This is a genomic window from Phytobacter massiliensis JC163 (assembly GCF_000321045.1).
Lineage (GTDB): Bacteria > Pseudomonadota > Gammaproteobacteria > Enterobacterales > Enterobacteriaceae > Phytobacter_A > Phytobacter_A massiliensis.
In genome coordinates this window covers 376,961-434,631 of sequence record NZ_HE578948.1, presented here as the reverse complement: position 1 = coordinate 434,631, position 57,671 = coordinate 376,961, and the positions used below count along the sequence as shown (strand labels likewise).

Sequence of the window (57,671 nt, the reverse complement as noted above, 5' to 3'; positions counted from 1 at the left end):
GCGCGACAATCAGGCGGCAGTGCCAGCGCCGCTCATCCTGGCGCAGCGTCAGGGTGTGGTAGCCCTGCGGCAGTTTGGTCGGCAGCGTCAGACTTTTGCCGCCCTCTATCTGCCCTTTATGCTGCTGCCCCTCTTCGGTGGTGATGAGCCAGTCGAAGCGCCCCTCGCCTTCAATGGGCAGCTGTTTTCTTTTGCCCTGGGCATACACCAGCACATTCGGCACCGGCGTTACCGCGACGGGCGTCGCGGCAGCGTGGTGCATGGCATCCAGCAAACGCCGTTTGGTATCTGCGCCGATAGACTGCGGTTTGCCATGCGCATTGATGTAATTCGGACTAATGCCCGCCGCCAGCGCGGCGTTGTCGAGACGTTTGCTCACCATAGGCTTCCTTAGCGTTTCGCCTGCCAGATGCGTTGCTGGTAATCGCGGATAGAACGATCCGAGCTGAACATACCGCAGCGTGCGGTGTTGAGGATGGCCGCACGCGTCCAGGCTTCTTCATCACGGTACAGCTCATCGACGCGTCTTTGCGCTTCTACGTAGGCGGCAAAGTCCGCCAGCACCAGGTACGGATCGCCGCCCTGTTTGCCGATGCTGTGCAGCATCTGGTCGAAAGCGTGTTTATCGCCGTCGCTGTATTTCCCGCTCTCCAGCTCTTTGAGCACCGCATCCAGCACGTTGTCTTTTTTACGCCATTTCACCGGGTCGTAGCCTTTGGCTTTCAGCGCCTTCACCTCTTCCACGGTATGGCCGAAGATAAAGATATTCTCATCGCCTACCTGCTCGGCGATCTCCACGTTGGCCCCGTCCAGCGTTCCGACGGTCAGCGCGCCGTTAAGCGCCAGCTTCATATTGCCCGTGCCGGAGGCCTCTTTGCCTGCGGTCGAGATCTGCTCCGAGACATCCGCCGCCGGAATCATCCGCTCGGCCGCCGAGACGCAGTAGTCCGGCAGGAATACCACTTTCAGCTTGTCACCAACCTGCGGGTCGTTGTTAATGACCTCTGCCACTTTATTAATGGCATAGATAATGTTTTTCGCCAGGTAATAACCGGGTGCCGCTTTCGCGCCGAAGAGGAAAACGCGCGGTACGCGGTTCGCCTGCGGGTTCTCGCGGATCTCTTTATAAAGCGCCACGATATGCAGCAGGTTCAGGTGCTGACGCTTGTACTCGTGCAGGCGCTTAATCTGGATATCAAACAGCGCGTGCGGGTTGATCTCAATGCCGGTGCGCGCTTTCACAAACGCCGCCAGCCGCACTTTGTTGTCCTGTTTGATGGCGCGGTATTTGGCGCGGAATTTCGCGTCGTCGGCATACTTTTCCAGATGAATGAGCTGGTCGAGATCGTTGGCCCACTCTTTTTTCAGCGTTTTATCCAGCAGCGCCGCCAGCGCCGGGTTGCACTGCTTGATCCAGCGACGTGGCGTAATGCCGTTGGTCACGTTGTGGAATTTGTTCGGCCAGAGCTGGTGGTACTCCGGGAACAGATCTTTCACCACCAAGTCCGAGTGCAGCGCGGCTACGCCGTTCACCGCAAACCCGCTTACCACGCACAGGTTGGCCATGCGCACCTGTTTGTCATGCACCACCGCCAGCTTCGCCCAGACCTGCTTGTCGCCAGGCCAGGTTTTATCGACCAGGGTTTTGAAACGATCGTTAATCTGTTTGATTAACTGCATATGGCGCGGCAGCAGCGCTTTCACCAGCTTCTCATCCCAGCACTCCAGCGCTTCCGGCATCAGGGTATGGTTGGTGTAGGCGAAGGTCTTGCTGGTGATGGCCCAGGCGTCGTCCCAGCTCAGCTGATGTTCGTCGATCAGGACGCGCAGCATTTCAGGGATGGCGATAGTCGGATGGGTATCGTTAAGCTGAATCACTTCGAAATCCGGCAGTTGGGCAAGAGTACGCCCAGCCAGATGGTGGCGACGCAGAATATCGGCAACCGAGCAGGCGCACTGGAAGTATTGCTGCATTAAACGCAGCTTTTTGCCCGCCTGGTGGTTATCGTTCGGGTAGAGCACTTTGGTCAGTTTTTCGGCGTCGATACCCTGCTGTTCAGCACGCAGGAAGTCGCCGTCGTTGAATTTGGTGAGATCGAACGGATGGGCGTGCGTCGCCTGCCAGAGACGCAGCGGCTGTGTCACCCCGTTACGATAACCTAACACCGGCAGATCCCAGGCTTCGCCCACAATGGTGAACGCAGGCGTCCAGCGCCCCTCCTTGCTTACCTTGCCACCAATGCCCACCTGCACATCAAGCTGTTCGTTATGGTTGAACCACGGATAGGTACGGCGATGCCAGTCGTCCGGCGCCTCTTTCTGATGGCCGTCAACGAAGGACTGACGAAACAGGCCGTACTGGTAATTCAGGCCGTAGCCTGTCGCGGGTTGCCCTACCGTCGCCATAGAATCAAGGAAGCAGGCTGCCAGACGCCCAAGTCCGCCGTTGCCCAGCGCCGGATCGGTCTCCTCTTCCAGCAGGTCGGTAAGATTAAAACCGTACCCCTGCAGCACGTCGCTAACATCTTCATACCAGCCCAGGTTGAGCAGGTTGTTGCCGGTCAGTCGGCCAATGAGAAACTCCATCGAGATGTAGTTTACATGGCGCTGCTGCTGCGCCGGTTTCGCCTGCGGCTGCGCCACCAGCAGTTCCGCCAGTGCGCCGCTTAATGCTTGCCACCACTGACGTGTTGTCATCTCCTGGGCGGCATGCAGACCAAAATGCTGCCACTGACGCGTCAGGGCCGCCTCGAATTGCGCTTTATTAAAAGTGGACTTTGACATAGGGAACTCAGATCCTGTAGGTGAAAAACAACGTTAGCGCTAGTGTGCCCGGCTCACTTAATGACTTCCTCATCCTGCCAGGGATTCACCAGGGAGGAGTAGCGGGGATGAGCGAAAAGTGTGATCGTCGCCACCTAAAACTAGCTGTTTTTTTAAACACGAATCAAGCTGTTGCCAGGTAAATCAGGCAAAAAGGACACGCTCCGCCCACCCGGCTCGCATCTGTGCCTGGCAAGATGATGAAATGCCGTTTCAGGAAAATCAGGAAAGCAGTACCACACGTGTTTTGCGGAAATAATATTTTCTGCCGTTTCTTTTTTCTTTTGCACTATTTGTGCGGTTACTTTCGGTCTTGCTCTGAAATAGTTTTAAGAATGACCTAATGTCGAAATCGCTTTTTTCACCACCGCGCATTTTTATAGCAAACCAGCCTGCATGCCTCATCCCTGCTGGGGTGGCCATTTTCCGACAAATGAAAAAGAAATGTGACATAGTGCAAATTCACAGTCGTCAGAATCGGACATAACTTGCAATACCTCTGAATTTATCCGAATTTATTGTTATTAATTACGAAGCGCAAAAAAATTCTGTCCCTCCTTTTCTCACAGTGAAGTGATAACTATGTTGATTCCGTCAAAATTAAGTCGCCCGGTTCGTCTCGACCATACGGTGGTCCGTGAACGGCTGTTGACTAAACTTTCCGGCGCGAACAATTTTCGGTTGGCGCTGATCACAAGCCCCGCGGGGTACGGCAAAACGACGCTCATTTCCCAGTGGGCTGCGGGGAAAAACGATGTGGGCTGGTTCTCGCTCGACGAAGGAGATAACCAACAGGAGCGCTTCGCCAGCTATTTTATCGCCGCCATCCAGCAGGCCACCGGCGGGCACTGCGTCAGCAGCGAAGTGATGGCGCAAAAGCGCCAGTACGCCAGCCTCTCCTCCCTCTTCGCTCAGCTATTTATTGAGCTGGCGGAGTGGCAACGCCCGCTCTATCTGGTAATCGACGATTACCACCTGATAACGAACCCCGTTATCCACGAAGCAATGCGTTTTTTCTTACGCCATCAGCCAGAAAACCTGACGCTGATTGTGTTGTCCCGCAACCTGCCGCAGTTGGGTATCGCCAACCTGCGCGTGCGCGAACAGCTGCTGGAAATCGGCAGCCATCAGCTGGCATTTACCCATCAGGAAGCGAAACAGTTTTTCGACTGCCGTCTGACCTCCCCCATTGAAGCGGCGGAGAGCGGCCGCCTGTGTGATGACGTGGCGGGCTGGGCGACGGCGCTACAGCTGATCGCCCTTTCCGTGCGCCAGAATCACGGCGCGCCACATCAATCCGCGCGTCGCCTGGCCGGTATCAACGCCACCCACCTTTCTGACTATCTGGTGGATGAGGTACTCAACAACGTTGATGTCGCCACCCGCCACTTCCTGCTGAAAAGCTCGCTGCTGCGCTCAATGAACGACGCGCTGATTGTGCGGGTTACCGGCGAAGAGAACGGCCAGATGCGGCTGGAAGAGATTGAGCGCCAGGGGCTGTTTTTGCAGCGCATGGATGATTCCGGCGAATGGTTCAGCTACCACCCGCTGTTCGGTAACTTTCTGCGCCAGCGCTGCCAGTGGGAGCTGGCCACGGAGCTGCCCGCTATCCATCGCGCGGCGGCGGAGAGCTGGATGGCGCAGGGTTTCCCCAGCGAAGCGATTCACCATGCGCTGGCGGCGGGCGACGGCACTATGCTGCGCGATATTCTGCTCAACCACGCCTGGGGCTTATTCAATCACAGTGAGCTTGGCCTGCTGGAAGCTTCGCTGAAAGCATTGCCGTGGGAGAGCCTGCTGGAAAACCCGCGTCTCGTGCTATTGCAGGCGTGGCTGATGCAGAGCCAGCATCGCTACAGTGAAGTCAATACGCTGCTGGCCCGCGCCGAGCAGGAGATGACCACCGGGATGGACACCTCCCTGCACGGCGACTTTAATGCGTTGCGCGCCCAGGTGGCCATCAACGACGGCGACGCCACCGAAGCCGAGCGGCTGGCGATGGTGGCCCTCGACGAACTGCCCCTTGCCAATTTTTACAGCCGTATCGTCGCCACCTCGGTGCACGGCGAGGTGCTGCACTGCAAAGGCCAACTGACCAATTCGCTGGCGGTAATGCAGCAAACCGAGCAGATGGCGCGCCGCCATGACGTCTGGCATTACGCCCTGTGGAGCCTGATTCAGCAGAGTGAAATTCTTTTCGCTCAGGGCTTTTTGCAGGCGGCCTGGGAGACCCAGGAAAAAGGCTTTACCCTGGTGCGCGAACAGCACCTTGAGCAGCTGCCGATGCATGAGTTTCTGCTGCGCATTCGCGCCCAGCTTCTGTGGGCATGGGCGCGGCTGGACGAGTCCGAAGCGGCGGCCCGCCAGGGAATGGAGGTGCTCGCCTCCTATCAGCCGCAGCAACAGCTGCAGTGCCTGGCGCTGATTATTCAAAACTCGCTGGCGCGGGGCGACCTCGACAATGCCCGCGGGCACCTTCACCGTCTGGAGAACCTGCTGGGCAACGGTCAGTACCACAGCGACTGGGTATCAAACGCCGATAAAGTTCGCGTTATTTACTGGTACATGACGGGGGATAAAAAGTCGGCGGCCCAGTGGTTGCGCCAGACGCCGAAGCCGGAGTTCGCCAATAACCACTTTTTGCAGGGGCAGTGGCGCAATATCGCGCGGGCGCAGATTTTGCTGGGGGATTTCGATCCGGCGGAGATGGTGCTGGAAGAGCTTAATGAGAATGCGCGTAGCCTGCGGCTGATGAGCGATCTCAACCGCAACCTGCTACTGCTCAACCAGCTTTACTGGCAGTCAGGGCGCAAAAACGAAGCGCAGCGTGTCCTGCTGGAAGCGCTGCAGTTGGCTAACCGCACTGGATTCATTAGCCACTTCGTTCTTGAAGGCGAGGCGATGGCACAGCAGCTACGCCAGCTTATCCAGCTCAACACGCTGCCCGAGCTTGATCAGCATCGCGCCCAGCGCATCCTGCGCGATATTAATCAGCATCACCGGCATAAATTCGCCCATTTTGATGAGAACTTTGTTGAACGCCTGCTCAACCACCCGGAAGTGCCGGAACTTATCCGTACCAGCCCGCTCACGCAGCGGGAGTGGCAGGTGCTGGGGCTTATCTACTCCGGCTACAGCAACGAACAGATCGCCGGCGAGCTGGCAGTGGCGGCCACCACCATCAAGACGCATATTCGTAACCTGTATCAGAAGCTGGGGGTGGCCCACCGTCAGGATGCGGTACTACACGCCCAGCAGCTACTGAAAATGATGGGGTACGGGGTTTAAAACAACCTCCCCCTAATTCATCAGCACAGCTCAAGCTGAATATTGTTATTCACAATCACCTGCATCACTCCGCTGGGCGGCATGATATCGGTATAGACCACGTCCACCATGCTGATGCTGCCCATATTGACCATCGCGTTGCGCCCATACTTGGAGTGGTCTACCACCAGCATGACGTGGCGCGAGTTCTCGATAATCGCGCGCTTGGTGCGCACTTCGTGGTAGTCAAACTCCAGCAACGAGCCGTCTGAATCGATGCCGCTGATCCCCAGAATGCCGAAGTCCAGACGGAACTGGGAGATAAAATCCAGCGTGGCTTCGCCAACGATGCCGCCATCGCGGCTGCGCAGTTCCCCGCCCGCCAGAATCACCCGGAAATCGTCCTTTTTCAGCAGCGTATTGGCGACGTTCAGGTTGTTGGTGACTACCCGCAGATCGCTGTGGTCGAGCAGCGCATGGGCCACCGCTTCCGGCGTGGTGCCGATATCAATAAACAGCGTCGCGCCGTTAGGGATCTGGCTGGCGACTTTACGGGCAATACGCTCTTTTTCCGCGGTCTGCGTCGCTTTGCGATCGTGCCAGGGGGTGTTAACCGAGCTGGATGGCAGCGCCGCGCCGCCATGGTGGCGCAGAATTTTATTTTGATCGGCCAGATCGTTCAGATCGCGGCGAATGGTTTGCGGGCTGACGGCGAACTGCTCGACCAGCTCCTCGGTACTGACATAGCCCTGCAGCTTAACGAGTTCAATGATCGCATCATGACGTTGTGTTTGTTTCATGCCGTGTCTCTGGAATTTATGTTCGTTTTCGCGCATTTTGCGAGTCAACCACCGCCATCGCGAGCCCAATCACCAGCCCGGCGGTGTGCGCGCCGGTGGCGCTATTGCTTGCCAGCGCGCCAAACCATTCGGCGGCAAGGAGCACCATGGTAAAAATAGCCAGCCCACGCGGCAGCCAGACCGGACGGGCCGGGTCCCACTCTCCACGCAGCCATACGTAGCCGATCAGCGCATACACTACGCCTGATAATCCGCCGAACCACGGCCCCGCCAGTTTATATTGCAGGAACCCGCTCAGTAACGCGCTTATCAGCGTGATGACCAGCAGCTTGCCGCCGCCTAAGCGCTTCTCCACCATGCCGCCAAGATACCACCACCAGAAGAGGTTAAAGATGATATGAACCAGCGAAAAGTGCATAAGCGCGTGGCTGAAATAACGCCATGCTTCAAACTGGACTGACGCGTCGTAAGGCCAGGCCAGCCATAGCAGAACGGGCTCTCTGCCAACGGTGTAAATGAGTAAAAAGACAATAACGCAAAGGACGAATACAGAGAGCGTAATCGGGCCGCCACGCTCCCTCAGCGCGGCGCGCAGCGGAAAACGGCGATAGTGCAGGCCGCTGCCCACCTGGCCCGACTGCCAGCTAGCCGCGGAGTAGCGCGGGTGACCGGGGTTTTCCAGAAAACGCGCCAGTTCCGCTTTTACCCGCTCAGCGTGGCTCTCATCCGCCAGCCAGACGTCGCTTTGCGCGTGGTGTTGAATGGTCAGAATAATGCCCTGAGTTTGCATATAGTCGACAAACGCCTGGGCGACGCGCGGATTGGCAAAAGAAGTAATCATCAACATGGCAGGCGGTCGCTTTGTCCCTGGAAAAGAGCACAGTATAGCGGCAGATCCCGCACAGCCTAAAGCGATCCCTGCGCCACTTCCGCGGGAAAATGGCGGTGCCAGGCGTCAAAACCGCCATCAACGCTATAAACCGCCTCATAACCCTGCTGCAGAAGGTACTGCGCCGCGCCTTTACTGCTGTTGCCGTGATAGCACATCACCATCACCGGCGTCTCAAAATCGGTCTCACGCATAAAGGTGCCGAGGGTGTCATTGGTCAGGTGGAACGCGCCCGGCGTATGCCCAATGGCATAACTTTGCGGATCGCGGATATCCACCAGCACCGCCTGCTGTAACTGTAATTTCTGGTGGGCTTCTTCAACATTAATGCAAACAAACTGATCCATGATCTTCTCTTCTGGTGGTAGCGGACAGAGACGTTAGTTTACGTCCTTCCGCTCTCCAAACGCCATTATGTTATGTGTATCACTCTAAATTGTTTTTTTGATGTTACCAAAAGCGCGTTCCTTTGCTATTATGAGCGATATCGAACATTTTTGAGCTTTAACGAAAGTGCGTGAGGGCAGCATGGAAACCAAAGATCTGATCGTTATTGGCGGGGGCATCAACGGTGCCGGTATTGCGGCTGACGCTGCCGGGCGAGGTTTATCCGTGCTGATGCTGGAGGCCCAGGATTTAGCAAGCGCGACGTCCAGCGCCAGCTCTAAGCTCATCCACGGCGGCCTGCGTTACCTTGAACACTACGAATTCCGGCTGGTGAGCGAAGCATTGGCCGAGCGCGAAGTGCTGCTGAAAATGGCACCGCATATCGCCTTCCCGATGCGCTTTCGTCTGCCGCATCGCCCTCATTTACGTCCGGCGTGGATGATCCGTATCGGTCTGTTTATGTACGATCACCTGGGTAAGCGCACCAGTTTACCCGGATCGCGCGGGTTGCGTTTTGGCTCAGAATCGGTGCTCAAGCCGGAGATCGTGCGCGGTTTCGAATATTCTGACTGCTGGGTAGACGATGCGCGGCTGGTGCTGGCCAACGCGCAGATGGTAGTTAAAAAGGGCGGCGAGGTAAAAACCCGTACCCGCGCTACCTCAGCGAAACGGGAAAACGGGCTGTGGATCGTTGAAGCGGAAGATATCGATACCGGCGAGACGTTCCGCTGGCAGGCGCGGGGTCTGGTCAACGCCACCGGTCCATGGGTAAAAGAGTTCTTCGATGACGGCATGCATCTGCCGTCGCCTTACGGCATCCGTCTGATTAAAGGCAGCCATATTGTCGTGCCGCGGGTTCACACGCAGAAGCAGGCATATATCCTGCAAAACGAAGATAAGCGCATCGTCTTTGTGATTCCGTGGATGGATGAGTTCTCGATCATCGGCACCACCGACGTGGAGTACAACGGCGATCCGAAACAGGTGGCAATCGACGAAAACGAAATTAATTACCTGTTGAACGTCTACAACGCGCACTTTAAAAAGCCGCTTTCTCGTGACGATATCGTCTGGACCTACTCCGGCGTTCGCCCGCTGTGTGACGATGAGTCCGATTCGCCGCAGGCCATCACCCGCGACTACACCCTGGACATTCACGATCAGGATGGCAAAGCGCCGCTGCTGTCGGTATTTGGCGGTAAGCTCACCACCTATCGCAAACTGGCCGAGCACGCGATGGAGAAGCTGTCTGGTTACTATCAGGGCATTGGCCCGGCATGGACCAAAGAGGGCGTGCTGCCCGGCGGTAATATTCAGGGCGACCGCGACGACTACGCCGCCAGCCTGCGCCGCCGCTATCCGTTTATCACCGAATCGCTGGCGCGTCGTTACGCCCGCACTTACGGTAGCAACAGCGAACGCATTCTGGGTGAGGCGAAAACTCTCGACCAGCTTGGGGAGCATTTTGGTCACGAGCTGTATGAAGCAGAGCTGCGCTATCTGGTAGAACATGAGTGGGTGCGCCGCGTCGACGACGCGCTCTGGCGCCGTACCAAGCTGGGCATGTGGCTGACGGCGGAGGAGCAGTCCCGCGTGGCGCAATGGCTGACCCGCCATAATAAGACGGAACTGTCGCTGGCGTCGTGATAGCACAGCGCGCGAACGCTCCCCTCACCCTAACCCTCTCCCCGAAGGGGCGAGGGGACCGATCCTCCGCGCCAGAACATCTCAAGAAAGATACCCAGCTCTACCGTATCGTCCGGTAATGTCTATTCCAGTCGACACATCCCCTATTCCTCCGCCTCATACAGCGGTGAATACCCCACATCTTTCACCAGCGCCTGCCCCTGTGGGCTTAAGAACCAGTCGACGATCTGTTGCGTTTTCGCGTTAGGGTCCTGGCGCGTCACCATATAGACATCCACCGTATAGGGGTAAAGGCCGTTGCGGATATTGCCGACCGTGGGCGCAATGCCCTCGATAGCCAGCAGCTTGATATCTTTATTCGTGTTCATCTTTGTCGCGTAATAACGGAAGGTGTAACCAATCGCGCTCTTCGTGTTTTGGTATTCCGCTACCTGGCATATCACGCCGCCCATGCCGCCCGCCACTTCGGTCTCTTGCGGCGGTAGCATCGGCGTATCCTTCATCACCTTCGCCAGCATGGTGGTCTGGCTGCCGGAATCGGCCGGCCGCTGCCAGACTTCAATATCCCTGTTTTGTCCGCCGACGCTGTCCCAATTGACGATCCTGCCGCTAAAAATATCCCGCACCTGCTGCTGCGTCAGGGAATTTACCGGGTTATCAACATGAGTAATAAAGACAAACGCCTCCCGGGCGAAGGGGGTATAGGTGAGCGCCACCCCGGCCTCGCGGGCGCGTTTTTTCTGCCCTGCGGAAGGCTGTGCGACAAAAATAATATCGGCTTTATCGGCGATAATGTTGTTATAGGCTTCCAGCGTGCGTGACCGCGCGAGGCAGCACTTACGTGTTTCATCAAAAGACATGTCATACGGCAGCGTGTTCAGCGCGTAAAATGCCGATGCGTAGAGCGGGTAAGCGGCGGTCGCGCCATCCCAGCGCGGCCAGGGCTCGCTAAATTTAAACGGCGGCTCGCCGCGCAGGGCCGTGAGCTTATTGCCTTTAAAATCAGGGATATAATCCGCATAATCAAAGTTTTCATTATGCGTTTTACCCCACTCCTGGTGAACAAACTTGTCCGCCCGCACTTTTACCTGCCAGCAGGCAACTAAAATTAACCCCAGCATCAGCAGCGCCATGATATTGCGCAGCCGGATGCTATTGCGCGCATCGGGAAAATGACGGTTACGCCAGTAACAGCCGAGGGTAAAGCACACCTGTGCCCCCACAGGAATAAGCGCCATTGCCCACAGCCAGCCGGATATCAGTGCGATAAAGACGATGCCGCCCCAGGGCAGCTCCATCAGAGCCAGATTCACGTAATTTTCGTCGCTGAAGCTATAGCCGCTAAGGTGTAGCGTCACGATCCAGCCTGCCAGTACCAGCAGCGCAGGCAGCAGCAGCAGGCACTGGCGGAGAGCGTTGTTCTCCGCAGGCCGGGTAAAGTGCGCCAGCAGCCAGCCCAGCGCGAACATCATGCCGCCATTTGATACATAAAGAATGGCTATCAGCATGTTTTCGATGAGAGGTGAATACGAGGTATCCACAAGGCGCAAGAGATCTTTCCCAAACCCGAAACTCAGTAATCCTGTAAACGCCACGGCGTGCGCCAGAAACGGCACGCCAAGCCACGCCAGTAAAAGCGATCTTACCCACCACCAGAATGTCATATCCCTGACCCTTATCCATTTTGTCGCCGCAGTATACGGCGCGCGGCGGCAGGTTTATCCCCCACAATATCTGAAAAGCGGTGTTTTATGACATAAAAAAACGGAGCCAGGCGGCTCCGTTGAGGACAGCAGCGTGGACGTTACAGCCGCACCGGGCTGATATGCCAGATATTGTCGGCATACTCCTGAATGGTCCTGTCGGAGGAAAAATAGCCCATGTTAGCGATGTTATGCATCGCTTTAGTGGTCCACTCTTCCGGCGTCAGGTACAGCTGGTCAACCTTATCCTGGCAGTCGACATAGCTACGGTAGTCCGCCAGCACCTGGTAGTGATCGCCAAAGTTAATCAGCAAATCCACCAGATCGCGGTAGCGGGTCGGTTCGTCAGGGCTGAACAGACCGGTGGCGATTTGCGTCAGTACCTGATGCAGCTCTTCGTCCTTCTCGTAGTATTCACGCGGCTTGTAGCCCTGGCGGCGCAGCGCCTCAACTTCCTCCGCCGTGTTGCCGAAAATAAAGATATTCTCGTCACCCACATGCTCCAGCATCTCGACGTTAGCGCCATCCAGCGTACCGATGGTCAGCGCGCCGTTGAGGGCAAATTTCATGTTGCTGGTGCCGGACGCTTCCGTGCCCGCCAGCGAAATCTGCTCGGAGAGGTCTGCCGCCGGAATAATCACCTGCGCCAGACTCACGCTGTAGTTCGGGATAAAGACCACTTTCAGCTTGTCGCCAATCTGCGGATCGTTATTGATAACCGCCGCCACATCGTTGATAAGATGAATAATGTGCTTCGCCATATAGTAGGCAGAGGCCGCCTTCCCGGCGAAGATGTTCACCCGCGGCACCCACTGCGCCTTCGGGTCAGCCTTAATGCGGTTATAACGGGTGATCACGTGCAGGACGTTCATCAACTGGCGCTTGTATTCGTGGATGCGCTTGATCTGCACGTCAAACAGCGCCTTCGGATTGACCACCACGTTCAACTGCTGGGCGATGATGGTCGCCAGCCGTTTTTTGTTCTCCAGCTTCGCCTGACGAACGGCCAGGTTTACCAGCGGGTAATCGACATGCTGCTCCAGCTCGGCAAGCTGGCTCAGATCGGTACGCCAGGTACGGCCAATGTGCTCATCCAGCACCTCAGACAGCGGCGGGTTGGCCAGCGCCAGCCAGCGACGCGGCGTCACGCCGTTGGTGACGTTGGTAAAGCGCATCGGGAAGATTTTGGCGAAATCGGCGAACAAAGACTGCACCATCAGGTTGGAGTGCAGTTCAGACACGCCGTTAACTTTATGGCTCGCCACTACCGCCAGCCAGGCCATCCGTACACGGCGCCCGTTGGACTCGTCGATAATGGAGGAGCGGCTCAGCAGGCCGGTATCTTCCGGATACTGCTCCTGAATGGTTTTCAGGAAGTAGTCGTTAATTTCAAAAATGATTTGCAGATGGCGCGGCAGGATTTTGCCCAGCATATCGACCGGCCAGGTCTCCAGCGCTTCGCTCATCAGCGTATGGTTGGTGTAGGAGAAGACCTGACAGGTGACTTCAAAGGCCTCATCCCAGGAGAATTTATGCTCATCGATCAGCAGGCGCATCAGCTCCGGGATCGACAGTACCGGGTGCGTGTCATTGAGGTGAATAGCAATCTTATCCGCCAGGTTGCTGTAGGTTTTGTGCAGCATATAGTGACGGTTAAGGATGTCCTGAATGGTCGCGGAAACAAGGAAGTACTCCTGACGCAGGCGCAGCTCGCGGCCTGAGTAGGTGGAGTCGTCAGGATAGAGCACGCGCGATACGTTTTCGGAGTGGTTTTTATCCTCTACCGCCGCGAAGTAATCGCCCTGATTGAATTTACCGAGGTTGATTTCGCTACTGGCCTGGGCGTTCCACAGGCGCAGCGTGTTGGTGGCGTCGGTATCATAGCCGGGAATTATCTGGTCATAGGCAACGGCGAGAATCTCTTCCGTCTCCAGCCAGCGGGATTTTTTCCCTTCCTGCTGCACGCGGCCGCCAAAGCGGACGGTGTAGCGGGTATTGTGGCGCTTGAACTCCCACGGGTTACCGTACTCCAGCCAGTAATCAGGGGACTCTTTCTGCCGCCCGTCGACAATGTTCTGTTTGAACATGCCATAGTCATAGCGAATACCGTAGCCGCGCCCCGGCAGCCCCAGGGTGGCAAGGGAGTCAAGGAAGCAGGCAGCAAGACGCCCCAAGCCGCCGTTGCCGAGGCCGGGGTCGTTCTCTTCGTCGATCAACTCTTCCAGATCCAGTCCCATCTCTTCCAGCGCGTTTTTCACGTCGTCGTAAATACCCAACGAGAGCAGCGCGTTAGAGAGCGTGCGGCCAATCAGGAACTCCATCGACAGGTAATAGACCTGCCGCGTTTCCTGAGAAAGCTGGGCACGGTTGGAACGCAGCCAGCGCTCCACCAGCCGGTCACGCACGGCAAACAGCGTCGCGTTAAGCCATTCATGCTTATTGGCAATGACCGGATCTTTGCCGATCGTAAACATCAGCTTATAAGCAATTGAATGTTTTAATGCCTCGACGCTTAGAGTGGGCGATGCATAGGTAAATGGTGCATTCATATAAGTGATTCCTGGAAGGCTATTTCAACCGATTGTAAAGGTCGCGGTACGACTGCGCGGCGACCTGCCAGCTAAAATCCATGCCCATCGCCTGACGCTGAACAAAGCGCCACAGTGAAGGACGGGACCACAACACGAAAGCACGCCGAATCGCTCTAAGCAGCGACCAGGCATTACTGTCTTCAAATACAAAACCCGTGGCGATTCCATCTGCCAGATTCTCCAGTGAGCTGTCGGTCACCGTATCCGCCAGCCCGCCCGTACGGCGAACTAACGGCAGGGTGCCGTACTTAAGTCCATAAAGTTGCGTTAACCCGCAGGGTTCAAAGCGGCTCGGAACCAGAATAACGTCCGCGCCGCCCATGATCCGATGGGAAAACGCTTCGTGATAACCGATTTGTACACCCACCTGGCCGGGGTGTTCTGCCGCTGCCGCCAGGAACCCTTCCTGCAGCACCGGATACCCCGCGCCAAGCAGCGCCAGTTGCCCGCCCTGCTCCAGTAAGCCGGGCAGCGCTTCCAGCACTAAATCCAGCCCCTTCTGGCTGGTTAAACGACTCACCACCGCGAACAGCGGCACTTTGTCGTTCACTTTCAGCCCCATCGCCACCTGCAGCTGACGCTTGTTTTCCGCCTTCTCTTCCAGCGTGTCCCGCGTGTAGCGCGACGTCAGCAGCAGGTCTGTCGCCGGGTCCCAAATCTTTTCATCCACGCCGTTGAGAATACCGGAAAGCCGCCCTTCCGAATGGCGCTGGCGCAGCAACCCTTCCATACCATACGCATATTGCGGTTCGGTGATCTCGCGGGCGTAAGTCGGACTGACTGCCGTAATGTGGTCGGCGTAGTAAAGGCCAGCCTTCAGGAACGAAATCTGGCCGTTAAACTCCAGCCCGTTCATGTCAAAGAAGGACCAGGGGAGGTCGATGTCGTTCATGTGTTGCGCATAAAACATACCCTGATAGGCGAGATTATGCACGGTAAATACTGATTTAGCCGGACGGCCCCGCGCGGCAAGGTAGGCAGGCGCAAGGCCCGCATGCCAGTCATGCGCGTGCACAATATCCGGCCGCCAGAACGGGTCCAGCCCGCTGGCCATCTCCGCCCCTACCCAGCCCAGCAGCGCAAAGCGCAGCACGTTGTCGGTATAGGCAAAAAGGTTCGTATCATGGTAGGGGCTGCCGGGACGATCGTAGAGATGCGGCGCATCGATCAGATAGATCCCCACCCCGTTGAAATGCCCGAACAGTAAAGAGACAGAACCGGCAAACGTTTCCCGGCGAGAGACGACTTTTGCATCGGTCACCCCCCGGCGAATATCAGGAAACGCGGGCAGCAGTACGCGTGTATCGACCCCATCGGCAATTTGCGCCGCAGGCAATGCGCCAATAACATCTGCCAGACCGCCGGTCTTAAGCAACGGAAACATCTCAGAACATACATGTAAAACCTGCATTATCGCTCCTGTCAAAACCGCTAACATTTTCCAGGCTCTAGCGGGAAGAACAGCGCGCGGACCCCTTCCGCGCAAGGTTATTCGATGCTGTTACTCTTGCTGCAATTTGCGTAACATTTCGCGCGTCACCAGCACAATCCCCTCTTCGGAACGGTAGAATCGGCGGGCGTCTTCTTCCGCGTTCTCACCAATTATTGTTCCTTCGGGAATCACACAGGCTCTGTCAATAACGCAGCGCCGCAAACGACAAGAGCGTCCCACCCAAACCTCCGGCAGCAATACTGCGGAGTCGATATTACAAAACGAGTTAACGCGCACGCGCGAGAACAATACCGATTGCACGACGACCGATCCCGATATCACGCAACCGCCTGAAACCAGCGAATTTAGCGTCATACCATGGCTACCCGATCTGTCCTGAACAAATTTCGCCGGTGGCAGAGATTCATTATAGGTACGGATAGGCCAGTTTTGATCATACATATCAAGTTCTGGTACGACCGACGCCAGGTCAAGGTTCGCTTTCCAGTACGCTTCAAGCGTACCGACATCGCGCCAGTACGGCTCTGATTCCGGGTCTGACTGTACGCAGGATAAAGGGAAAGGATGTGCATAAGCCATGCCAGCCTTCGTGATGCGCGGAATGATGTCCTTGCCGAAGTCATGGCTGGAATTTTCATCCTTATCGTCTTCTTCCAGCAGTTCGTAGAGGTATTCCGCGTCAAAAACGTAAATACCCATGCTGGCAAGCGCCTTGGTGCTGTCGCCGGGCATGCTGGGCGGGTTGGCCGGTTTTTCAACAAAGTCGATCACTTTGTCATTTTCATCAACCGCCATAACCCCAAAAGCGGTTGCTTCCTGAACGGGCACCGGCAGGCAGGCCACGGTGCAACGCGCACCCTTTTCGACATGGTCGATAAGCATGCGGGAGTAGTCCTGCTTATAGATATGATCGCCTGCCAGAATGACGATGTACTCCGCGCCATAGCGCTGAATAATGTCGAGGTTCTGGGTCACCGCATCCGCCGTGCCGCGGTACCAGCTTTCCCCATGCACGCGCTGCTGGGCCGGGAGCAGGTCGACAAACTCGTTCATCTCTTCATTGAAGAAGGACCAGCCGCGCTGGATATGCTGCACCAGCGTGTGGGACTGGTACTGCGTGATAACGCCAATGCGACGAATGCCGGAGTTAATACAGTTGGATAAGGCGAAATCGATGATGCGAAATTTACCACCGAAGTGTACCGCAGGCTTGGCGCGTTTTTTGGTTAAATCTTTCAGGCGAGTCCCGCGACCTCCCGCCAGGATCAGGGCTACAGATTTTAATGGCAGCTGGCGCGCTAACATTAACGGATCGTTTTTTTCTAATCTCACCATGACGAACTCCTTTTTTATGACCTTGCAAATACGCACACTCCGTGCGCGGGCCCATGCCAGACAGCCATGACTACCGGATTGTCCTCACCGGCGAACGGAGGAACAGCACGCCATTCCCCTTCGGGTAATACCATTTCGGCCAACTCGTGCGTTGCGTTAATCGCAAGCAGAATGCGGCCCGAAAGCAGGATTTGCAGGCGGTGAACGCCGTGTTGCCACTCTTCGGGGCTTAACGGTCGCGCATCCTTGTTGAACCACTGCACATTGCCATCGCCTTCATCCCACCAGCTATCCGCGACAAGCGCCGGGATATGCTGACGCAGGCGAATAAGCGCAGCCGTAAACGTCACAAGCCCGCTGTTCGCCTGTTTCCAGTCGAGCCAGGTTAACGCGTTGTCCTGGCAGTAGGCGTTGTTATTTCCATGCTGGCTATGGCCCAGTTCATCACCTGCCAGCAGCATTGGCGTTCCCTGAGAGAGCAGCAGCGTTGTCATCAGGGCATGGACGCTTGCTCGCCTTCTCTCCGTTACGTCAAAACTGCCGCCCAGTCCTTCTATACCATGATTAAAACTGTGGTTGCTGTTAGTACCGTCGCGATTTTCCTCGCCGTTGGCTTCGTTATGCTTAGAGTTAAAACTCACGCAATCCCTTAGCGTAAAACCGTCATGCGCCGTCACAAGGTTGACGGACGCGTGGGGCAAGCGCCCGTCACGACGAAACAGATCGCTGGAGGCGGCGAACCGCCCGGCGAACTCGCCGGTTGAGAGCGACGCTTCCAGCCAGAAGCGGCGTGTCGCGTCGCGGAAATGGTCATTCCACTCGGCAAAAAGCGGCGGAAAATTCCCCACCTGATAGCCGCCTTCGCCGATATCCCACGGCTCAGCGATAAGTTTCACCTGCGAGAGTAGCGGGCACTGTTCAATAGCCTTAAATAGCGGCGCCTGCTGGCTAAACGCTGGCGTCCGCCCTAATACCGTCGCCAGATCAAAACGAAAGCCGTCGATATGGAACGTCTCGACCCAATACTTCATGCAGCTATACGCCCAGGCCATGCCGCCCTGCCTGCTTAAATTCAGGGTATTGCCGCAGCCGGTCCAGTTTTCGTAATCACCGTCGTCCCTGATCCAATAATAGCTACGGTTATCAATTCCGCGCTGTGAGAGCGTAGGACCGTGCAGGTCAATTTCCGCGGTGTGATTCAGCACAATATCGAGGATCACCTCAATCCCGTTCTGGTGCAGCGCTTTCACCGCCTCGCGCAGCTCGTTCATGGCGGTCTGTGGCGAGGTGGCATAGCGGGGATCGGGCGCGAACAGCGCCAGCGGGTTATAGCCCCAGTAATTGCTAAGCCCCAGCCGCTGCAGGCGCGGCTCGCTGATAAAATGGGCAACGGGCAGCAGCTCCAGCGCGGTAATGCCCAACGTTTTGAAGTGGTTGAGCATCACCGGATGGGCGAGGGCTTTATAGGTGCCGCGAATATCGGCAGGGATATCAGGATGCAGAAAGGTCAGCCCCTTAACGTGGGCTTCGTAGATAACCGTTTTCCCCCACGGCGTTCGTGGCGGCGTATCGTTTTCCCAGTTAAAGGAGGCATCGACGACCACGCTTTTCGGCGCGACGGGGGCGCTGTCACGAGGGTCAGGCATATCATAACCGCCGTGCAGCAGCGGCTCGTCTTTTACCTCGCCGTCTACGCGCCGGGCGCAGGGGTCGAGCAGCAGTTTCGCCGGGTTAAAGCGGTGGCCGTTTGCAGGCTCCCACGGTCCATGTACCCGATAGCCGTAACGCAGCCCCGGCGCCGCTCCCGGAAGAAAGCCGTGCCAGACATCGCCGCTACGGGCAGGCAGATCGTAGCGCTGTTCATTGCCCTCTTCATCGAAAAGGCACAGCTCAACCCGCTCGGCGTGCGCTGAAAACAACGTGAAATTCACGCCGTCTTGTTCAACATGCGCGCCCAGCGGCTCCGGTTTGCCTATGGCTAGCGCCCTCATTCCGCCTCCCGAACCAGCCAGACGGTAGCCAGCGGCGGGATAGTGACAGAGAGCGACTGCGGCCTGCCGTGAGAAGGTATATCGTCACTGTGTACCACACCGCCGTTGCCGGTATTGCTGCCGTGATAGTGCATGGAGTCGGTATTCAACTCTTCGCGCCAGCGCCCCGGCTGGTTAATACCGAAACGATAGTCGTGGCGCGGCACCGGCGTGAAGTTGCTGATGACAATGATTTCATTGCCCGCTTTGTCACGGCGTACAAAGATGAAGACAGAGCGTTCATTGTCGTCCACCACCAGCCATTCAAAACCGTAAGGATCAAAATCCAGCTCGTGCAGCGCCTTATGATGGCGATAGAGGCCGTTCATATCACGTACCAGCCGCTGTACGCCGTGGTGCCAGTTATCGCCCCCTTCCAGCAGGTGCCAGTCAAGGCTGCTGTCGTGGTTCCATTCACGTCCCTGGGCAAATTCATTGCCCATAAAGAGCAGTTTTTTACCGGGGAAGGCCCACATCCAGCCGTAATAGGCGCGCAGGTTGGCGAATTTCTGCCATGCATCTCCCGGCATGCGATCGAGGATCGATTTTTTGCCGTGGACGACTTCGTCATGGGAGAGCGGCAGCACGAAGTTTTCCGTGTAGTTGTAAAGCAAACCGAAGGTCAGCTTATCGTGATGATACTGGCGATAGACCGGATCAAGCTTCATATAATCCAGCGTGTCGTGCATCCAGCCCAGGTTCCACTTGTACCAGAAGCCAAGGCCGCCCTGTGACGGCGGACGCGAGACGCCGGGGAAGTCGGTGGACTCTTCCGCCATGCTTACCGCACCGGGCACCTGCTCGCCAAGAATCCGGTTGGTGTTACGCAGGAACTCAATCGCTTCCAGATTTTCACGACCGCCAAACTCGTTAGGGATCCACTCCCCCTCTTTGCGGCTGTAATCGCGATAGATCATTGAGGCCACCGCATCTACACGCAGGGCGTCAATGCCAAAACGCTCAACCCAGTAGAGCGCGTTACCCACCAGATAGTTGCTCACTTCGCGGCGGCCATAGTTGTAGATCAGGGTGTTCCAGTCCTGATGGTAGCCTTCGCGCGGGTCGCTGTGCTCATAGAGATCGGTGCCGTCAAATTCCGCCAGGCTAAAGTCGTCGGCAGGAAAGTGGCCCGGCACCCAGTCGAGAATGACGCTCAGGCCAGCCGCGTGGGCAGCCTTAATAAAATAGATAAAGTCATCGCGCGTACCGAAGCGGCGGGTTGGCGCATAAATGCCGGTTGGCTGATAGCCCCAGCTGCCGTCAAACGGATGTTCGTTGATCGGCAGCAGTTCAAGATGGGTAAAGCCCATCCATTTGGCATAAGGGACCAGCTGATCCGCCAGTTCGCGATAGCTAAGCCAGAAGTTGTTATCGGTATGGCGACGCCACGAACCGAGATGCACTTCGTAAATGGAGATGGGCGCGTCAAAGGCGTTGGCCTGCTTGCGCGCCTCCGTCTGCTCAACTTTTTCCGGCAGGCCGCAAATCAGCGAGGCGGTGTCCGGGCGCATTTGCGCTTCAAAGGCATAGGGATCGGCTTTAACACGCAGGTTACCGTGCGCGTCAATTAATTCATATTTGTAGAGCTGGCCGTTGTGGGCGCCGGGAATGAAGAGTTCCCAGATGCCGCTCTCCTTGCGCAGGCGCATAGGGTGACGACGACCATCCCAGTAGTTAAATTCCCCGACGACGGAGACGCGGCGGGCGTTAGGCGCCCAGACGGAAAAACGGGTGCCGGTCACGCCATCCATCGTATCGGCATGCGCGCCTAAAGTTTCATACGGGCGCAGGTGGGTCCCTTCTGAAAGAAGCCAGGCATCCATATCCTGTATTAAGGGACCAAAGCGGTACGGGTCGTCGATCAGATTTTGCTGACCGTGCCAGATGACCGCCAGTTGATAACGGAAGAAGTTTTTACGACGCGGCAGGACGCCGCTAAAGAAGCCACGCGAATCGATGCATTCCAGTTTACCGACTTTCCGCCCGGTCTTGGGTTCGATAACCCACACTTCTGTTGCATCGGGCAGGAGGGCGCGGACTTCAAGCCCGGCGTCGGTCTGGTGCATGCCGAGTACGGAAAAGGGGTCCGCAAAGTGGCCTGCAATTAGCGCGTTAATCACGTCTCTGTCTACACGAACGGACATGGTTTCATCCTTTTTATGTATGCCGCATTGTTCCGGGTGATTTTATTCACCCGGCAGCGACACTTTTTTTGACCTGAACGGCGCAGCACATAATGTGCATCCTCTCTGCGCCGTCCCACTCTCAGGCAGGGCGCGTATTCGCCCTACCTAAAGCATAGCCAACCCTTTCTCTATCTCCCGATAAATATCACGGTAAATTTCTTATTTTTTAATACACAAAAAAAGGGGGCGTATCGCCCCCTTTAGTCACATTTTGCTTACGCCAGCTGACGCAATATGCGGCGTAGCGGCTCCGCAGCACCCCATAGAAGCTGGTCGCCAACGGTAAAGGCGGAGAGGTACTCCGGCCCCATGTTCAGCTTGCGCAGGCGACCTACCGGCGTCGATAACGTTCCGGTGACGGCTGCCGGGGTCAGCTCGCGCATGGTGATATCGCGATCGTTCGGCACCACTTTCGCCCACGGGTTGTGGGCGGCCAGCAGTTCTTCCACAGTCGGAATAGAAACATCTTTTTTCAATTTGATGGTAAAGGCCTGGCTGTGGCAGCGCAGCGCGCCGACGCGAACACACAGCCCGTCAACCGGGATGGTGGTCGTGGTGCCAAGAATTTTGTTGGTCTCCGCCTGGCCTTTCCACTCTTCGCGGCTCTGGCCGTTATCAAGCTGCTTGTCGATCCACGGGATCAGGCTGCCCGCCAGCGGCACGCCAAAGTTGTCCACCGGCAGAGAGCCGCTGCGGGTGAGAGTAGTGACTTTACGCTCAATATCCAGGATAGCGGAAGACGGCGTCGCCAGCTCATCGGCTACGTGGCCATACAGCTGCCCCATCTGGTTTAACAGCTCACGCATATGACGCGCGCCGCCGCCGGAGGCCGCCTGGTAAGTGGCCACGGAGACCCACTCCACCAGATCGCTTGCGAACAGGCCGCCCAGCGACATCAGCATCAGGCTGACGGTACAGTTGCCGCCGACAAAGGTTTTGATGCCGTTGTTCAGGCCGTCGGTGATAACCCCCTGGTTCACCGGGTCGAGAATGATGATGGCGTCGTCTTTCATACGCAGCGAAGAGGCGGCGTCAATCCAGTAGCCCTGCCAGCCGCTTTCACGAAGCTTTGGATAGATTTCGTTGGTATAATCGCCGCCCTGGCAGGTGACAATGATGTCGAGGGCCTTCAGTGCTTCCAGGTTAAATGCGTCCTGCAATGTGCCGGTAGACTTGCCGCCGAACGCGGGAGCCGCCTGGCCGAACTGGGAAGTTGAAAAGAAGACAGGGCGAATGGCGTCGAAGTCACGCTCTTCTGTCATGCGTTGCATGAGGACGGAGCCGACCATTCCGCGCCAGCCGATAAAACCAACATTTTTCATAGCGTATTTCCTGCGAGGTGTGTGCTGTGTGTGCGAGCCAGTTTCCAACTGGCGCGAATATCCACATTACAAAATGCACGCAAAGTCGCAAGTGAAATTAATCAATGATGGGCAAGCCATCAGAAATACCGCTAATTAGCGGAAAACGGGTAATTGATAATGAACGAAATTATTTCTGCGGCAGTGTTGTTGATCCTGATTATGGACCCTCTCGGGAACCTGCCGATTTTTATGTCGGTGTTGAAACACACGGAACCTAAACGCCGCCGTAAAATTATGATCCGCGAGCTGCTGATCGCGCTGGCGCTGATGCTGGTGTTTCTTTTCGCCGGGGAGAAAATCCTCGCGTTTCTTAATTTGCGCGCCGAAACCGTCTCTATTTCGGGCGGCATCATTCTTTTCCTGATCGCCATTAAGATGATTTTTCCCAGCGCCTCCGGCAGCAGCACCGGGCTACCTGCCGGTGAAGAGCCGTTTATCGTGCCGCTGGCCATCCCGCTGGTCGCCGGGCCGACGCTGCTCGCCACGCTGATGCTGCTCTCGCACCAGTACCCCAACCAGATGGGGCACCTGGTGATCGCCCTGCTAATCGCCTGGGGCGGCACGGTGGCGGTATTGCTGCAATCATCGCTGTTTTTACGTCTGCTGGGCGAGAAAGGGGTGAACGCGCTGGAGCGCCTGATGGGGTTAATTCTGGTGATGCTCGCCACCCAGATGTTCCTGGACGGCATCCGGGCGTGGATGAAAGGCTAGGTAAACGCAAAAAGACAGCGCAAGCTGTCTTTTTTAGTGTTTGCTCCCTCTCCCTGTGGGAGAGGGCCGGGGTGAGGGCACCAGACCGCACTCCTCCCCGCAGAAAACAATCAACTCAGCAGCGTAAAGGCAATCATCCCGACAATCGCGCCGGTGGTGCCAAGGATGGTTTCCATCAGCGTCCAGGTTTTCAGCGTTTGCCCTTCCGTCGCGCCGGTGAATTTACCGTACAGCCAGAAGCCCGCGTCATTCACATGGCTGACCACAATTGAGCCGCCCGCGATACAGATCGACAGCGCCGCCATCTGCGCGCCGGAATAGTGCAGCTGCTCGATTACCGGCATCACCAGCCCTACCGCCGTCAGGCACGCTACGGTAGCGGAACCCTGGATAATACGCACCGCCGCCGCCAGCACAAAACAGGTCAGGGCAATCGGCAGCCCCATGCCCGTCAACGCTTCGCCCAGCGCCGGGCCGACGCCGGAATCCACCAGCACCTGCTTGAAAACGCCGCCCGCGCCAATCACCAGCAGGATAATGCCCGCCGGCTGCAGCGCGTGACCACAGATTTCCATCACCCGATCTTTCGCCATCCCCTGACGCATCGCCAGGCCATAAATCGCCACCAGACAGGCTACAAGGATTGCGGTAAACGGATGGCCGATAAACTCCAGCCAGTCGTACAGCGTGCTGCCTTCGGTAACGAAACGCGCGGCGATGGTTTTCAGGCCAACCAGCACCAGCGGCAGCAGAATGAGGGAAAGACTAAACGCAAAAGAAGGCATTTTACCTTCGCCCAGGTGCGGCTCGGTAATGTCGTCGGGAATATGCAGCTCAACGTAACGGCCAATAAAGTTGCCGAACAGCGGCCCCGCGATCAGCATTCCCGGAATAGCGGCGCACAGGCCGATTAAGATCATCCAGCCGAAATCTGCATGCATCTGGGAGGCAAGCAGCATCGGCGCGGGCCCCGGCAACAGAAACGCCGCGGCGGCAGCCACCCCGGCAAACAGCGGGATAACCAGCTGCACCAGGTTTTTACCGGTATGGCGCGCCATAGAGAACGCCACGCTAATCAGTAGAACAATCGCCACTTCAAAGAACAGCGGCAGCGCGCAAATCAGCCCTGCAAGGCCAATGGCATAGTGGGCGCGGCTATGACCGAACGATTTAAGCATCTTCACGGCAATCTGATCGACCGCCCCGGTCTCATGCAGGATTTTGCCGAACATCGCGCCCAGCGCCACCACAATCGCCAGGAAGCCGAGCGTACCGCCCATCCCCTTTTCCATGGTTGCCGCGATTTTTACCAGCGGCATCCCGGAAAAGAGCCCTGCACCAATAGAAACCACCATCAAAGCAACAAAAGCGTGCATCCGCGCCTTCATTACTAAAAACAGCAGTAGCAAAACGGAGCCTACCGCTGTCAAAACTAACGTTAATGTACTCACAACACTGCCTTTATTTGTTAATCACTTCAATTGTGCTGGCGACGACACCGTCCAGAGGCTGGTTAATATCGACAATCAGCACGTCGCGCTCATCCGCGCCCGGCTCTTCCAGCGCTTCGAACTGCGTAACCAGCATCTGCGTTTTGAAGAAGTGACCTTTACGCGCTTTCAGGCGGCTTTCGATGACCTCAAAGTCCCCTTTCAGATAGATAAAGGAAAGGTTTGGGTTACCGTCGCGCAGCAGATCGCGGTAGCGCTTTTTCAGGGCGGAGCAGACGATCAGCGACACTTTGTTGGTGCGCTGCATGGCAAAAGCCGCGTCGTTCAGCGCCTGCAGCCAGGGTTTGCGATCTTCGTCGTTCAGCGGCTCGCCCGAGGCCATTTTCATGATGTTGCTGCGCGGATGAAGAAAATCGCCATCAAGGAACGCGGCGTGGAGTTGATGCGCCACTTCGCTGGCAACGGCGGATTTACCGCTGCCGGATACGCCCATCAGGACATAGACGTGGTGGTCATGATTAATCGTGCTCAAAGCGTAGCTCCCACAGATAAACAGAAATTGTTACGGGTAACAGTTATCGGTAACATTGTCGTGCTGGGGTCATGGAGAAGCAATCACCATTCGCGGAAGAAGTGAATAAGTGTGAGCTACTTCAAATTTGTCAGCTTAAATGGATCCACCCGGTGACAATGTGAAACCTAAATCTAACAATTTTGGCGTAACTGTCTCACCACGAATGCGCGCCAGCAGGCGCTCGGCGCCCAGTCGGCCCATGCGCTCGCGAGGCGTCAGGACGCTTGCCAGACGCGGTTCCATAACCTGACCAATGTCGTGACCATGAAACCCGGCGATAGCCATGTCGTCCGGCACTTTCAGCCCCAGACGCTGGCATTCAAAGGCCGCGCCGACCGCCAGGTCATCATTGGTGCAAAAAATACCGTCCAGCTGCGAATATTCGCGCCGCGCCTGGCGCATCAGTTCGATGCCCGATGTATAGGACGACGACTGCTCAACCATCACGCTGTACGGCGTAAGCCCCGCGTCATGCATCGCCTGCTCGTACCCCTTCTGTTTGATGATAGTACGTTCGTCAAGACGCGCCCCGAGATAGGCCACCCGGCGATGACCGCGTTCGATAATGGCGGCGGTCATCTGCCGTGCCGCTTCGAAGTTGTCAAAACCTACGGCGATATCGATACAGGGGGATTTGCTGTCCATCAGTTCGACAACAGGAATGCCCGCCACCTCAATCATTTTGAGTGTGCGCGGCGTGTGGGTACGTTCAGTAAGGACCAGGCCATCAATGTTCCAGGAGAGCATCGATTCAAGCCGCTCCTCTTCCATTTCAGGCTTATAGCCATAGTGCGCCAGCATGGTCTGATAGCCGTGCGCATCGGTCACGCTTTCAATACCGCGCAGCACTTCGGCGAAAACCTGGTTGGTAAGGGAGGGAAGCAGGACGCCAACCGCCCGGCTGGTGGCGTTGGAAAGGATATCAGGCGCGCGATTAGGAATATAACCCAGTTCATCAAGCGCAGCCGCTATTTTGGCCCGAAGCGCAACGGATACCTGGTCCGGATTACGCAAAAAACGGCTGACCGTCATTTTGGTCACCCCAACGCGGTCGGCTACATCCTGAAGTACGGGTCTTTTCTTTTTCATCGTCCTGAATAGTAAACTGAGAAAGCGTGCCTCAGTTTAACACGGACAGCACGCAACCTTCCGGTGTTAACCAGAAGGTTGCGTCATTTATTTAAGCCGGATCAAACTGGCGGCAGGTCAAACAGCAGAATTTCACTGTCGCTGTCGGCGTGGATAGACAGCGCCTGCTCATCCTGAATGGCCAGGCCATCACTGGTTGTCGCTTTCGTGCCGTTGATGCTCACGTCGCCTTTAACCACCTGAATCCAGATTTTACGGCCTGCCGCCACCTGATAAGCAGCCTGCTCATCTTTCGGCAGCGCCCAGCGGTAAAGCTCCATATCCTGATGCACTTTCAGCGAACCGTCGCGGGCATCCGGCGAAAGCACCAGCTGACGCCCCTGGGCGGCGTCGAAACGGCGCTGTTCGTAGCGCGGCGCGATGCCGTTTTCCTGCGGGATGATCCAGATTTGGTACAGACGCAGCGGTTCGGTGGCGCTCGGGTTGTATTCGGAGTGACGAACCCCGGTGCCGGCGCTCATAATCTGGAACTCACCCGCCGGTACCTGCTCTTTGTTCCCCATGCTGTCCTGATGCTCCACCGCGCCCTGCAGCACGTAGGTCAGGATCTCCATATCTTTATGGGGATGGGAACCAAACCCCTGCCCCGCGTCGATCACGTCGTCGTTAATCACCCGCAGCGCAGAGAAGCCCATAAAGTTCGGGTCATAATAGTTGGCGAACGAAAAAGTATGCCAGGAGTCCAGCCAGCCATGATTTGCGTGGCCACGGTCGTTTGCTTTGCGTAAGTAGATCATCTGTTTCACCCTCGTATTCGTTTGCGATGGACTCAGTGTGGACGCGATCGCTGTTCGATGATAGAGGGTGAAAATTGACTCCTCTGTTCAAAAAAATTGATCACCAGAAAAAGCGCATTCTCCCTTACTTAGCAAGGGTTACTGTGGCAGGTGAGGCCTGCTCGAACGCCCGTTCCAGAATCTCAAGATTGGTCAGAACATCAGATTCCTTGACGTAATTGGCCGTACCGGAGGTCAGGGTCGAATAGAGCGCGTCGTAGACCAGCCCGTAGTCGCCGGTTTCCGGGGTAATTGTCTCCCGCACTGTCTCCCCCGCCGCATTCACATACTCCAGCTGGCCGGTGCTTTCATCCGCCGCAAAACCTGCATCCCCAGGCATGATATTGGCTTTAAGGCTGGTCTCCTGCTGATCAATGCCGTATTTGATAAACGACCCTTTTGTGCCGTGCACAATGAATTTTGGGTAGTCGATTTTGACCAGGTGGCTGGTTTTGACAATGGCTTTCAGGTCGCCGTAAAAGAGCTGCGCCTCAAAAGTGTCGTCCGGGTTCGCTTTATTGCGCAGGCTGCGCAAATCGTAGGAGACATGGTCCGGGCGGCCAAACAGGGAGATAATCTGGTCCAGCGTATGCACGCCAAGCCCGTAAAACATGCCGTCCTGCGGCAGGCCGGGTTTGGTTTCCGCCACCGGCCGGTAGTAGTCGAAATGGCTTTCAATTTCGACAATGTCACCCAGCTTACCGCTTTCAATCACCTTTTTAGTGGTAAGAAAGCAAGAGTCGAAGCGGCGATTCTGATAAGGCGTAACGGTAAGCCCTTTGCTTTTCGCCAGCTCAAAGAGCGTGATGGCTTCCGCCATGGTGGGGGTGAAAGGTTTCTCAACCAGCACATTTTTACCCGCCTCCAGCGCCCGCTTCGCGTAGTCAAAATGGCTGTCGGCATGGGTGCACACCACCACCAGCTTCACCTGCGGGTCGTTGAGCACCTCATCCAGATCGCTAGTGAAGTGGATATGCTGATATTGCGGATACTGCTCTTCCGGTTTCGGATGGCGGCGAAAGATATGTGCGACGTGCCAGCTCTCTTTGCGATGTAGCACGTAAGGCAGGTGGTAGCGGGTCGTGCTTTTGCCAAATCCAATAAATGCGCAGTGTAAAGTCATGGTTTCGTCCTTTTTTAAGGTTCCCGGAACTTACCATAGCGCATGTTTTCCCCCTGCCCCAATTCCCTGCGGCTTAGGGCGTGGAAAGAGGATAAAAAAAGCCAGCACCCGGCTGGCTAAATAATACTGGAAGCAATGTGAGCAATGTCGTGCTTTCAGGATTACCGCAGGGGTTTCCCTGAACGCAAGGCAATAATAATCATTATCATTCGCACTTGTCTACACCTTTTTGCGAAAAAGTCATTGACCCTCTCCTGAAACTCCCGGAAGTTGTTACAGAACAACAACAATGAGGAGAAAAAGATGAGTCGTATCGTGATACGCCATGCAGAAGCCCGCGACGCCGAGCCATTACGCCAGATTACCGCCCATGCGGAGGTCTATCACGACACGCTACAGATCCCTCATCCTTCAATGGAGATGTGGCAGGAGAGGCTAATGCCCCGTCCGGGCCGCCGCCATCTGGTCGCCTGTATTGACGATACGGTGGCGGGCCATCTGGTAATGGATGTCGAACCGAACCCGCGTCGCAGCCATGTCGCGACGTTTGGTCTGAGCGTCGGCGCCCAGTTTCGCGCGCGGGGCGTTGGCAGCGCCCTGATGCAGGAGATGGTCAACCTGTGCGACAACTGGCTGCGTATTGAGCGCATCGAGCTAACGGTCTTTGTGGATAATGCCGCAGGCCTGGCGCTGTATCGCAAATTCGGTTTTGGCATTGAAGGCACCGGCAAAAAATTCGCCCTGCGTAACGGCGAATATGTGGATGCCTTTTTTATGGCGCGGATAAAATAATAATTCTTCTCCCTCTCCCGAAAGAGAGGGAGAAAAACCACACCTGATACTTTCTGCAACAAAGGACTCCCGCTTCCATTGTCCCTTTGGGAAGAAATTAGTGTAAGAGGGAAGCCTTAATACCCCGCCGTTAAATCATCTACGGTACGCGGGTCAGACGCGCCATACAGCATGCCGTCCTGGCCAATCATAATGCTCTGGGTGCTGCCCATCGCCTCTTTGACGGCGACTTTCTGCCCCTTCTGCTCCAGCAGTTTGAGCGTATCCGGGCTGAACCCTTTTTCCACACGCAGCTCATCCGGCAGCCACTGATGGTGGAAGCGCGGCGCGTTGGTCGCCTCGGCAACGTTCATCTTAAAATCGATGCTGTTTACTACCATTTGCAGCACAGTAGTGATAATCCGGCTACCGCCAGGGCTGCCGGTCACCAGCCAGGTTTTGCCGTCTTTCACTACGATGGTTGGCGACATGGAAGAGAGCGGGCGCTTGCCCGGCCCGACGGCGTTAGCATCGCCGCCCACCAGCCCGTAAACGTTCGGCACGCCCGGTTTGGCAGAAAAGTCGTCCATCTCGTTATTCAGCAGGATCCCGGTATTGCCCGCCACAATGCCGGTGCCGAAAGTGGTGTTGAGGGTATAAGTGACCGCGACGGCGTTGCCCTCTTTATCCACCACCGAAAAGTGCGTGGTCTGGTTACTTTCATAAGGCTCCAGCTTGCCGGGGCGAATCTGGCTCGACGGTCTGGCTTTATTGACGTCGATTTGCTGAGCGATGGATTTGGCGTACTCCTTGTTGGTCAGCGCCTGCCACGGCACCTTCACGAAATCGGGGTCGCCAAGATATTCAGAGCGGTCGGCGTAGGCGTACTTTTCCGCTTCCGCCATCACCTGCAGCGCGTCGGCGCTGCCAAAGCCGTATTTCGCCAGATCGAAATTCTCAAGGATATTCAGGATCTGCACGATATGAATTCCGCCGGATGAGGGCGGCGGCATAGAGAAGACCTGATAGCCCCGGTAGTCGCCGCTGATGGGCGTGCGCTCAACGGCTTTATAGGCAGCCAGATCCTCTTTGGTCATCAGGCCGCCGTTTTTACTCATCTCCTGCGCGATTTGGTCGGCAATCGCCCCCTTATAAAAAGCGTCGGGCCCCTTTTCGGCGATCGTCTCCAGGCTTTTTGCCAGGTTGGCCTGCACCAGTTTTTCACCCTTCTTCAACGGCTCGCCATCTTTCCAGAAAATAGCCCTGCTGTTGTCGTGATTCGGCAGCACCTCGCTCCCATAGGTTTTAAGGTCATCCGCCAGCGCATCATTGACCACAAACCCCTGCTTCGCCAGCTTAATGGCAGGCTGTATCACCTTACTCAGCGGCAGGGTGCCATATTTTTCCAGCGCCAGTGAAAAGCCCGCCACCGTGCCCGGGGTGCCGGTGGCTAAGTGCGACGTCAGCGATTTCTTGCTGTCTGCGTTACCCTGATCGTCCAGGAACATATCGCGCGTGGCCGCTGCAGGGGCCATTTCGCGGAAGTCGATAGCGGTGGTATTGCCCTCTTTGGTGCGGATCAGCATAAACCCGCCGCCGCCCAGGTTACCGGCCTGTGGATGGGTGACCGCCAGCGCGTAGCCCACCGCCACGGCGGCGTCCACGGCGTTGCCGCCCTGTTTGAGGATATCGACCCCGACGCGGGTCGCGGCTTCATCCACTGAGGCAACCATGCCCTGCTTTGCGCGTACCGGATGAAAAACATCCGCCTCCACGCCATAGGACACCGGAGCAGCCGCCGGGGCGGTTGCGGGTGCTGATACGGGCGCTGGCGCATCGACAGGCGGTGGTGCCGCCGTAACGCTAAAACAGCCACCCGCCATCAGAGCGGCAATCGCCACCCAACGCGCAAACTTCTGTTTCTTCATCATCGTTCTCCACAGACAGGACCGAGTACCCGCTTAAGTCTGGTTCAGAACGCTTAAAAGATCATCGTTGCGCGCGAAACGGATTAAACTAAAAGGACACCTCACAGGGAGGATACGATGATGAAAAAACTGCTCATTCTGGCCGCTTTTTTACCGCTGACCGCTTTTGCACAACCGCTTAACGTCACCAATAACCCTAATATGTCGGGTTATCAGATCCCCAGCCAGCAGCGGCTGCAGACGCAAATGCACTCGCAGCAGCAGGTTCAGAAAGGCATGTTGAACCAACAGTTGCAGACGCAAACGCGCATGCAGCAGCAGCATCTGGAATCGCAGATCAACAACAACTCGCAGCGCGTGCTGCAATCGCAGCCGGGCGAACTGAACGTGGGGCAACAGCAGGTGCTGCCCAATACCCATGGCGGGATGCTGCGTCAGGGAAGCAATACGGACGCCGGTTTAACTCAGCAGCAGCATATGCTGCCGGAAAAACGTAACGGCGACATGCTAAACCAGAATACGGTGACGACGCCGCAGGCTAACATCCCGTTAAAAACCGTCTCGCCCTAGGGCTGAAAATCAGGCCCGATAACCGCAATGTTGTCGGTACAGATACAGTCAATGCCCCAGCGCAGCAGCTGCGACGCGCGCTGGGGATGGTTGACGGTGTAGACCAGAATACGCAGCCCCGCCTCCCGTAACGCATCTACCCGCGCTTCATCGAGAAGACGGTGGTTAAGGTGAATCGACACGCAGCCGAGGCGCTGAGTGAGTTCATGCCAGTCGTCGCGCCATTCGTCCAGCAGCAGGCCGCGCGGCAGTTCCGGGGCCGCCGCCTGCGCCGCCTCAAGGGCGTCCACTTCAAACGAGGAGAGCAGGGGCGGCGTCATACCGGCCCACAGCTCGCGGGCCGCCAGCGCCACCGCTTTCCCGGTGACAGGCCCGGTGCCGGTGGTGGGTTTGATTTCAATATTGGCCAGTAAATTCAGCGTCCGGCAGCGCTCCGCCACCTGCGACAGTAACGGCAGCGGCTCGCCTTTAAACTCGCCGCTGTACCAGCCGCCCGCGTCTACGTTCAGCAGATCCTGCCAGCTCAGTTCGCCCGCAATACCCCAGCCGTTGCTGGTGCGCTCCAGATTGTCATCGTGCAGCAGAAAAATATGCCCGTCTTTCGACAGCTTCACGTCGAATTCAATCATGGTGTGACCATGGCGGGCGCCCACGTCAATCGCCGCGAGGGTATTTTCCGGTGCGAGCTTGCCGCCGCCGCGATGGGCGACAATGTGGGGGTAGGGCCAGTTACTCATACGCGTTGTCCTGTTTCACCGTCAAAAAGGTGCAGATGGTTTTCCGGCAGATGCAGCCACAGCGTGCTGCCCGCCGTCGGGCGCTCCTGATGCGACAGCCGGACAACCAGCTTATGGTCGCCCCAGCGCCCGTGGGCCAGATTATCCGCGCCCAGCATCTCCAGCGTGTCCATCACCAGCGGGACGCCCCCTGCGGACTGTGAGCTTAGCGCAATATGTTCCGGGCGGATACCCAGCGTCATCTTCCGTCCGGCGTAGCCGCGATAGTACCAGTTGATGGGCAACGCCATGCCGCTCGCCAGCTCAAAGTGGGTGCCGGTACTGCTGATGCGCCCGTCCAGCAGGTTCATCGCCGGGCTGCCGATAAAGCTCGCCACGAAGCGACTGGCCGGTTTCTCGTACACTTCAACCGGCGTGCCAATCTGTTCCGCCACCCCTTTATTCATCACCATTACCCGCTGCGCCAGGGTCATCGCTTCCACCTGGTCATGGGTAACGTACAGCGAAGTGGTCTGCAGGCGACGGTGCAGATGTTGTAACTCCAGGCGCATCTGCACGCGCAGTTTGGCATCCAGGTTGGAGAGCGGCTCATCGAAGAGAAAAACGGCCGGGTCGCGGACGATAGCGCGCCCCATCGCCACACGCTGGCGCTGGCCGCCGGAAAGCTCGCGCGGGCGGCGCTGGAGTAAGCCATCCAGCTCCAGAATGCGCGCCGCTTCCTTTACCCGCTCGGCAATGTGCCCTTTGCCCATACCGCGGATTTTCAGCCCCCAGGCCATGTTCTCCTCGACGCTCATATGCGGATAGAGAGCGTAGTTCTGAAAGACCATCGCGATACCGCGATCTTTCGGCTCCATTTCGGTAACCCGCTGCTGGTCAATCCAGATATCGCCAGCGGTGACGCGCTCAAGACCCGCCACCATGCGCAGCAGGGTAGATTTGCCGCAGCCGGACGGGCCGACCATCACAATAAACTCCCCGTCCGCCACATCCAGCGTTAGCGGTTGAATCACCTGGGTTTTGCCGTTGTCCCAGCTTTTGGTGACGGCCTGTAATTTAAGTCCTGCCATGAAGGTTGTTTCCCTTATTTCTCACTGTCGACCAAACCACGAACGAACGCGCGCTGCATGGCTAACACAATCACTACCGGGGGAATAAGCGTTAGCAGCATCGCCGCCATCACCAGGTTCCATTGCGTGGTGCCTTCACCGGTGGCGATCATGCCTTTGATGCCCGCCACGGCGGTGCCAAGGCTGACGTCGCTGACGATCAGCAGCGGCCACAGATACTGGTTCCAGCCGTAAATAAACGTGATAACAAACAGCGCCGCGAGGTTGGTGCGGGAGAGCGGCAGCACAATATCGCGGAAAAAGCGCATCGGCGACGCGCCGTCAATACGCGCGGCCTCCATCAGTTCATCGGGCAGCGTCATAAAGAACTGGCGAAACAGGAAGGTAGCCGTCGCAGAGGCCATCAGCGGCAGCGTTAAGCCGGTATAGCTGTCCAGCATCTTCAGGTTGGCTATCACCTCCACCGTCGGGAAAATACGCACTTCCACCGGCAGCATCAGGGTGATGAAGATCATCCAGAAGAAAAGATTACGCAGCGGGAAGCGAAACCAGACGATGGCGAAGGCCGACAGGATCGACACGGCGATTTTGCCGACGGTAATAGCCAGCGCCATGATGAAGCTGTTGGTCAGCATCAGCCAGAACGGCGCGCTGTTGGCCCCCACGCCGTTGACCCAAATAGTGCGCATATTTTCCAGCAGATGCGTGCCGGGGATCAGCGTCATCGGCGTTTCAAAAACGGCTCTGGCATCCAGCGTCGCCGCCACGAAAGCGACATACAGCGGAAACAGGATCGTCACGATGCCAAGGATGAGCAGAATATGGCTGAACAGGGTCAGGCCGGGACGATTCTCGATCATTGATAGCGCACCTTGTTTTCAACGTAGCGGAACTGAATCACCGTCAGGATGATGACCAGCACCATCAGCACCACCGACTGGGCGGCAGAGGCGGAGAGATCCAGCCCGGCAAAGCCTTCGCGGTAAATTTTATAAATGAGCGTGGTGGTCGCCTGCACCGGGCCGCCTGCGGTCGCCGCGTCAATAACCGGGAAAGTATCGAAAAAGGCGTAAACCAGGTTCACCACCAGCAGGAAGAAGCTCACCGGGGCGATTAACGGCAGCGACAGTTTGAAAAAGCGACGGATTGGCCCAGCGCCGTCGATAGCCGCCGCCTCGACCAGCGAGCGGGGAATCGATTGCAGCGCGGCAAAGAAGAATAAGAAGTTGTAACTAATCTGCTTCCAGACCGACGCGAATACCACTAAGAACATCGCCTGCCCGCTGTTTTGCGCATGGTTCCAGTCGTAGCCAAACTCCGCCAGAAAATGGGTCACCAGCCCGCGCCCGGGGTTAAAGAGGAAAATCCACAGTACCGCGGCGACGGCAGGCGCAACGGCATAAGGCAGCAGCATCAGCGTCTGATAGAGGCGGCTGCCGCGCACCACGTTATCCACCAGCGCGGCAAAAAAGAGCGAGGCGAAAATACCAAAGAAGGTGACCAGCGCGCTAAATTTGATGGTGGTCCAGAAGGCGTCGAGGTAGTAGCTGTCATGAAACAGCGCGGTGAAGTTCGCCATGCCGACAAACTGGCTGGAAAAGCCAAAAGGATCGACGCTCTGCACGGAGTACCACAGCGCTTCCCCCGCGGGCCAGATAAAAAAGATGAGGGTAATAATGAGCTGCGGGGCGACCAGCGCATAAGGTAGCCAGCGCGAGCGGAATACCGGACGGGATGAAGACATAGTTTGGCTCTGGTAGTTTTCCCCTCACCCCGGCCCTCTCCCCAAAGGGGCGAGGGAGAAAAGGCGGCTCCGTACCGTCCCCTCTCCCCTGTGGGGAGAGGGTTAGGGTGAGGGGCAGGTTTTAATTAAGATTTGGTCGACTGCTCAAAGCGGCGCAGGAGCTGGTTGCCACGCTCTACCGCCGCGTCCAGCGCCTGCTGCGGGGTTTTCTTACCGGTCCAGACGCTCTCCAGTTCCTCATCCACAATGGTGCGAATCTGCGGCATATTGCCCAGACGCAGCCCTTTGGTGAACGGCAACGGCGGCTTGTTCAGCATCTGACGGGTAGCAATGTCCGCACCGGGGTTCTTATCGTAGAAGCCCTGCTCGCGGGTCAGGTCGTAAGCCGCTTTCGTGATTGGCAGATAACCGGTTTTCTGATGCCATTCGGCGGCGTTTTCCGGCTTCGCCAGGAAGTCGAGGAACTGCGCCACGCCGGTGTAAATGGCTTTGTCTTTACCCTGCATAACCCACAGGCTCGCGCCGCCAATAATGGCGTTCTGCGGCGCGCCTTTGACATCGGCGTCGTAAGGCATCATGCCCACGCCGTAGTTGAATTTGGCATAGTGGCGGATATCCGCCAGCGACCCGGAAGAGGCCGTCGTGATAGCGCAGTCGCCGTTGTAGAACTTCTCGGTGGACTCATCCTTACGCCCGAAGTAGCTGAAATCGCCCTTCTTGTTCAGCGCCTGCAACAGCGCGATATGCTTCACCTGCTCCGGCTTGTTGAACTCCAGCACCGCGTCCGTGCCGTCAAAGCCGTTGTTTTTGGTCGCCACCGGCAGGCCGTGCCAGGCGCTGAAGTTTTCAATCTGGATCCAGCCCTGCCAGCCGCTAGCGTAGCCGCACTTCATGCCGGCCGCTTTCAGTTTTGCGGTATAGGCAGCCAGATCCTGCCAGGTTTTCGGCGGCTGCTCCGGGTCTAAGCCTGCTTTCTTAAAGGCGTCTTTGTTGTAGTAGAGCACCGGGGTGGAGCTGTTAAACGGCTGGGACAGCAGGTGGCCAGATTTGGAATCCGTGTAATAACCGGAAACCGTCGGCACGAACTGCGACTCATCAAAGTTGATGCCCGCATCCTTGAACACTTCATAGACCGGTTTGATTGCCTTAGAGGCCATCATGGTTGCCGTGCCCACTTCATACACCTGCAGCAGCGCCGGCGCGTTACCGGTGCGGAAAGCGGCGATACCGGCGCTCAGGCTCTGCTCATAGTTGCCTTTATAGACCGGCACAATTTTGTAATCCGGGTGGGTATCGTTAAAACGCTGCGCCAGGGAGTCCACTTCTTTGCCCAGTTCACCTTCCATCGAATGCCAGAACGGAATAGTGGTAACGGCGGCTGCATTGCCTGCAAAGATCATCCCAAGCGCCAGACCTAAAGCTGTGTGTCGTAACGGTGTCATTCGGTTTTCTCTCTTGTTGTGCCGGATGCGCGATATCACGCGATATATGCTCGCGAAGTAACATGACATGCTCGAATGACAGAAAAATAACTTTTTATTTACAGAATGATGACAGCCAGGCGTCAGAGAGATGATGGAATCGTGAAGGCGCGGAGGGATGGGAGATCGAGCGGCCTGATGCCCTCACCCCGGCCCTCTCCCACAGGGAGAAGGAGAAAACACTAACGGCGCAAACGTCGGGCGATTTCCTCAAGCGACAAACAACCTGCGGCGGCCTCAACCGTTAGCGTGACAAAATAGGGGTTGGCATTTAGTGAAATGCCGTTACGCCTGAGAAACAATAAGGTGATAAACAAGGCGGTACGCTTATTGCCATCATTGAAAATATGCCCGCGAGAAATAGCCAGCAAATGCATCGCTGCAAGAAGCCAGATATCGGTCACCCCTTCGTATTCATATTTATTTAATACGCGGTATAACAAGGCTTCTGCGCGGCCTGGGTCTGGCATACCCGTTACGCCAGGCGTCACGCTCAGAAGTTTGTCATGGAACACGACTATCTCTTCCGCTGAGATAAATTGCAAAGTCATCTGTCAGCCAGTTCCCTGATTTCGTTTCCGTGAACGCCCATAATGGCTTCAAATTCGGCATCGAGCTTTGCCGCCAGGTAACGCTCGAACTCTTCCGCACTGATGATAACCGCTGGCTTATGGCCGCGCCGTGTAATGGTTACAGGCGTTCCCGTTGCCGCAGAATCCAGCGCTGAGGCCAGATTTTGTCTGGCTTCGCTATAGTTCATTGTACGCATAAAGCCTCCTTTTAAGTACAAGTTAATTGTACAAGAAGAGAGCAGCCGATGCGAGACATAGCTCGATACGGGGGAACGGGGATGGGAGATCGAGCGGCCTGATGCCCTCACCCCGGCCCTCTCCCACAGGGAGAGGGAGAAAACACTAAAAACGACAGCCTGATGGCTGCCGTTTTGCTTTGAGTTAACCGCCTAAATAGGCGCTGCGCACCGCTTCGTTTGCCAGCAGCGCATCTCCGGTATCGGAGAGCACCACATGGCCGTTTTCCAGCACGTAGCCGCGGTCGGCAAGCTTGAGGGCCTGGTTGGCGTTCTGCTCAACGAGGAAGATGGTCATCCCCTCTTTACGCAGCTGCTCAATGGTGTCGAAAATCTGCTGAATGATGATTGGCGCAAGGCCAAGCGAAGGTTCATCAAGCAGCAGCAGGCGCGGCTGGCTCATCAGCGCGCGGCCAATCGCCAGCATCTGCTGCTCGCCGCCGGACATGGTGCCCGCCCGCTGAATGCGGCGTTCATGCAGACGCGGAAACAGTTCGTAGACCCATTTGATGCGGCTCTGGAACTGGTCGCGGTCGGCAAAGAATCCGCCCATCGCCAGGTTCTCTTCTACCGTCATGCGCGAAAAGACACGACGCCCTTCCGGCACAATCGCGACGGCTTCACGCATAATTTTCGCCGTCTGCCAGTCGGTAATGTCTTTACCGTCAAAGACAATAGTGCCGCTGGAGGCGCGCGGGTCGCCGCAGAGCGTCCCGAGCAGCGTGGTTTTACCCGCGCCGTTGGCGCCGATAAGCGTAACGATTTCACCCTGATTAATATGCAGGCTGACGTCGTGCAGCGCCTGAATTTTGCCATAGTGGGCGTTAACTTTGTCAAAAGACAGCATTACTTTTTCCATCTTATGCCTCACCTAAATAGGCACGGATCACATCCGGGTTGTTGCGAATCTCTTCCGGCGTGCCGTTTGCCAGCGGGGTGCCCTGGTTAACGACGTAAATACGATCCGAAATACCCATCACCAGTTTCATATCATGCTCAATCAGCAGGATGGTGGTGTTGTGATGGCTGCGCAATTCCACGATCAGCTCGTCCAGCTCTTTCGTCTCTTTCGGGTTAAGCCCCGCCGCTGGTTCATCGAGCATCAGAATTTCCGGCTGCGTCACCATGCAGCGGGCAATCTCCAGCCGCCGCTGGTCGCCATAGGCCAGGTTGCTGGCCTGACGGTTGGCGTGCTCCAGCAGGCCAATACGCTCAAGCCAGGTGGCGGCGCGGTCCAGCGCCTCGCTCTGGGCGCGACGGAACGACGGCGTTTTCAGCAGGCCGGAAAAGACGCCGGTTTTCAGCTGCTGATGCTGCGCTACCAGCAGGTTCTCAATCACCGTCATCTCACGGAACAGGCGAACGTGCTGGAAAGTACGAACGACGCCCATACGGGCAATCTGCTGGCCTGGCAGCCCTTCCAGATGCTGGTCACGCAGCATAATGGTGCCGCCCGTCGGCTTGTAGAAACCGGTCAGGCAGTTAAACACGGTCGTTTTACCCGCGCCATTGGGGCCAATCAGCGAAACAATTTCCTGAGGGTGCAAATCCAGCGCTACGTTGTTGACGGCCAGCAGGCCGCCAAAACGCATCATCAGGCCGTTGACGGATAACAGTGGCTGACTCATGCCTGCTCTCCTTTTGCCTGACCTTTCAGTTTCAGTTGTGGACGGGTCATCGGCAGCAAGCCCTGCGGACGCCAGATCATCATCAGTACCATCAAGCCACCCAGCATCAGCATGCTGTATTCGTTGAAATCACGCATCAGTTCGCGCGACACCACCAGCAGCACCGCCGCCAGGATAACCGCGAACTGCGAACCCATACCGCCCAGCACCACAATCGCCAGCACAAACGCCGACTCGGCGAAGGTGAACGATTCCGGGCTGACGAAGCCCTGGCGCGCGGCAAACAGCGTGCCGGCAAAACCCGCGAACGCGGCGCTGATGGTAAAGGCGGTCAGCTTGATGCGCGTCGGGCTTAAGCCCAGCGAGCGGCAGGCGATTTCATCTTCACGCAGCGCTTCCCACGCGCGGCCCAGCGGCATACGCAGCAGGCGGTTAATGACAAACAGGCTCAGCACCACCAGCAGCAGCGCCACCAGGTAGAGGAATACGACGCGATCGGACGGGTCATACTTCACGCCGAAGAAGTTGCTAAAGGTATCCCAGCCGCCTTCACGGGCGCTACGGCTGAACTCCAGGCCGAACAGCGTCGGTTTCGGGATCTGGCTGATGCCGTTCGGGCCGCCGGTAATTTCCGTGTTATTGAGCAGCAGAATACGCACGATCTCGCCGAAACCTAACGTCACGATCGCCAGATAGTCGCCGCGCAGGCGCAGCACCGGGAAACCAAGCAGGAAACCGGCCCCGGCGGAGACCAGCCCCGCCAGCGGCAGGCAGGTCCAGAAACCAAGACCGTAATAGTGGTTGAGCAGCGCGAAGGTATAAGCGCCAATCGCGTAGAAACCGCCGTAGCCCAGCACCAGCAGGCCGGAAAGCCCCACCACCACGTTCAGCCCCAGACCGAGGATGATGTAAATCATGGTCATGGTGGCGATATCTACCGTGCCGCGTGAAACCACAAACGGCCACGCCACCGCAATCACCAGCAGCGCCACCAGAAACAGCTTCTGTTTAACGGTGGAACCATCAATGGCCGGCAGAATAAATTTCGGCCCGGAGACGCCTTTCAACGACTTCTGGAAAACCGGGCGCAGCAGCTGGAAGAAAAAGACCACCGCGGTGCCGATAAAAATCCACTGCCAGCGGATATCGGCCGCCTTATCCACCACCAGTTTGGTGCCGTCCAGCTCCAGCTGGACGCCCATAAAGACGGCCGCCAGCACAAAGAACATGACGGCGGAAAGCAGCGCCATCGCAAAATGCATCGGTTTCATACTTTCTCTACCTCCGGACGACCCAGAATCCCGGTCGGCATCACCAGCAGCACAACAATGAGCAGGGCAAATGACACCACATCTTTATACTCGGTACTCAGGTAGGCCGAGGAGAGCGCTTCGGCAACGCCCAGAATCAGGCCGCCGATCATCGCGCCAGGAATACTGCCGATGCCGCCAAGTACCGCGGCGGTGAAGGCTTTCATCCCGGCCATAAAGCCGATGTACGGGTTGATAACGCCGTAGAACTGGCCGAGCAGCACGCCTGCCACCGCCGCCATTGCCGCGCCGATCACAAAGGTCAGGGCGATAACACGGTCGGTATTGATGCCCAGCAGGCTGGCCATTTTCAGGTCTTCCGCGCAGGCGCGGCAGGCGCGCCCCATACGGGAGTAACGAATAAACAGGGTCAGCGCCAGCATGGCGATAAAGGTCACGATCCAGATAACCAGCTGCATGGTTGTGATGGTGGCCGAGAAGTTTTCACTGTGGCCTACGGTCCACTGGCCGTTGAACAGGCTCGGCAGCGCGACATCGCGCGAGCCTTCGGTCAGGCTGACGTAGTTTTGCAGGAAGATAGACATCCCGATGGCGGAAATCAGCGCGATCAGGCGTTTTGAGTTACGCACCGGGCGATAGGCGACGCGTTCGATACTCCAGCCGTAGGCGCTGGCAATAACGATAGCGCCGACGAATCCCGCAGCAATCAGAAGCCAGCTGGCATCGATGCCCATCATCATGAGCGCGGCGATAATCATAAAGGAGACATAGCTGCCGATCATATACACCTCGCCGTGGGCGAAGTTGATCATGCCGATAATGCCGTACACCATGGTGTAACCGATGGCGATCAATGCATAGGTGCTTCCCAGCGTCACGCCGTTAAACATCTGCTGCAAAAAGTAGAGAAACTGCTCGGACATAACGTAACCTTATTTAAACTCTACGGGCATTGCGCCCGCAGAGAGGGATGACAGTTATTTCGCCACGGTCGACGAACCATCGGCGTGCCACTGAAACACGCCAAACTCAAATCCCTTTAAATCGCCTTTCTCGTCCCAGTTCAGCGGCCCAATTACGGTGTTAGCGCCGTGGGCTTTTAAATCCTTCACCAGCGCCAGCGGCTCATCGCTGCCGGAGCGTTCCATCGCCTGCGCCAGCGACTGCACGGCGGCGTAGGTGATCCAGACATACGGCCCGCTTGGATCTTTCTTATCGGCTTTTAAGGCATCAACAATGCCCTGATTGGCCGGATCCTGATCGTAGCGTTTCGGCATTGTCACCAGCATGCCTTCAGCCGCATCGCCCGCGATATTGGACAGCGAGGCGTTACCTACGCCTTCCGGTCCCATAAACTGGGTTTTAAGGCCGTTGGCCCGCGCCTGACGCAGCATCTGTCCCATTTCAGGGTAGTAGCCGCCGTAGTAAACGAAGTCGATATTCTCTTTCTTAAGACGGGCGATCAGCGCAGAGAAGTCTTTTTCACCGGCGGTAATGCCGTCAAAGAAGACGATATTGGCATTGCCCGCTTTCAGGCTCTCCTGCACAGAGCGCGCCAGACCTTCCCCGTACTGCTGCTTATCGTGAATGATGGCGATACGCTGCGGCTTGAAGGTGCCGAGGATATATTTCGCCGCGGTCGGCCCCTGGGAAGAGTCCAGCCCGGCGGTACGCATAATGTGCTGATAGCCGCGCTGCGTCAGCTCCGGGTTAGTGGCGCCGGGGGAGATCATCAGAATGCCTTCATCTTCGTAGATATCCGACGCAGGCTGCGTCGAAGACGAACATAAATGGCCAATAACATACTGAATGCCGTCGTTGACGATCTTATTCGCCACCGCCACGGCCTGTTTCGGGTCGCAGGCGTCGTCATATTCAACGGCCACCAGCTTATCGCCCTTAATACCGCCTTTCGCATTGATATCTTTAATGGCCTGGCGTGCGCCGTTGAACTCCATATCGCCCCACTGGGCGACAGGGCCGGACATCGCGCCTACAACCGCGACTTTAATATCTTCCGCCATGGCCGCGTGAGACATCGCAAGTGCAACCATCCCCGCGATCAATGTCTTCGCGTTCCTTTTCATTTTGAAACCCCATTCGTGATGCAGTGTAAATATTTTGTTTTTTATGGTTAAAAAGCATTCTGTACTTTTATTAGACAATGCTATTTTTACCAGTGCCATGAATGATTTAGCGTAGTTTTTTGCTAAAAACCAGACTAAATGCTCTATTTTTCAGTCCATTAAGGACAGATAATATTCTGTATTAGGGCGAAGATAAACAAAAAAAGCCCGAACGCCAGCATAAAATAATGGGACAAAGAGCGGAATAAATCACTACCTTTTAGGTAAATATTCTGCATGTTTCTCGATCCCTGATGTTTAAAGCTACCGCAGCGCTTGACTCAAAAGTAATCGCCTGCAAAAGGAATTAAAAAAAGTAACAGCCTGCCCCAGACGAAATTGTTTACACTGCCCCTATCTTTTGAGACAGGGACAAGCTGTAAATGAAATTGACCATCATCCGTCTGGCGACATTTACCGACCAGGATCATATTGATTTGGCAAAAATCTGGCCGGAATATTCGCCGGCATCGCTGCAGGTTGATGATACCCACCGCATCTATGCCGCGCGTTTTAACGACCGTCTGCTGGCGGCGGTGCGGGTCACGCTGCGGGGAACCCAGGGGGCGCTGGATTCACTGCGCGTGCGGGATGTCACCCGCCGTCGTGGCGTGGGGCAATATCTGGTTGAGGAAGTCCTGCGCGATAACCCGACGGTGTCTTCATGGTGGATGGCCGATGTCGGCGTCGAAGATCGCGGCGTGATGGCGGCATTTATGCAGGCGCTGGGCTTTACCGCGCAGAAGGATGGCTGGGAGAAGCGCTAGCCGAAAAGCTGTTCAATGGATTTTGTCGGGTAAAATAGCGCATGACTGTTTTCCCCGGCCAAGGGAATAAAGCCCAGCGCCTGATAAAAAGCCTGGGCTTTTTCGTTGATAGCTTCAACGAACATGCCGTGTATCCCTACGGCCAACGAAGCTGACCAGATCACCTTCATCGCATGCGTAACCAGCACAGCGCCCCAGCCTTTACCTTGTAGCGTGCGATCAATGGCTAATCGCCCTAACGTTACGCTGGGAACATTTTTGTAGGGGATGCGCTTCTGTTGCGTTTTTGAAGGTAACATGGCGCGTTCGAAGCAGCTTCCTGACAGCGTGTAGTAGCCCACGATTCGACGCTCCGGGGCCGCAGTTCTGAGCACGTAAGCACGCAGAATTTTGCTGTCATGCTGTCGTCGCAGATGTTCAGTCAGGAAAAGATTAAGCGACACATCTCCGCAGTCGAACTGCTGAAAATCATATTCCGTCCCATCCTTCAGAATTTCAATTGTCAGGTTTTTCACGGTTCATTCCATGTCAGAAAGACGTTTTGCCGCGCGTTTTAATTTTTCATTGGGTGCCGGAGGGTTGCTGAGCGCATTCATGACTTTCGCCCAGGACTCTTCGTTCAAAACAACCCGACGGTGTTGTTCAATCACTTCCGCAGCACGTTCCGACGCGCTATTAAGCATAAATTGCGTGACTGACTGATTGGTAATGGCAGCCGCTTCTTCAATCATGCTTTTGTCATCATCAGTCAGGCGCAGATCGATACGCTGCTTTTTTAGTGCAGGCATGATAACTTCCTCAGATCACGTGTACGGTAAAATACCGTACATGTGAGTTTATTCCTGACAAAGGGGAATATCAACTGATGGATAAGCAACACCGCATCCGGAAATCCCGGGTGCGCATGCGCTTACCCGGGCTACAAATCGTGCAGTGATGGGGTTTACGTAGCCCGGATAAGGCGAAGCCGCATCCGGGTTTAGAGAACCGTGCAGGGAAGCACGTTGAGGTTTATTTGGCGTCGGTCGCCGTGCCGTTCGCATGCCAGGTAAACACGCCGAACTCGAAGCCTTTCAGGTCGCCCTTCTCATTCCAGCTCAGCGGCCCCATTACGGTTTCAACGGAGTTTGCTTTCAGCCAGGTCGCGATTTCTGCCGGGTCGTCAGACTGGTTCAGGCCAGCGGCCAGGGACTGCAGCGCAGCGTAAGTGGTCCAGACGAACGCGCCGCTCGGATCCTGTTTCTTCGCTTTGATGGCGTCTACAATCGGTTTGTTTGCCGGAACCTGATCGTAGTTTTTCGGTTTGGTGACTAACATGCCTTCGGCGGATTCGCCCGCGATGTTAGACAGGGAGACGTTGGCCACGCCTTCCGGGCCCATGAATTTGGTTTTCAGACCTGCCGCACGGGACTGACGCAGAATCTGGCCCATTTCCGGGTGGTAACCGCCGTAATAAACAAAGTCGATATTCTCTTTCTTCAAACGTGCCACCAGGGTGGAGAAGTCTTTTTCACCCGCGGTGATACCGTCAAAGAACACCACATTCGCGCCGCCTTTTTTCAGGCCGTCCTGCACCGCGCGCGCCAGACCTTCGCCATACTGCTGCTTATCGTGGATGATGGCGATACGCTGCGGTTTCACGCTGTCCAGAATGTATTTTGCCGCGGTCGGGCCCTGATCTGAATCCAGACCGGTAGTACGCAGCGTCAGCTTGTAGCCGCGTGCGGTCAGCTCAGGCGCGGTGGCGGCCGGGGTGATCATCAGAATGCCTTCATCTTCATAGATATCTGACGCTGGCTGGGTCGAAGAGGAGCACAGGTGACCGATGACGTATTTGATGCCGTCATTGACCACTTTGTTCGCTACCGCAACCGCCTGTTTCGGGTCGCACGCGTCATCATATTTTGTGATAACCAGCTTGTTGCCCTTGACGCCGCCTTTGGCGTTGATATCAGCCACAGCCTGCTCCGCGCCGGTAAACTCCTGATCGCCATACTGCGCAACCGGACCAGACATCGCGCCCACGACCGCAACTTTAATATCTTCGGCCAATGCCATGTTGCTCATCGATAACGCAATACATCCAGCCAGTAACGCTTTACCCTTCATTTTCATCCTGAGATTCCCCATTTTATATGGTGATTGAACGTGTTGTGATGTTGTTATGCGACACATTATTCTGCTTATAAAGATAAGCAAAGAGTATGATAGTTGTTATTAACCCTGCTGCCGGTGTCTGAGCAGCATTCTCTGCTAAAACATACCCCATTTTCTGAAAATTGAAACGACAAATTTGAAGGTTATGTAACAGGCTAGTGACAGAATGAAAAAAAGCCGCGCGGGGCGGCTTTTATTTAACGGGTCAATGCGTCGGTAAGAATATCCAGCGCTTTGCGGAACTGAACATCGGGAATAGTAAGGGGATAGAGGAAGCGAATCACGTTACCGTAGACGCCGCAGCTCAGCAGCAGCAGCCCCGCATTGAGCGCGTTATCCTGCACCTGCTTCGTGAATTCCGGGCTGGGCGCGCCGGTATGCGGATCGTTAAACTCCACCGCCACCATTGACCCCTGAGCGCGAATATCGGCAATAAACGGACAGGTTGCCTGCGCTTTGGTAAGCACCTCAACCAGATGCCTGCCGAGGTGCTCCGCGCGTTCGCACAGCTTCTCTTCCTCAATGACATCCAGCACCGCGTGCGCCGCCGCGACCGCCAGCGGGTTGCCAGCATAGGTGCCGCCCAGCCCGCCCGGCGCAGGGGCGTCCATTACTTCCGCTCGCCCCGCGACCGCGGAAAGCGGCAGACCGCCCGCCAGGCTTTTCGCCATGGTGATGATGTCAGGTCTGATGCTGTAGTGCTCTACCGCAAACAGTTTGCCGGTGCGGGCGAACCCCGTTTGCACCTCATCGACAATCAATAAAATACCGTGGCTGTCGCAGATCTTACGCAGCCCCTGCATAAAATCATCCGGCGCGATATTAAAGCCTCCTTCGCCCTGCACCGGTTCGAGCAGAATGGCCGCCACCTGGTCTGGCGCAATATCCGCCTTGAAAATGCGATCGAGGCTTTTTAACGCCTCTTCGCTGCTGACGCCGTGCAGCGCGTTCGGGTATTGCGCATGAAAAATCGAACCGGGGAACGGGCCAAAACCGATTTTATAAGGCGCGACTTTACCCGTCAGCGCCATCGTCATTGAGGTGCGCCCATGAAAGCCGCCGCCAAAAGCGATAACGCCTGGCCGTCTGGTATAAGCGCGGGCAATTTTCACCGCGTTCTCTACCGCTTCTGCGCCGGTTGAGAAGAAAGCCGTCTTCGCTGCGCCCTCTACCGGCACGCAGGCGTTGATACGCTCGGCCAGGGTGACGTAGCTTTCATAGGGAACAATCTGGTAGGCGGTATGGGTAAAGGCATGGAGCTGCTTTTCCACTGCCGCCACCACCTTCGGATGACGATGCCCGGTATTTAGCACCGCAATACCCGCCGCGAAATCGATCACTTCGTTGCCTTCGACGTCCCAAAGCGTGGCATTTTCCGCTTTTTCAGCGTAAAAGCCGCACATCACGCCAATGCCACGCGGCGTCGCCGCTAAACGGCGCTGGTGTAGTTCGTTATTTTTCATCTTTATCCCCCCCGTCACTGATTCTTTTAACAGCATCCGATGCCACATTGACATAAGCGGTCCTATAATCGAGTACCAGTTTTAAATAATTGAGGGATCCAATTGCGCTCACTCGTCGCTGATTTACTGCAATTGCGCCTTGAGGCCCGGAACGACGTCAGACTGCATAAGAAATTGTATAACGCGATCCGCCTGTCGATTCTGGACGGAAGCCTGCCGCCGCAGAGTCGCCTGCCCCCAAGCCGCGATCTGGCGACCGAGCTGCATCTCTCCCGTAATACGGTGTTAACCGTTTATGAGCAGTTGCTGGCAGAGGGCTATGTCGTATCGCGCCGGGGCAGCGGCACCTTTGTGGCGCAGACGGTGCCGGACAGCCTGCTTTCAGCCCCGGCGTCAGCCACCGGCCGCCCCGGTAGCGCCCCGCCTCCCCCGCTCTCTGCGCGCGGCCAGCAATTGCTACAAAAAAGCAGCGCCAGCCCGCGTCAGTGGGGCGCGTTTCTGCCCGGCGTACCGGACGTTAACGCTTTCCCCCACGCGCTGTTTCGCAAGATCCAGTCACGGATTAGCCGCAGGCCGCAGGCCAGCCAGCTCTCCTACAGCAATGCCGGGGGCAGCCGCGCATTGCAGCAGGCGCTGGTGGACTACCTGCGCGTTACCCGTTCAGTACGCTGTAGCGCAGAGCAGATCCTGATAACCGAAGGCATTCATCAGGCTATCGACCTGGTATCCCGGATGCTGTGTAACCCCGGCGACACGGCATGGATTGAGGAGCCCGCCTACTGGGGCATTCGCAACGTGCTGGCGATGAATGGCGTGACGCTACAGGCAATCACGGTTGACCGCGCAGGTATGCAGCCGCCAGAGCCGAATGATACGCCGCCGAAGCTTATCTTCGTGACGCCTTCCCACCAGTATCCGCTGGGGTGCGTTATGAGCCTGGAGCGACGCCAGCGTCTGCTGGCGCTGGCGCGACAGACGGGGAGCTGGATTGTTGAGGATGATTATGACAGCGAGTTTCGCTTCTCCGGACAGCCGATTCCGGCACTACAGGGGCTGGTCGACGACGCGCCGGTGATTTACACCGGCACATTCAGCAAGACGCTCTACCCCGGCCTGCGTCTGGGGTATCTGGTACTGCCGCGCCCGCTGATGGAGCCCTTAAAAAATGCCCATGCGGAGCTGTATCGCGGCGGCCGGCTGCTGGATCAGGAGGCGCTGGCGCAGTTTATCGCCGAAGGGCATTACACTGCGCATATTCGTCGGATGCGTCTGCTTTACGCCCGCCGTCGCGCCCGGCTGGCTAGCCTGATCGCCGATGCGCTGGGAGCAGAGGCGCTGAGCGATTATAACGATAATGCCGGGCTGCACCTGGTGCTGTCGCTGGCGGACGAATGCGATGATGTGGCGCTGGCGCAGGCGGCCAACGCGCAGGGCATTCTGGTGCGTCCGCTGTCGCGTTACTACACGGGCGCTACGCCCAAAAAAGGGCTGCTGATGGGTTACGCGGCGATGGACGAAGGAGAGATGGAGGCGGCGTTCAGCGTCTTGCTGGCGTGCCTGCGGTAGCTTTCCCCCGCTGTGCTTATAGGAATTACGGGCAACAAAAAGCCGGGCTGCTTGCGCTAACCCGGCCTGTTTACTGCGCTTTAGCTTACGCTTCGATTGCGGCGCGCAGTTTTTTCATGGCGTTCTTTTCCAGCTGACGCACACGTTCGGCAGAGACGCCGTAACGGTCGGCCAGCTCCTGGAGAGTGGACTTGTTGTCTTCGTCCAGCCAGCGGGCGCGAATAATCGCCTGGCTACGCTCATCCAGACCCTGCATCGCGTCGGTCAGCTTGTTGGCCGCCTGCTCTTCCCAGTTGTCGTCTTCGATGCCGTCGGCAAAGTTAGACGATTTATCCTGCAGGTAGAGCACCGGTGCCATCGTGTGGCTGTCGGAGGCATCGTCGTCTGGAGACATGTCAAACGTCATGTCCTGCGCCGCCATACGCGACTCCATTTCACGCACGTCTTTGCTGGAAACGCCCAGTTCGCGCGCCACCATTTCCACTTCGTCCTGGTTAAACCAGCCCAGACGCTGCTTGGTTTTACGCAGGTTAAAGAACAGCTTACGCTGCGCTTTGGTGGTAGCGACTTTCACAATACGCCAGTTACGCAGAACGTATTCGTGAATTTCGGCTTTGATCCAGTGCACGGCGAAAGAGACAAGGCGCACACCCACTTCCGGGTTGAAGCGTCGTACCGCTTTCATCAGGCCGATGTTGCCTTCCTGAATCAGATCCGCCTGCGGCAGACCATAGCCCGAATAGTTACGAGCAATATGAACAACAAAGCGCAGGTGAGACAGGATCAGCTTCTTAGCTGCTTCCAGATCGCCCTGGTAATGCAGCTTTTCAGCCAGTGCCCTTTCTTCATCGGCCGTCAACATCGGCCATGCGTTAGCGGCCCGGATGTAAGATTCCAGGTTACCAACGGGGGCTAAAGCTAAAGATTGCATTTCTTTGGTCATTCAAATCCTCTCAAATTACATCCGACTGGCGGCGGTCCGTCCCCATCAGGCAACGCACATGCCAGCGTTAACGAGCAACGAGAATATCATCCACTCTTTTATCAGACAGTGATTTTATCCACAAGTTCCCGTGTGGGGTGTGAATAAATTACGCACAAAATGTGACACAAGGATGAAAAGCCGATGCAGGGGAAGAGAGATATGTTCAGAGACTTTCCCTGCCACGGGAATACCGCATTGCAGGGAAAGAGTATATCAGACTTTTTTTACTGGGGAGTAAAGTGACGTAAATGTTGCACAGTTGCAAGCCAGGCAGCGACCCAACCAATCATTGAGCACACCAGCAGCAGCAGCAGACACTCATCAAACGATAGCCCGCTGAGATCAAACTGCGCGCCAAACACCCTTGCCACATCGGTCACCGCCGAGGACAGGCGCATCACCAGAATTTCAGAGAGGATCAGCGAAAGGAACGCGCCGCTAAAGCCCAACAGCGCCCCGCCGTACAAAAACGGACGCAGAATAAAGCCATCCGTCGCGCCGATCAGTTTCTGCACGTTGATGGTATCGCGGCGGGCGAAAATGCTCAGCCGCACGCTGTTGCCGATGACCAGGAACACCGCTGCGACCATCAGCACGCCGATCATCGCCGATACGCGCCCCACCAGCCCGGTTAAAGCCGCCAGACGGGCGAACCAGCTATCGTCCATCCGTACTTCATCAATCCCGTGCAGGCGAGAGATGCGGTCACGCAACGTAGTGAGCGACTCGGTACTCTGAAAATCCAGTTTTGGCACCACCACCGCGACCGCAGGCAGCGGGTTCTCCTCCAGCATATCCAGCGCGCCGCCAAAGCCGGACCAGTTACGGAACTCGCCAAGCGCGTCTTCCCGGGAGAGATAGTTCACCTTATCCACCCCCTGCTCGGCCTGGAGCTGCCCCACAACCTGCGCGGCGGCGTCGTCATCCAGCGTCTTATCGAAATAGACGGTGATTTGCGGTGAAGGATAGTACTGCGACGCCGCCTGGTTGACGTTTTTGTAGACCATATAGCACACGCTCGGCAGCGTCAGGGAGATAGCGATGACCATCACCGTCAGGAAGGTGGCGAAGGGTTTGCTTTTCAGATCCTGCAACGCCCCCTGGAAGGCATACCGCACCTGCTCGTTAAACACATTGGTTTTACGCGAGTTTGGTTTAGGGGCCGCCTTCGCGCGCTTTGGCGCGTTGCGATTGCCGTCGCCCGCGGAGCCCGGCGACTTACGAAAACGGTCCAGCCTGTTGCCAAACTGGCGTATTTGATTCACTGCGTCGCGCTTATTCACCCGCCAGGCCTCCATGCAAATGGCCGTCGCTCAGGGTCAGCATACGGTACGAGCGGCGGGAGATAAGCCCCAGGTCGTGCGTCGCCATCAGTACCGTAACCCCAACACGGTTAAACTCCTCGAACAGACGTAAGATCCCTTCGGACAGGGCTTCGTCCAGGTTGCCGGTAGGCTCATCCGCCAGCAGAACGGCAGGTTTGTTGACCACCGCGCGGGCGATGCCCACCCGCTGCTGTTCACCGCCGGAGAGCTGAATCGGAAAACTTCTCGCTTTGTCGAGCAGCCCCACTTTATCGAGCGCCGCAGACACGCGACGGCGAATGTCATCGCCGCTGGCGCCCGCGATAATCAGCGGGATCGCCACGTTGTCATAGACGGTACGATCCATCAGCAGGTGGTGATCCTGAAAAATCATGCCGATCTGGCGACGCAAAAACGGCACCTCGCGGCTTTTCAGGCGGCTGATATCGTGCCCGCTAAACCAGATTTTCCCGGCGCTTGGCCGCTCAATGCCGCAGATAAGCTTGAGCAGGGTACTTTTCCCCGCGCCGGAGTGGCCGGTCAGAAAGGCCATCTCGCCCGGTTGCAGGTGGAAAGTGACCCCCTGCAACGCTTGTCTCCCACCGAGATAGGCTTTGCTGACGTGTTCAAAGCGAATCATTGTTAATCCTCTCGGGCAAAAAGTGCCTCTATAAAATCGCCCGCGTTAAACGGACGTAGGTCCTCAATACGTTCGCCGACCCCGATGTAGCGGATAGGAATGCCAAACTGATCCGCCACCGAGAAAATGACCCCGCCTTTTGCAGTGCCGTCCAGCTTGGTCAGCGTAATCCCTGTAAGACCAACCGCTTCCTTGAACAGTTTGGCCTGGCTTACCGCATTTTGCCCGGTGCTGGCGTCAATGGTCAGCATCACCTCATGCGGCGCATCCACGTCGAGCTTTTTCATCACGCGGACGATTTTTTTCAGCTCTTCCATCAGGTGCGATTTGTTCTGCAAACGCCCGGCGGTGTCGGCAATCAGAACATCAATATGGCGCGCTTTCGCCGCCTGAATGGCGTCGAAAATCACCGATGCGGAGTCCGCCCCGGTGTGCTGCGCAATAACCGGAATGTTGTTACGCTGCCCCCAAACCTGCAACTGCTCGACGGCTGCGGCGCGGAAGGTGTCCCCTGCCGCCAGCATCACCGATTTGCCCTGCTGTTCAAACTGACGGGCCAGTTTGCCGATGGTGGTGGTTTTACCCACGCCGTTAACGCCAACCATCAGGATAACAAACGGCGTTTTGCCTTCCACATTCAGCGGCTCATCGACCTTCGCCAGAATGTCACCCATCTCTTCTTTGAGCAAACCATACAGTGCTTCGGCGTCGCGCAGCTGTTTGCGCGATGCGCCTTCCGTCAGGCTGGTGATGATTTTGCAGGTGGTCTCTACGCCAACGTCGGCAATAAGGAGCTGCTCTTCCAGCTCCTCAAAGAGATCGTCATCGATTTTTTTACCGCGGAACAGGCTGATAAACCCGGAGCCGAGGTTTTCTTTGGTTTTTACCAGGCTGCGTTTTAAGCGGGCGAAGAAGCCCTCTTTCGTCGGTTTTTCCTGCTCAACCACGGCGGGCGCCGCCGGGGTTTCGGCATTCTCTTCAACCGGAACGACCACCAGCGCCTCTTCGGCGGCGTCTGCCGCTAACGCCTGCGCCTCCAGCTCTTCGTCGCTTAAGGCGGTCTCTTCGTCGACCGGCTCCAGCTCAGGCTGCCACTCCTGCGCGGCGAGCGGCGGCTCGGCCACCTCTTCCGGCAGCGGCAGCGCTTCGTGCTCAATAGCCGCCGGCGTCTCTTCGATCGCCGGGGCAGGCTCTACCGGCTGCGCCTTCTCGCTTTCCGCCAGCTGTTCGGTCACCTCTACGACCTGCTCAGCAAACGCCTCGCTGTCGGCAGGGGTATGATCCTCACTCACCGCTTCAACCGGTTGCTCAACGGCCTCTTGTTCTGTCTCTTGCTCTGGCTGCGGCGCTTCTTTTTCTTTTACCTGATCTTTCTGCCCAAAGCCCAGCCAGGAAAAAAGCCACGTTTCTTCTCTTCTGCCATTTGCGACCCTACTCCCGCTGTTAATTTATGGCACCCGCCCGTACTGCCGTAGCAGGGGCTAAAAAAATGTAATTAGCTAAATAGTCTATCACTTTCCTGAACACTCATCACCGCCTGCGGATTAAGGTTTCGCCCCGTGGCGCGCGCCGCTAGAATAGCAGGCCGAAATAGCGAGCTAAGCGATAACCATGAAGAAACCCAACCGAGCCGTCAGCGGCCAGATTCGCATTATTGGCGGACAGTGGCGCGGACGCAAACTGCCGGTGCCGGACAGCCCCGGCCTGCGCCCGACCACCGACCGCGTGCGGGAAACCCTTTTTAACTGGCTGGCGCCGATAATGGTCGATGCGCGCTGCCTGGACTGCTTCGCGGGCAGCGGCGCGCTGGGGCTGGAGGCGCTCTCCCGCTACGCCGCCAGCGCCACCCTGCTGGAGATGGAGCGCACGGTCGCCCAACAGTTGCAGCAGAACCTGGCGACGCTGAAGGCCGCGAACGGCAAAGTGGTCACCGGCAATACGCTGGCGTTTCTCGCCCAGAGCGGTACGCCCCACGAGGTGGTATTTGTCGATCCGCCGTTTCGTAAAGGCATGCTGGAAGAGACGTTGCAGCTGCTGGAAACCAACGGCTGGCTGGCGGATGAGGCGTTTATTTATGTCGAGAGCGAAGTAGAAAACGGCCTGCCGCCGGTGCCGGCAAGCTGGAGCCTGTACCGTGAAAAAGTGGCGGGACAGGTCGCCTACCGTCTGTTTCAGCGTCAGTCACAAGGAGAGAAAAATGCGCATAGTCATTAATCTGGGGCGGCTGTTGATGCTCTTCGTCTGGGCTTTCTTGCTGTTTAATCTGTTTGCGCCCTTTCCCAAGCCGCTCAATATTTTCGTCAATGTGGCGCTGGTGTTTACGGTCTTCATGCATGCCATCCAGGCGACGATGATGAAAAAATCGTTGCCGAAAGAGGGCCCGCAAATGACCCGCTTTGAAGAGTTTCGTATCTTCCTGTTTGGCGTCTTTGAGCTGCTGGTGTGGCTGAAAAAACTGAAACCGCAAAAATAAAGCCGCTTTTTAAGATTCCCCTGTCGGCGCTAACGTTGTCATTCGGTAGCGCCGCCCACTAAACTCTGTAGATGAGCCGTGGGCATGGTGCTCGCGATACAATAACGGATTCAGGGACTTACTATGCTTTGGTCATTTATTGCTGTCTGTTTCTCCGCCTGGCTGTACGTCGACGCCTCCTACCGTGGGCCTGCCTGGCAGCGCTGGGTGTTCAAGCCCGTCACGCTGCTGTTACTGTTGCTGCTCGCCTGGCAGGCGCCTATGTTCGACGCCATCAGCTACCTGGTGCTGGCCGGGCTCTGCGCCTCGTTGGTCGGCGATGCCCTTACCCTGCTGCCGCGCCAGCAGTTGCTGTACGCCATCGGCGCGTTCTTCCTTGCCCACCTGCTCTATACCATCTATTTCGCTACCCAGATGACGCTCTCCTTCTTCTGGCCGCTGCCGGTGGTCCTGCTGGTAATTGGCGCGCTGCTTATTGCCGTGATCTGGACGCGCCTTGAAGAGCTTCGCCTGCCGGTATGTACGTTTATTACCATGACGCTGGTGATGGTCTGGCTGGCGGGCGAGCTGTGGTTCTTCCGCCCCACCAGCCCGGCGCTCTCCGCCTTTGTCGGCGCGGCGCTGCTGCTTGTCAGCAATGTGGTCTGGCTGGGCAGCCACTATCGTCGCCGTTTCCGCGCCGATAGCGCCATCTCTGCCGCCTGCTATTTTGCCGGTCACTTCCTGATAGTTCGCTCGCTTTATATTTAAAAGGCTTGACTCTGGAGTCGACTCCAGAGTGTATCCTCCGGTTAATGAGAAAATTATCATTCACCGGAGGATGCGATGCCTGGTCCCGCCCACTCAAAAACACCTCAGTTCGCTACCATGAAACTGCGCCCGGCGTCAGCATGCGGCTGCAACAACGCCTGCGACGTTGAAACGCCGCCCGTAGAAACGGCCACGGGGGAGCGATTCGTCTGGCTTGTCGCCGGAATGGACTGCGCCGCCTGCGCCCGCAAGGTGGAAAACGCCGTGCGTAACGTGGACGGGGTAAAGCAGGTCCAGGTTGCCTTCGCCACGGAAAAACTGACCGTCATCGCGGAAACAGATATCCGCCAGCAGGTTGAAAACGCCGTGCGGCAGGCCGGGTATGCGCTAAAAACCGAAAATGCTCCGCAACAGGCGGCGGCCTCCCCCCTGCGTGAAAACCTGATGCTGATCGCGCTACTGGCGATGATGGGCATCAGCTGGCTGCTTGAACAGTTTAACCACCCCTTCGGCCAGGCGGCGTTTATCATTACCACGCTGGTGGGTCTGTGGCCCATTGCCCTACAGGCGCTGCGTCTTATCCGCAGCGGGAGCTGGTTCGCTATCGAAACCTTAATGAGCGTGGCCGCCATCGGCGCGCTGATTATTGGCGCGACGGCGGAAGCGGCGATGGTACTGCTGCTGTTTATGGTCGGAGAGCGGCTGGAAGGCTGGGCCGCCAGCCGGGCGCGTAAAGGGGTCAGCGCGCTTATCGCCCTTAAGCCCGATACGGCGACCCGCCTTGATAACGGCGAACGCCGGACGGTAGCGGTACAAGAACTGCGCCCCGGCGATGTGATTGAAGTTCCCGCAGGCGGGCGGTTGCCCGCGGATGGCAGGCTGCTGTCGCCGTTCGCCAGTTTCGATGAGAGCGCGCTGACCGGCGAATCGCTACCCGTGGAGCACGCGCAGGGCGATAGCATCCCCGCCGGGGCTACCAGCGTGGATCGGCTGGTCACGCTTACCGTTGTGTCCCAACCGGGCGACAGCGCCATTGACCGGATCCTGCGCCTGATTGAAGAGGCGGAGGAGCGCCGCGCCCCCATTGAGCGCTTTATCGACCGCTTTAGCCGCATCTACACGCCGGCGATTATGCTGGTGGCTCTGCTGGCGGCCATCCTTCCCCCGCTGCTATTGAACGCAGACTGGCTGGCGTGGATCTACAAGGGGCTGGCGCTGCTGTTGATTGGCTGCCCGTGCGCGCTGGTTATCTCCACGCCAGCGGCCATCACATCGGGCCTTGCGGCGGCGGCGCGTCGGGGAGCCTTAATTAAGGGCGGCGCGGCGCTGGAACAGCTTGGCCGGGTATCGCAGATTGCGTTCGATAAAACCGGTACGCTGACCGTAGGCAAACCGCAGGTTACGGGGATTTATCCGCAGGGCATTACCGAAGAGGCGCTGCTGGCGCTGGCCGCCGCCGTTGAGCAGGGATCAACGCACCCGCTGGCGCAGGCGGTGGTCCGCGAGGCGCAGGCGCGTGGCCTCTCCCTCCCGGCGGCTTCCGGGCAACGCGCGCTGCCGGGCACCGGCATTGAGGCGACAGTAGAAGGCCAGAAAGTGCTGCTGTGCGCGGCGGATAAATTCCCCGGCGAACTCAGCGCCCAGGTTCACGCGCTGGAACAGGCCGGGGAGACGGTGGTCGCCGTCAGCCGGGAAGGCGTGGCGCTGGGGGTGCTGACCCTGCGCGATACCCTGCGCGACGACGCGCGGGAAGCCGTAGAGGCGCTGCGGCGGCTCGATATTCAGGGGGTGATCCTCACCGGCGACAACCCGCGCGCGGCGGCGGCAATCGCTAATGAGCTGGGGCTGGCGTTTAACGCTGGTCTGCTGCCTGCGGATAAGGTCAACGCGGTCAGCGAGCTTAACCGGCAGTCCCCGCTGGCGATGGTGGGCGACGGTATTAACGACGCCCCGGCGATGAAAGCCGCCACTATCGGCATTGCGATGGGCAGCGGCACCGATGTGGCGCTGGAAACCGCCGATGCGGCGCTAACCCACAACCGCCTGACGGGGCTGGCGCAGATGGTGACTCTTGCCCGCGCTACCCGTGCCAACATCCGCCAGAACATCGCCATTGCGCTGGGGCTGAAAGCCATCTTCCTTATTACCACCCTGCTCGGCATAACCGGCCTGTGGCTGGCGGTGCTGGCGGATACCGGCGCAACGGTGCTGGTCACGGCCAACGCGCTGCGGTTATTGCGCAGATAAAAAACCCGGGTGCGGCTTACGCCTTACCCGGGCTACGATCGGAGGGAAGCCCGGGTTGCCGCACCCGGGATGCGGTTACTGCATCCCCAGCATCCCAGGCAACCACAGCGAGATCGCCGGAATATAGGTTATCAGGCCCAGAATGATCAGCAGCATGGCATAGAACGGCAGCATCGCCTTCACCACGGTTTCGATCTTCTGTTTGCTCACCGCGCTGGCGACAAACAGTACCGATCCCACCGGCGGCGTTATCAGACCGATCCCAAGGTTGACCATCATGATCATGCCAAAGTGCACCGGATCGATACCGAGCGCATTGGTCACCGGCAGCAGCACCGGCGTCAGGATCAGAATGATCGGCGCCATGTCCATCAGCGTACCAATCAGCAGCAGCATGATATTCAGGTAAATCAGGATGACGTACTTATTATCCGAGAGCGAGGTAAAGAACTCGGTAATACGCATCGGCAGCTGCATATAGGTCATGACGGCGCCAAAGGCGGCGGCAAATCCGATCAGGATCATAACGATCGTTACCGTTTTCACCGTGCGGCACAGCAGTTTCGGCAGTTCGTTCCACTGGTAGTCACGGTAGATAAACATGGTGACGAAAAAGGCCCACAGGCAGGCGACAGCCGCCGATTCGGTGGCGGTAAAGATCCCCGACAGAATGCCGCCGAGGATAATGACCACCGTCATCAGCCCCCACAGCGCATCCAGGAAAATCTTGATAGCCTGCTTAAACGGGATACGCTCGCCTTTCGGGTAGCCGCGTTTACGGGCGAAGCAGAGGCACAGCGCCATCAGCCCCATTCCCAACAGCAGCCCCGGCAGAATCCCCGCGATAAACAGCGTGGCGATAGAGACCGTACCGCCCGCCGCCAGCGAGTAAATCACCGAGTTATGGCTGGGCGGGATCAGAATCG

Annotated in this window: 49 protein-coding genes and 1 pseudogene (1 of these 50 cut by a window edge); 11 read left to right on the top strand and 39 right to left on the bottom strand. The window is 57.0% G+C overall.

The window, feature by feature from the left end; all coding sequences use genetic code 11:
- Positions 1-382, bottom strand: the start of a protein-coding gene (malQ, locus tag ENTHG_RS19395) for a 4-alpha-glucanotransferase (RefSeq protein WP_044183646.1). 1,706 nt of this gene lie to the left of the window's left edge; 382 of the gene's 2,088 nt are visible here — the first part of the coding sequence; its start codon is at positions 380-382; its stop codon lies off the left edge, out of view.
- An 8-nt stretch (positions 383-390) separates the two neighbouring features.
- A complete protein-coding gene (gene malP / locus ENTHG_RS19390; protein WP_044183643.1) occupies positions 391-2,784 on the bottom strand; it encodes a maltodextrin phosphorylase in 2,394 nt (797 codons plus the stop codon).
- A 621-nt stretch (positions 2,785-3,405) separates the two neighbouring features.
- Here malP and malT point away from each other — a divergent pair.
- Complete coding sequence (gene malT / locus ENTHG_RS19385; RefSeq protein ID WP_044183640.1) at positions 3,406-6,111, top strand: HTH-type transcriptional regulator MalT; 2,706 nt, start codon at positions 3,406-3,408, stop codon at positions 6,109-6,111.
- 20 nt (positions 6,112-6,131) lie between these two features.
- Here the strand turns inward: malT and ENTHG_RS19380 are convergent, their stop codons facing one another.
- The 3 genes from ENTHG_RS19380 to glpE are packed head-to-tail and all read right to left on the bottom strand — an operon-like array spanning position 6,132 to position 8,126.
- Positions 6,132-6,890: a DeoR/GlpR family transcriptional regulator gene (locus ENTHG_RS19380; RefSeq protein ID WP_044184028.1), complete on the bottom strand. Its 759-nt coding sequence runs from the start codon at positions 6,888-6,890 to the stop codon at positions 6,132-6,134.
- A 16-nt stretch (positions 6,891-6,906) separates the two neighbouring features.
- Positions 6,907-7,737: a rhomboid family intramembrane serine protease GlpG gene (gene glpG, locus ENTHG_RS19375; protein ID WP_044183637.1), complete on the bottom strand. Its 831-nt coding sequence runs from the start codon at positions 7,735-7,737 to the stop codon at positions 6,907-6,909.
- Positions 7,738-7,796: 59 nt separating this feature from the next.
- Positions 7,797-8,126 (bottom strand): thiosulfate sulfurtransferase GlpE, encoded by a 330-nt coding sequence (glpE, locus tag ENTHG_RS19370; protein WP_044183634.1) that lies wholly within the window; start codon positions 8,124-8,126, stop codon positions 7,797-7,799.
- 181 nt (positions 8,127-8,307) lie between these two features.
- Here glpE and glpD point away from each other — a divergent pair, with 181 nt between their 5' ends.
- Positions 8,308-9,813, top strand: coding sequence for a glycerol-3-phosphate dehydrogenase (glpD, locus tag ENTHG_RS19365; RefSeq protein WP_044183631.1), 1,506 nt, complete (start codon positions 8,308-8,310; stop codon positions 9,811-9,813).
- A 143-nt stretch (positions 9,814-9,956) separates the two neighbouring features.
- On the opposite strand, the gene ENTHG_RS19360 is transcribed toward glpD, so the two are convergent.
- The 7 genes from ENTHG_RS19360 to asd form a co-directional block, all read right to left on the bottom strand.
- Positions 9,957-11,477, bottom strand: a complete 1,521-nt coding sequence (locus tag ENTHG_RS19360; RefSeq protein ID WP_044183628.1) for a PstS family phosphate ABC transporter substrate-binding protein — start codon at positions 11,475-11,477, stop codon at positions 9,957-9,959.
- A 140-nt stretch (positions 11,478-11,617) separates the two neighbouring features.
- Positions 11,618-14,065, bottom strand: a complete 2,448-nt coding sequence (gene glgP, locus ENTHG_RS19355; protein WP_044183626.1) for a glycogen phosphorylase — start codon at positions 14,063-14,065, stop codon at positions 11,618-11,620.
- A gap of 19 nt (positions 14,066-14,084) precedes the next feature.
- Positions 14,085-15,518, bottom strand: coding sequence for a glycogen synthase GlgA (gene glgA, locus ENTHG_RS19350; protein WP_044183623.1), 1,434 nt, complete (start codon positions 15,516-15,518; stop codon positions 14,085-14,087).
- 90 nt (positions 15,519-15,608) lie between these two features.
- On the bottom strand, positions 15,609-16,895 hold the full coding sequence (gene glgC, locus ENTHG_RS19345; protein ID WP_044183620.1) for a glucose-1-phosphate adenylyltransferase: 1,287 nt from the start codon (positions 16,893-16,895) through the stop codon (positions 15,609-15,611).
- 14 nt (positions 16,896-16,909) lie between these two features.
- Positions 16,910-18,886 (bottom strand): glycogen debranching protein GlgX, encoded by a 1,977-nt coding sequence (glgX, locus tag ENTHG_RS19340; RefSeq protein ID WP_044183617.1) that lies wholly within the window; start codon positions 18,884-18,886, stop codon positions 16,910-16,912.
- Complete coding sequence (glgB, locus tag ENTHG_RS19335; protein WP_044183614.1) at positions 18,883-21,069, bottom strand: 1,4-alpha-glucan branching enzyme; 2,187 nt, start codon at positions 21,067-21,069, stop codon at positions 18,883-18,885. The genes glgX and glgB overlap by 4 nt, the downstream gene beginning before the upstream one ends.
- Positions 21,070-21,326: 257 nt before the next feature.
- Complete coding sequence (gene asd / locus ENTHG_RS19330; protein ID WP_044183612.1) at positions 21,327-22,433, bottom strand: aspartate-semialdehyde dehydrogenase; 1,107 nt, start codon at positions 22,431-22,433, stop codon at positions 21,327-21,329.
- A 159-nt stretch (positions 22,434-22,592) separates the two neighbouring features.
- Between asd and ENTHG_RS19325 the strand changes: the two genes are divergently transcribed.
- Positions 22,593-23,186: a YhgN family NAAT transporter gene (locus ENTHG_RS19325; RefSeq protein WP_044183609.1), complete on the top strand. Its 594-nt coding sequence runs from the start codon at positions 22,593-22,595 to the stop codon at positions 23,184-23,186.
- A gap of 110 nt (positions 23,187-23,296) precedes the next feature.
- On the opposite strand, the gene gntU is transcribed toward ENTHG_RS19325, so the two are convergent.
- The 5 genes from gntU to ENTHG_RS19300 all read right to left on the bottom strand — a co-directional run bounded on the left by gntU (position 23,297) and on the right by ENTHG_RS19300 (position 28,259).
- The gene (gene gntU, locus ENTHG_RS19320) at positions 23,297-24,637 is read right to left on the bottom strand and encodes a gluconate transporter (protein ID WP_044183606.1); all 1,341 of its coding nucleotides are present in this window, start codon (positions 24,635-24,637) and stop codon (positions 23,297-23,299) included.
- Between the two features lie 10 nt (positions 24,638-24,647).
- The gene (gntK, locus tag ENTHG_RS19315) at positions 24,648-25,169 is read right to left on the bottom strand and encodes a gluconokinase (RefSeq protein ID WP_044183603.1); all 522 of its coding nucleotides are present in this window, start codon (positions 25,167-25,169) and stop codon (positions 24,648-24,650) included.
- Between the two features lie 135 nt (positions 25,170-25,304).
- A complete protein-coding gene (gene gntR, locus ENTHG_RS19310) occupies positions 25,305-26,300 on the bottom strand; it encodes a gluconate operon transcriptional repressor GntR (protein WP_044183600.1) in 996 nt (331 codons plus the stop codon).
- Positions 26,301-26,401: 101 nt separating this feature from the next.
- Positions 26,402-27,097, bottom strand: a complete 696-nt coding sequence (locus ENTHG_RS19305; protein WP_044183598.1) for a pirin family protein — start codon at positions 27,095-27,097, stop codon at positions 26,402-26,404.
- Positions 27,098-27,221: 124 nt separating this feature from the next.
- Positions 27,222-28,259 carry an oxidoreductase gene (locus ENTHG_RS19300; RefSeq protein WP_044183596.1) on the bottom strand — a complete coding sequence of 346 codons (1,038 nt, stop codon included), beginning with the start codon at positions 28,257-28,259 and terminating at the stop codon, positions 27,222-27,224.
- A 303-nt stretch (positions 28,260-28,562) separates the two neighbouring features.
- Between ENTHG_RS19300 and yhhY the strand changes: the two genes are divergently transcribed.
- Positions 28,563-29,051 carry an N-acetyltransferase gene (yhhY, locus tag ENTHG_RS19295; protein ID WP_044183593.1) on the top strand — a complete coding sequence of 163 codons (489 nt, stop codon included), beginning with the start codon at positions 28,563-28,565 and terminating at the stop codon, positions 29,049-29,051.
- Between the two features lie 116 nt (positions 29,052-29,167).
- On the opposite strand, the gene ggt is transcribed toward yhhY, so the two are convergent.
- A complete protein-coding gene (gene ggt / locus ENTHG_RS19290; RefSeq protein ID WP_044183590.1) occupies positions 29,168-30,958 on the bottom strand; it encodes a gamma-glutamyltransferase in 1,791 nt (596 codons plus the stop codon).
- A 120-nt stretch (positions 30,959-31,078) separates the two neighbouring features.
- Here ggt and ENTHG_RS19285 point away from each other — a divergent pair, with 120 nt between their 5' ends.
- Positions 31,079-31,528, top strand: a complete 450-nt coding sequence (locus ENTHG_RS19285; protein WP_044184026.1) for a DUF2756 family protein — start codon at positions 31,079-31,081, stop codon at positions 31,526-31,528.
- Here the strand turns inward: ENTHG_RS19285 and ugpQ are convergent.
- The 12 genes from ugpQ to livK all read right to left on the bottom strand — a co-directional run bounded on the left by ugpQ (position 31,525) and on the right by livK (position 42,354).
- The gene (gene ugpQ / locus ENTHG_RS19280) at positions 31,525-32,265 is read right to left on the bottom strand and encodes a glycerophosphodiester phosphodiesterase (protein WP_044183588.1); all 741 of its coding nucleotides are present in this window, start codon (positions 32,263-32,265) and stop codon (positions 31,525-31,527) included. The two genes, ENTHG_RS19285 and ugpQ, sit on opposite strands and share 4 nt — an antisense overlap.
- Positions 32,262-33,335, bottom strand: a complete 1,074-nt coding sequence (locus ENTHG_RS19275) for a sn-glycerol-3-phosphate import ATP-binding protein UgpC (protein WP_044183585.1) — start codon at positions 33,333-33,335, stop codon at positions 32,262-32,264. Before ENTHG_RS19275 ends, ugpQ begins: the two co-directional genes overlap by 4 nt.
- Before the next feature lie 14 nt (positions 33,336-33,349).
- On the bottom strand, positions 33,350-34,195 hold the full coding sequence (gene ugpE, locus ENTHG_RS19270) for a sn-glycerol-3-phosphate ABC transporter permease UgpE (protein ID WP_044183582.1): 846 nt from the start codon (positions 34,193-34,195) through the stop codon (positions 33,350-33,352).
- On the bottom strand, positions 34,192-35,079 hold the full coding sequence (gene ugpA, locus ENTHG_RS19265) for a sn-glycerol-3-phosphate ABC transporter permease UgpA (protein ID WP_044183580.1): 888 nt from the start codon (positions 35,077-35,079) through the stop codon (positions 34,192-34,194). Before ugpA ends, ugpE begins: the two co-directional genes overlap by 4 nt.
- 125 nt (positions 35,080-35,204) lie before the next feature.
- Positions 35,205-36,521: a sn-glycerol-3-phosphate ABC transporter substrate-binding protein UgpB gene (gene ugpB, locus ENTHG_RS19260; protein ID WP_044183577.1), complete on the bottom strand. Its 1,317-nt coding sequence runs from the start codon at positions 36,519-36,521 to the stop codon at positions 35,205-35,207.
- Between the two features lie 221 nt (positions 36,522-36,742).
- Entirely contained in the window at positions 36,743-37,111 is a 369-nt protein-coding gene (locus ENTHG_RS19255) for a type II toxin-antitoxin system death-on-curing family toxin (RefSeq protein ID WP_044183574.1), read from the bottom strand.
- Positions 37,108-37,329 carry a type II toxin-antitoxin system Phd/YefM family antitoxin gene (locus ENTHG_RS19250; RefSeq protein ID WP_044183572.1) on the bottom strand — a complete coding sequence of 74 codons (222 nt, stop codon included), beginning with the start codon at positions 37,327-37,329 and terminating at the stop codon, positions 37,108-37,110. The genes ENTHG_RS19255 and ENTHG_RS19250 overlap by 4 nt, the downstream gene beginning before the upstream one ends.
- Positions 37,330-37,513: 184 nt before the next feature.
- A complete protein-coding gene (gene livF, locus ENTHG_RS19245; protein ID WP_044183569.1) occupies positions 37,514-38,227 on the bottom strand; it encodes a high-affinity branched-chain amino acid ABC transporter ATP-binding protein LivF in 714 nt (237 codons plus the stop codon).
- 1 nt (position 38,228) lies between these two features.
- A complete protein-coding gene (livG, locus tag ENTHG_RS19240; RefSeq protein WP_044183566.1) occupies positions 38,229-38,996 on the bottom strand; it encodes a high-affinity branched-chain amino acid ABC transporter ATP-binding protein LivG in 768 nt (255 codons plus the stop codon).
- Positions 38,993-40,267, bottom strand: coding sequence for a branched chain amino acid ABC transporter permease LivM (livM, locus tag ENTHG_RS19235; protein ID WP_044183561.1), 1,275 nt, complete (start codon positions 40,265-40,267; stop codon positions 38,993-38,995). Before livM ends, livG begins: the two co-directional genes overlap by 4 nt.
- The gene (gene livH, locus ENTHG_RS19230) at positions 40,264-41,190 is read right to left on the bottom strand and encodes a high-affinity branched-chain amino acid ABC transporter permease LivH (protein WP_044183559.1); all 927 of its coding nucleotides are present in this window, start codon (positions 41,188-41,190) and stop codon (positions 40,264-40,266) included. Before livH ends, livM begins: the two co-directional genes overlap by 4 nt.
- 54 nt (positions 41,191-41,244) lie before the next feature.
- Positions 41,245-42,354 carry a high-affinity branched-chain amino acid ABC transporter substrate-binding protein LivK gene (gene livK / locus ENTHG_RS19225; RefSeq protein ID WP_044183556.1) on the bottom strand — a complete coding sequence of 370 codons (1,110 nt, stop codon included), beginning with the start codon at positions 42,352-42,354 and terminating at the stop codon, positions 41,245-41,247.
- 422 nt (positions 42,355-42,776) lie between these two features.
- On the opposite strand from livK, the gene panM reads away from it, so the two are divergent.
- Positions 42,777-43,160, top strand: coding sequence for an aspartate 1-decarboxylase autocleavage activator PanM (gene panM / locus ENTHG_RS19215; protein ID WP_044183553.1), 384 nt, complete (start codon positions 42,777-42,779; stop codon positions 43,158-43,160).
- Here panM and ENTHG_RS19210 read toward each other — a convergent pair.
- From ENTHG_RS19210 to ENTHG_RS19195, 4 genes are all read right to left on the bottom strand, one after another.
- On the bottom strand, positions 43,157-43,675 hold the full coding sequence (locus ENTHG_RS19210; protein ID WP_044183550.1) for a GNAT family N-acetyltransferase: 519 nt from the start codon (positions 43,673-43,675) through the stop codon (positions 43,157-43,159). The two genes, panM and ENTHG_RS19210, sit on opposite strands and share 4 nt — an antisense overlap.
- A gap of 3 nt (positions 43,676-43,678) precedes the next feature.
- Complete coding sequence (locus tag ENTHG_RS19205) at positions 43,679-43,948, bottom strand: type II toxin-antitoxin system TacA family antitoxin (protein WP_044183548.1); 270 nt, start codon at positions 43,946-43,948, stop codon at positions 43,679-43,681.
- Positions 43,949-44,171: 223 nt separating this feature from the next.
- Positions 44,172-45,275 carry a branched-chain amino acid ABC transporter substrate-binding protein gene (locus ENTHG_RS19200; RefSeq protein WP_106403332.1) on the bottom strand — a complete coding sequence of 368 codons (1,104 nt, stop codon included), beginning with the start codon at positions 45,273-45,275 and terminating at the stop codon, positions 44,172-44,174.
- A gap of 239 nt (positions 45,276-45,514) precedes the next feature.
- On the bottom strand, positions 45,515-46,780 hold the full coding sequence (locus ENTHG_RS19195; protein WP_044183542.1) for a 4-aminobutyrate--2-oxoglutarate transaminase: 1,266 nt from the start codon (positions 46,778-46,780) through the stop codon (positions 45,515-45,517).
- A 102-nt stretch (positions 46,781-46,882) separates the two neighbouring features.
- On the opposite strand from ENTHG_RS19195, the gene pdxR reads away from it, so the two are divergent.
- Positions 46,883-48,346, top strand: coding sequence for a MocR-like pyridoxine biosynthesis transcription factor PdxR (gene pdxR / locus ENTHG_RS19190; RefSeq protein WP_044183539.1), 1,464 nt, complete (start codon positions 46,883-46,885; stop codon positions 48,344-48,346).
- A gap of 85 nt (positions 48,347-48,431) precedes the next feature.
- On the opposite strand, the gene rpoH is transcribed toward pdxR, so the two are convergent.
- The 4 genes and pseudogenes from rpoH to ftsY all read right to left on the bottom strand — a co-directional run bounded on the left by rpoH (position 48,432) and on the right by ftsY (position 52,698).
- Complete coding sequence (gene rpoH / locus ENTHG_RS19185; protein WP_044183537.1) at positions 48,432-49,289, bottom strand: RNA polymerase sigma factor RpoH; 858 nt, start codon at positions 49,287-49,289, stop codon at positions 48,432-48,434.
- Positions 49,290-49,555: 266 nt separating this feature from the next.
- Positions 49,556-50,614 carry a permease-like cell division protein FtsX gene (ftsX, locus tag ENTHG_RS19180; RefSeq protein ID WP_044184023.1) on the bottom strand — a complete coding sequence of 353 codons (1,059 nt, stop codon included), beginning with the start codon at positions 50,612-50,614 and terminating at the stop codon, positions 49,556-49,558.
- Complete coding sequence (gene ftsE / locus ENTHG_RS19175; RefSeq protein ID WP_044183534.1) at positions 50,607-51,275, bottom strand: cell division ATP-binding protein FtsE; 669 nt, start codon at positions 51,273-51,275, stop codon at positions 50,607-50,609. The genes ftsX and ftsE overlap by 8 nt, the downstream gene beginning before the upstream one ends.
- Before the next feature lie 2 nt (positions 51,276-51,277).
- Positions 51,278-52,698 (bottom strand): annotated as a pseudogene (gene ftsY, locus ENTHG_RS19170) (signal recognition particle-docking protein FtsY).
- Positions 52,699-52,886: 188 nt separating this feature from the next.
- Between ftsY and rsmD the strand changes: the two are divergent.
- The 4 genes from rsmD to zntA all read left to right on the top strand — a co-directional run bounded on the left by rsmD (position 52,887) and on the right by zntA (position 56,745).
- Complete coding sequence (gene rsmD / locus ENTHG_RS19165) at positions 52,887-53,489, top strand: 16S rRNA (guanine(966)-N(2))-methyltransferase (protein WP_044183531.1); 603 nt, start codon at positions 52,887-52,889, stop codon at positions 53,487-53,489.
- A complete protein-coding gene (locus ENTHG_RS19160; RefSeq protein WP_071825910.1) occupies positions 53,473-53,748 on the top strand; it encodes a DUF1145 family protein in 276 nt (91 codons plus the stop codon). The genes rsmD and ENTHG_RS19160 overlap by 17 nt, the downstream gene beginning before the upstream one ends.
- A 123-nt stretch (positions 53,749-53,871) precedes the next feature.
- Entirely contained in the window at positions 53,872-54,498 is a 627-nt protein-coding gene (locus ENTHG_RS19155; protein WP_044183528.1) for a lysoplasmalogenase, read from the top strand.
- A 75-nt stretch (positions 54,499-54,573) separates the two neighbouring features.
- Positions 54,574-56,745, top strand: a complete 2,172-nt coding sequence (gene zntA / locus ENTHG_RS19150) for a Zn(II)/Cd(II)/Pb(II) translocating P-type ATPase ZntA (RefSeq protein ID WP_044183525.1) — start codon at positions 54,574-54,576, stop codon at positions 56,743-56,745.
- Positions 56,746-56,820: 75 nt separating this feature from the next.
- Here zntA and ENTHG_RS19145 read toward each other — a convergent pair.
- The coding region (locus ENTHG_RS19145) for a TRAP transporter large permease (RefSeq protein ID WP_044183522.1) at positions 56,821-57,671 on the bottom strand (851 nt) is incomplete at its 5' end.

Excerpts from the sequence above, each read along its gene's own strand:
- ugpA (WP_044183580.1), bottom strand. The coding sequence starts at position 35,079 with ATGTCTTCATCCCGTCCGGTATTCCGCTCGCGCTGGCTACCTTATGCG.
- ENTHG_RS19325 (WP_044183609.1), top strand. The coding sequence starts at position 22,593 with ATGAACGAAATTATTTCTGCGGCAGTGTTGTTGATCCTGATTATGGAC.
- ENTHG_RS19285 (WP_044184026.1), top strand. The coding sequence starts at position 31,079 with ATGAAAAAACTGCTCATTCTGGCCGCTTTTTTACCGCTGACCGCTTTT.
- ENTHG_RS19380 (WP_044184028.1), bottom strand. The coding sequence starts at position 6,890 with ATGAAACAAACACAACGTCATGATGCGATCATTGAACTCGTTAAGCTG.
- ggt (WP_044183590.1), bottom strand. The coding sequence starts at position 30,958 with ATGAAGAAACAGAAGTTTGCGCGTTGGGTGGCGATTGCCGCTCTGATG.
- glpD (WP_044183631.1), top strand. The coding sequence starts at position 8,308 with ATGGAAACCAAAGATCTGATCGTTATTGGCGGGGGCATCAACGGTGCC.
- rsmD (WP_044183531.1), top strand. The coding sequence starts at position 52,887 with ATGAAGAAACCCAACCGAGCCGTCAGCGGCCAGATTCGCATTATTGGC.
- livF (WP_044183569.1), bottom strand. The coding sequence starts at position 38,227 with ATGGAAAAAGTAATGCTGTCTTTTGACAAAGTTAACGCCCACTATGGC.
- ugpB (WP_044183577.1), bottom strand. The coding sequence starts at position 36,521 with ATGACACCGTTACGACACACAGCTTTAGGTCTGGCGCTTGGGATGATC.
- glgB (WP_044183614.1), bottom strand. The coding sequence starts at position 21,069 with ATGTCCGTTCGTGTAGACAGAGACGTGATTAACGCGCTAATTGCAGGC.
- malT (WP_044183640.1), top strand. The coding sequence starts at position 3,406 with ATGTTGATTCCGTCAAAATTAAGTCGCCCGGTTCGTCTCGACCATACG.
- ENTHG_RS19300 (WP_044183596.1), bottom strand. The coding sequence starts at position 28,259 with ATGACTTTACACTGCGCATTTATTGGATTTGGCAAAAGCACGACCCGC.
- ENTHG_RS19205 (WP_044183548.1), bottom strand. The coding sequence starts at position 43,948 with ATGCCTGCACTAAAAAAGCAGCGTATCGATCTGCGCCTGACTGATGAT.
- livK (WP_044183556.1), bottom strand. The coding sequence starts at position 42,354 with ATGAAAAGGAACGCGAAGACATTGATCGCGGGGATGGTTGCACTTGCG.
- livG (WP_044183566.1), bottom strand. The coding sequence starts at position 38,996 with ATGAGTCAGCCACTGTTATCCGTCAACGGCCTGATGATGCGTTTTGGC.
- ENTHG_RS19160 (WP_071825910.1), top strand. The coding sequence starts at position 53,473 with ATGCGCATAGTCATTAATCTGGGGCGGCTGTTGATGCTCTTCGTCTGG.
- ugpQ (WP_044183588.1), bottom strand. The coding sequence starts at position 32,265 with ATGAGTAACTGGCCCTACCCCCACATTGTCGCCCATCGCGGCGGCGGC.
- malP (WP_044183643.1), bottom strand. The coding sequence starts at position 2,784 with ATGTCAAAGTCCACTTTTAATAAAGCGCAATTCGAGGCGGCCCTGACG.
- ENTHG_RS19255 (WP_044183574.1), bottom strand. The coding sequence starts at position 37,111 with ATGACTTTGCAATTTATCTCAGCGGAAGAGATAGTCGTGTTCCATGAC.
- zntA (WP_044183525.1), top strand. The coding sequence starts at position 54,574 with ATGCCTGGTCCCGCCCACTCAAAAACACCTCAGTTCGCTACCATGAAA.
- livH (WP_044183559.1), bottom strand. The coding sequence starts at position 41,190 with ATGTCCGAGCAGTTTCTCTACTTTTTGCAGCAGATGTTTAACGGCGTG.
- ENTHG_RS19195 (WP_044183542.1), bottom strand. The coding sequence starts at position 46,780 with ATGAAAAATAACGAACTACACCAGCGCCGTTTAGCGGCGACGCCGCGT.
- ENTHG_RS19155 (WP_044183528.1), top strand. The coding sequence starts at position 53,872 with ATGCTTTGGTCATTTATTGCTGTCTGTTTCTCCGCCTGGCTGTACGTC.
- ugpE (WP_044183582.1), bottom strand. The coding sequence starts at position 34,195 with ATGATCGAGAATCGTCCCGGCCTGACCCTGTTCAGCCATATTCTGCTC.
- glgP (WP_044183626.1), bottom strand. The coding sequence starts at position 14,065 with ATGAATGCACCATTTACCTATGCATCGCCCACTCTAAGCGTCGAGGCA.
- ftsE (WP_044183534.1), bottom strand. The coding sequence starts at position 51,275 with ATGATTCGCTTTGAACACGTCAGCAAAGCCTATCTCGGTGGGAGACAA.
- glgX (WP_044183617.1), bottom strand. The coding sequence starts at position 18,886 with ATGAGGGCGCTAGCCATAGGCAAACCGGAGCCGCTGGGCGCGCATGTT.
- ENTHG_RS19360 (WP_044183628.1), bottom strand. The coding sequence starts at position 11,477 with ATGACATTCTGGTGGTGGGTAAGATCGCTTTTACTGGCGTGGCTTGGC.
- ENTHG_RS19275 (WP_044183585.1), bottom strand. The coding sequence starts at position 33,335 with ATGGCAGGACTTAAATTACAGGCCGTCACCAAAAGCTGGGACAACGGC.
- glpE (WP_044183634.1), bottom strand. The coding sequence starts at position 8,126 with ATGGATCAGTTTGTTTGCATTAATGTTGAAGAAGCCCACCAGAAATTA.
- glgA (WP_044183623.1), bottom strand. The coding sequence starts at position 15,518 with ATGCAGGTTTTACATGTATGTTCTGAGATGTTTCCGTTGCTTAAGACC.
- gntR (WP_044183600.1), bottom strand. The coding sequence starts at position 26,300 with ATGAAAAAGAAAAGACCCGTACTTCAGGATGTAGCCGACCGCGTTGGG.
- ENTHG_RS19305 (WP_044183598.1), bottom strand. The coding sequence starts at position 27,097 with ATGATCTACTTACGCAAAGCAAACGACCGTGGCCACGCAAATCATGGC.
- livM (WP_044183561.1), bottom strand. The coding sequence starts at position 40,267 with ATGAAACCGATGCATTTTGCGATGGCGCTGCTTTCCGCCGTCATGTTC.
- rpoH (WP_044183537.1), bottom strand. The coding sequence starts at position 49,289 with ATGACCAAAGAAATGCAATCTTTAGCTTTAGCCCCCGTTGGTAACCTG.
- yhhY (WP_044183593.1), top strand. The coding sequence starts at position 28,563 with ATGAGTCGTATCGTGATACGCCATGCAGAAGCCCGCGACGCCGAGCCA.
- asd (WP_044183612.1), bottom strand. The coding sequence starts at position 22,433 with ATGAAAAATGTTGGTTTTATCGGCTGGCGCGGAATGGTCGGCTCCGTC.
- glpG (WP_044183637.1), bottom strand. The coding sequence starts at position 7,737 with ATGTTGATGATTACTTCTTTTGCCAATCCGCGCGTCGCCCAGGCGTTT.
- ENTHG_RS19250 (WP_044183572.1), bottom strand. The coding sequence starts at position 37,329 with ATGCGTACAATGAACTATAGCGAAGCCAGACAAAATCTGGCCTCAGCG.
- glgC (WP_044183620.1), bottom strand. The coding sequence starts at position 16,895 with ATGGTGAGATTAGAAAAAAACGATCCGTTAATGTTAGCGCGCCAGCTG.
- ENTHG_RS19200 (WP_106403332.1), bottom strand. The coding sequence starts at position 45,275 with ATGAAAATGAAGGGTAAAGCGTTACTGGCTGGATGTATTGCGTTATCG.
- panM (WP_044183553.1), top strand. The coding sequence starts at position 42,777 with ATGAAATTGACCATCATCCGTCTGGCGACATTTACCGACCAGGATCAT.